Annotated in this window: 76 protein-coding genes and 1 other RNA gene (2 of these 77 running past the window's edge); 16 read left to right on the top strand and 61 right to left on the bottom strand. The window is 64.0% G+C overall.

Annotation, left to right across the window (positions count from 1 at the left end):
• On the bottom strand, nucleotides 1-105 hold the 5' portion of the coding sequence (locus IEX43_RS00535) for a FadR/GntR family transcriptional regulator (protein WP_104186114.1). The gene continues 621 nt to the left of window position 1, outside the view; 105 of the gene's 726 nt are visible here — the first part of the coding sequence; it begins with the start codon at nucleotides 103-105; the stop codon falls past the left edge of the window.
• 200 nt (nucleotides 106-305) lie between these two features.
• On the opposite strand from IEX43_RS00535, the gene gndA reads away from it, so the two are divergent.
• Entirely contained in the window at nucleotides 306-1742 is a 1437-nt protein-coding gene (gndA, locus tag IEX43_RS00540) for an NADP-dependent phosphogluconate dehydrogenase (protein ID WP_188808609.1), read from the top strand.
• A gap of 104 nt (nucleotides 1743-1846) precedes the next feature.
• Here the strand turns inward: gndA and epsC are convergent, their stop codons facing one another.
• The 3 genes from epsC to msrA form a co-directional block, all read right to left on the bottom strand.
• The gene (gene epsC / locus IEX43_RS00545) at nucleotides 1847-2431 is read right to left on the bottom strand and encodes a serine O-acetyltransferase EpsC (protein ID WP_104186112.1); all 585 of its coding nucleotides are present in this window, start codon (nucleotides 2429-2431) and stop codon (nucleotides 1847-1849) included.
• Nucleotides 2432-2470: 39 nt separating this feature from the next.
• Nucleotides 2471-3406 carry a cysteine synthase A gene (gene cysK / locus IEX43_RS00550; RefSeq protein WP_104186137.1) on the bottom strand — a complete coding sequence of 312 codons (936 nt, stop codon included), beginning with the start codon at nucleotides 3404-3406 and terminating at the stop codon, nucleotides 2471-2473.
• 64 nt (nucleotides 3407-3470) lie between these two features.
• On the bottom strand, nucleotides 3471-3995 hold the full coding sequence (gene msrA / locus IEX43_RS00555) for a peptide-methionine (S)-S-oxide reductase MsrA (protein ID WP_066276756.1): 525 nt from the start codon (nucleotides 3993-3995) through the stop codon (nucleotides 3471-3473).
• A gap of 110 nt (nucleotides 3996-4105) precedes the next feature.
• Between msrA and IEX43_RS00560 the strand changes: the two genes are divergently transcribed.
• Both IEX43_RS00560 and IEX43_RS00565 read left to right on the top strand, forming a co-directional pair.
• Nucleotides 4106-5050, top strand: coding sequence for a Nif3-like dinuclear metal center hexameric protein (locus IEX43_RS00560; protein ID WP_188809036.1), 945 nt, complete (start codon nucleotides 4106-4108; stop codon nucleotides 5048-5050).
• 112 nt (nucleotides 5051-5162) lie between these two features.
• Nucleotides 5163-5900, top strand: coding sequence for a zinc ribbon domain-containing protein (locus tag IEX43_RS00565; RefSeq protein ID WP_188808610.1), 738 nt, complete (start codon nucleotides 5163-5165; stop codon nucleotides 5898-5900).
• 3 nt (nucleotides 5901-5903) lie between these two features.
• On the opposite strand, the gene IEX43_RS00570 is transcribed toward IEX43_RS00565, so the two are convergent.
• Nucleotides 5904-6668, bottom strand: coding sequence for a YaaA family protein (locus tag IEX43_RS00570; protein WP_188808611.1), 765 nt, complete (start codon nucleotides 6666-6668; stop codon nucleotides 5904-5906).
• 57 nt (nucleotides 6669-6725) lie between these two features.
• On the opposite strand from IEX43_RS00570, the gene rnpB reads away from it, so the two are divergent.
• Nucleotides 6726-7117: RNase P RNA component class A (gene rnpB, locus IEX43_RS00575), an RNA gene on the top strand.
• 146 nt (nucleotides 7118-7263) lie between these two features.
• Here the strand turns inward: rnpB and IEX43_RS00580 are convergent.
• On the bottom strand, nucleotides 7264-7578 hold the full coding sequence (locus tag IEX43_RS00580; protein WP_188808612.1) for a hypothetical protein: 315 nt from the start codon (nucleotides 7576-7578) through the stop codon (nucleotides 7264-7266).
• A 415-nt stretch (nucleotides 7579-7993) separates the two neighbouring features.
• Nucleotides 7994-8383 (bottom strand): hypothetical protein, encoded by a 390-nt coding sequence (locus IEX43_RS00585; RefSeq protein ID WP_188808613.1) that lies wholly within the window; start codon nucleotides 8381-8383, stop codon nucleotides 7994-7996.
• 100 nt (nucleotides 8384-8483) lie between these two features.
• Between IEX43_RS00585 and IEX43_RS00590 the strand changes: the two genes are divergently transcribed.
• From IEX43_RS00590 to IEX43_RS00605, 4 genes are all read left to right on the top strand, one after another.
• Nucleotides 8484-8624, top strand: a complete 141-nt coding sequence (locus IEX43_RS00590) for a hypothetical protein (protein WP_188808614.1) — start codon at nucleotides 8484-8486, stop codon at nucleotides 8622-8624.
• The gene (locus tag IEX43_RS00595) at nucleotides 8624-8863 is read left to right on the top strand and encodes a helix-turn-helix domain-containing protein (protein ID WP_188808615.1); all 240 of its coding nucleotides are present in this window, start codon (nucleotides 8624-8626) and stop codon (nucleotides 8861-8863) included. Before IEX43_RS00590 ends, IEX43_RS00595 begins: the two co-directional genes overlap by 1 nt.
• Nucleotides 8864-9011: 148 nt before the next feature.
• Nucleotides 9012-10523 carry an S-layer homology domain-containing protein gene (locus IEX43_RS00600; RefSeq protein ID WP_188808616.1) on the top strand — a complete coding sequence of 504 codons (1512 nt, stop codon included), beginning with the start codon at nucleotides 9012-9014 and terminating at the stop codon, nucleotides 10521-10523.
• Between the two features lie 705 nt (nucleotides 10524-11228).
• Entirely contained in the window at nucleotides 11229-12563 is a 1335-nt protein-coding gene (locus IEX43_RS00605) for a hypothetical protein (protein ID WP_188808617.1), read from the top strand.
• On the opposite strand, the gene IEX43_RS00610 is transcribed toward IEX43_RS00605, so the two are convergent.
• The 13 genes from IEX43_RS00610 to IEX43_RS00670 form a co-directional block, all read right to left on the bottom strand.
• Nucleotides 12517-14436, bottom strand: coding sequence for a LamG-like jellyroll fold domain-containing protein (locus IEX43_RS00610; RefSeq protein WP_188808618.1), 1920 nt, complete (start codon nucleotides 14434-14436; stop codon nucleotides 12517-12519). The two genes, IEX43_RS00605 and IEX43_RS00610, sit on opposite strands and share 47 nt — an antisense overlap.
• Nucleotides 14436-14828, bottom strand: a complete 393-nt coding sequence (locus tag IEX43_RS00615; RefSeq protein WP_188808619.1) for a hyaluronate lyase N-terminal domain-containing protein — start codon at nucleotides 14826-14828, stop codon at nucleotides 14436-14438. Before IEX43_RS00615 ends, IEX43_RS00610 begins: the two co-directional genes overlap by 1 nt.
• The gene (locus IEX43_RS00620) at nucleotides 14828-15037 is read right to left on the bottom strand and encodes a hypothetical protein (protein WP_188808620.1); all 210 of its coding nucleotides are present in this window, start codon (nucleotides 15035-15037) and stop codon (nucleotides 14828-14830) included. Before IEX43_RS00620 ends, IEX43_RS00615 begins: the two co-directional genes overlap by 1 nt.
• Before the next feature lie 9 nt (nucleotides 15038-15046).
• Complete coding sequence (locus IEX43_RS00625; RefSeq protein ID WP_188808621.1) at nucleotides 15047-15349, bottom strand: hypothetical protein; 303 nt, start codon at nucleotides 15347-15349, stop codon at nucleotides 15047-15049.
• On the bottom strand, nucleotides 15342-16277 hold the full coding sequence (locus tag IEX43_RS00630) for a hypothetical protein (RefSeq protein WP_188808622.1): 936 nt from the start codon (nucleotides 16275-16277) through the stop codon (nucleotides 15342-15344). The genes IEX43_RS00625 and IEX43_RS00630 overlap by 8 nt, the downstream gene beginning before the upstream one ends.
• Nucleotides 16274-16699, bottom strand: a complete 426-nt coding sequence (locus IEX43_RS00635; protein WP_188808623.1) for a hypothetical protein — start codon at nucleotides 16697-16699, stop codon at nucleotides 16274-16276. Before IEX43_RS00635 ends, IEX43_RS00630 begins: the two co-directional genes overlap by 4 nt.
• The gene (locus tag IEX43_RS00640) at nucleotides 16696-17187 is read right to left on the bottom strand and encodes a hypothetical protein (protein ID WP_188808624.1); all 492 of its coding nucleotides are present in this window, start codon (nucleotides 17185-17187) and stop codon (nucleotides 16696-16698) included. The genes IEX43_RS00635 and IEX43_RS00640 overlap by 4 nt, the downstream gene beginning before the upstream one ends.
• Complete coding sequence (locus IEX43_RS00645; RefSeq protein WP_188808625.1) at nucleotides 17187-17774, bottom strand: hypothetical protein; 588 nt, start codon at nucleotides 17772-17774, stop codon at nucleotides 17187-17189. The genes IEX43_RS00640 and IEX43_RS00645 overlap by 1 nt, the downstream gene beginning before the upstream one ends.
• Nucleotides 17774-18733, bottom strand: a complete 960-nt coding sequence (locus IEX43_RS00650) for a hypothetical protein (RefSeq protein ID WP_188808626.1) — start codon at nucleotides 18731-18733, stop codon at nucleotides 17774-17776. The genes IEX43_RS00645 and IEX43_RS00650 overlap by 1 nt, the downstream gene beginning before the upstream one ends.
• 8 nt (nucleotides 18734-18741) lie before the next feature.
• The gene (locus IEX43_RS00655; RefSeq protein ID WP_188808627.1) at nucleotides 18742-20040 is read right to left on the bottom strand and encodes a hypothetical protein; all 1299 of its coding nucleotides are present in this window, start codon (nucleotides 20038-20040) and stop codon (nucleotides 18742-18744) included.
• A gap of 3 nt (nucleotides 20041-20043) precedes the next feature.
• Nucleotides 20044-20883 carry a hypothetical protein gene (locus IEX43_RS00660; protein ID WP_188808628.1) on the bottom strand — a complete coding sequence of 280 codons (840 nt, stop codon included), beginning with the start codon at nucleotides 20881-20883 and terminating at the stop codon, nucleotides 20044-20046.
• 3 nt (nucleotides 20884-20886) lie between these two features.
• Nucleotides 20887-22509, bottom strand: a complete 1623-nt coding sequence (locus IEX43_RS00665; RefSeq protein WP_188808629.1) for a hypothetical protein — start codon at nucleotides 22507-22509, stop codon at nucleotides 20887-20889.
• Between the two features lie 215 nt (nucleotides 22510-22724).
• On the bottom strand, nucleotides 22725-23987 hold the full coding sequence (locus IEX43_RS00670) for a phage tail tape measure protein (RefSeq protein WP_188808630.1): 1263 nt from the start codon (nucleotides 23985-23987) through the stop codon (nucleotides 22725-22727).
• 41 nt (nucleotides 23988-24028) lie between these two features.
• Here IEX43_RS00670 and IEX43_RS00675 point away from each other — a divergent pair, with 41 nt between their 5' ends.
• Entirely contained in the window at nucleotides 24029-24223 is a 195-nt protein-coding gene (locus IEX43_RS00675) for a hypothetical protein (RefSeq protein WP_188808631.1), read from the top strand.
• On the opposite strand, the gene IEX43_RS00680 is transcribed toward IEX43_RS00675, so the two are convergent.
• The 16 genes from IEX43_RS00680 to IEX43_RS00755 all read right to left on the bottom strand — a co-directional run bounded on the left by IEX43_RS00680 (nucleotide 24220) and on the right by IEX43_RS00755 (nucleotide 36266).
• Nucleotides 24220-24486 (bottom strand): hypothetical protein, encoded by a 267-nt coding sequence (locus IEX43_RS00680; RefSeq protein ID WP_188808632.1) that lies wholly within the window; start codon nucleotides 24484-24486, stop codon nucleotides 24220-24222. The two genes, IEX43_RS00675 and IEX43_RS00680, sit on opposite strands and share 4 nt — an antisense overlap.
• A gap of 41 nt (nucleotides 24487-24527) precedes the next feature.
• On the bottom strand, nucleotides 24528-25181 hold the full coding sequence (locus tag IEX43_RS00685; protein WP_188808633.1) for a hypothetical protein: 654 nt from the start codon (nucleotides 25179-25181) through the stop codon (nucleotides 24528-24530).
• Between the two features lie 95 nt (nucleotides 25182-25276).
• The gene (locus IEX43_RS00690; protein ID WP_188808634.1) at nucleotides 25277-25795 is read right to left on the bottom strand and encodes a phage tail tube protein; all 519 of its coding nucleotides are present in this window, start codon (nucleotides 25793-25795) and stop codon (nucleotides 25277-25279) included.
• Between the two features lie 3 nt (nucleotides 25796-25798).
• Nucleotides 25799-26023 carry a hypothetical protein gene (locus IEX43_RS00695; RefSeq protein WP_188808635.1) on the bottom strand — a complete coding sequence of 75 codons (225 nt, stop codon included), beginning with the start codon at nucleotides 26021-26023 and terminating at the stop codon, nucleotides 25799-25801.
• A gap of 11 nt (nucleotides 26024-26034) precedes the next feature.
• On the bottom strand, nucleotides 26035-26469 hold the full coding sequence (locus IEX43_RS00700) for a hypothetical protein (RefSeq protein ID WP_188808636.1): 435 nt from the start codon (nucleotides 26467-26469) through the stop codon (nucleotides 26035-26037).
• Complete coding sequence (locus tag IEX43_RS00705; protein WP_188808637.1) at nucleotides 26456-26830, bottom strand: HK97-gp10 family putative phage morphogenesis protein; 375 nt, start codon at nucleotides 26828-26830, stop codon at nucleotides 26456-26458. Before IEX43_RS00705 ends, IEX43_RS00700 begins: the two co-directional genes overlap by 14 nt.
• A 7-nt stretch (nucleotides 26831-26837) precedes the next feature.
• A complete protein-coding gene (locus tag IEX43_RS00710; RefSeq protein ID WP_188808638.1) occupies nucleotides 26838-27263 on the bottom strand; it encodes a DUF6093 family protein in 426 nt (141 codons plus the stop codon).
• Nucleotides 27264-27692: a hypothetical protein gene (locus IEX43_RS00715; RefSeq protein WP_188808639.1), complete on the bottom strand. Its 429-nt coding sequence runs from the start codon at nucleotides 27690-27692 to the stop codon at nucleotides 27264-27266. It abuts the gene before it with no gap.
• A gap of 128 nt (nucleotides 27693-27820) precedes the next feature.
• A complete protein-coding gene (locus tag IEX43_RS00720) occupies nucleotides 27821-28891 on the bottom strand; it encodes a phage major capsid protein (RefSeq protein ID WP_188808640.1) in 1071 nt (356 codons plus the stop codon).
• Between the two features lie 11 nt (nucleotides 28892-28902).
• On the bottom strand, nucleotides 28903-29253 hold the full coding sequence (locus IEX43_RS00725; RefSeq protein ID WP_188808641.1) for a DUF2190 family protein: 351 nt from the start codon (nucleotides 29251-29253) through the stop codon (nucleotides 28903-28905).
• Between the two features lie 14 nt (nucleotides 29254-29267).
• On the bottom strand, nucleotides 29268-30485 hold the full coding sequence (locus IEX43_RS00730) for a hypothetical protein (RefSeq protein ID WP_188808642.1): 1218 nt from the start codon (nucleotides 30483-30485) through the stop codon (nucleotides 29268-29270).
• A 187-nt stretch (nucleotides 30486-30672) separates the two neighbouring features.
• Nucleotides 30673-31716, bottom strand: coding sequence for a phage minor head protein (locus tag IEX43_RS00735; RefSeq protein ID WP_188808643.1), 1044 nt, complete (start codon nucleotides 31714-31716; stop codon nucleotides 30673-30675).
• A 9-nt stretch (nucleotides 31717-31725) separates the two neighbouring features.
• Complete coding sequence (locus IEX43_RS00740; RefSeq protein WP_188808644.1) at nucleotides 31726-33255, bottom strand: hypothetical protein; 1530 nt, start codon at nucleotides 33253-33255, stop codon at nucleotides 31726-31728.
• 9 nt (nucleotides 33256-33264) lie between these two features.
• A complete protein-coding gene (gene terL / locus IEX43_RS00745) occupies nucleotides 33265-34761 on the bottom strand; it encodes a phage terminase large subunit (RefSeq protein ID WP_229666245.1) in 1497 nt (498 codons plus the stop codon).
• A gap of 18 nt (nucleotides 34762-34779) precedes the next feature.
• Complete coding sequence (locus IEX43_RS00750; protein WP_188808645.1) at nucleotides 34780-35202, bottom strand: hypothetical protein; 423 nt, start codon at nucleotides 35200-35202, stop codon at nucleotides 34780-34782.
• A gap of 398 nt (nucleotides 35203-35600) precedes the next feature.
• Nucleotides 35601-36266, bottom strand: a complete 666-nt coding sequence (locus tag IEX43_RS00755) for a DUF7341 domain-containing protein (RefSeq protein WP_188808646.1) — start codon at nucleotides 36264-36266, stop codon at nucleotides 35601-35603.
• Nucleotides 36267-36381: 115 nt separating this feature from the next.
• Here IEX43_RS00755 and IEX43_RS00760 point away from each other — a divergent pair, with 115 nt between their 5' ends.
• Both IEX43_RS00760 and IEX43_RS00765 read left to right on the top strand, forming a co-directional pair.
• Nucleotides 36382-36804, top strand: a complete 423-nt coding sequence (locus IEX43_RS00760) for a hypothetical protein (protein ID WP_188808647.1) — start codon at nucleotides 36382-36384, stop codon at nucleotides 36802-36804.
• Nucleotides 36791-37228 (top strand): hypothetical protein, encoded by a 438-nt coding sequence (locus IEX43_RS00765; protein WP_188808648.1) that lies wholly within the window; start codon nucleotides 36791-36793, stop codon nucleotides 37226-37228. Before IEX43_RS00760 ends, IEX43_RS00765 begins: the two co-directional genes overlap by 14 nt.
• Here the strand turns inward: IEX43_RS00765 and IEX43_RS00770 are convergent.
• The gene (locus IEX43_RS00770) at nucleotides 37197-37817 is read right to left on the bottom strand and encodes an HGGxSTG domain-containing protein (protein ID WP_188808649.1); all 621 of its coding nucleotides are present in this window, start codon (nucleotides 37815-37817) and stop codon (nucleotides 37197-37199) included. The two genes, IEX43_RS00765 and IEX43_RS00770, sit on opposite strands and share 32 nt — an antisense overlap.
• Nucleotides 37818-37849: 32 nt before the next feature.
• Between IEX43_RS00770 and IEX43_RS00775 the strand changes: the two genes are divergently transcribed.
• Nucleotides 37850-38407 carry a hypothetical protein gene (locus tag IEX43_RS00775; protein WP_188808650.1) on the top strand — a complete coding sequence of 186 codons (558 nt, stop codon included), beginning with the start codon at nucleotides 37850-37852 and terminating at the stop codon, nucleotides 38405-38407.
• A 683-nt stretch (nucleotides 38408-39090) separates the two neighbouring features.
• The gene (locus IEX43_RS00780) at nucleotides 39091-39264 is read left to right on the top strand and encodes a hypothetical protein (protein WP_188808651.1); all 174 of its coding nucleotides are present in this window, start codon (nucleotides 39091-39093) and stop codon (nucleotides 39262-39264) included.
• A 57-nt stretch (nucleotides 39265-39321) separates the two neighbouring features.
• Here IEX43_RS00780 and IEX43_RS00785 read toward each other — a convergent pair whose 3' ends face one another.
• The 8 genes from IEX43_RS00785 to IEX43_RS00815 form a co-directional block, all read right to left on the bottom strand.
• A complete protein-coding gene (locus IEX43_RS00785; protein WP_188808652.1) occupies nucleotides 39322-39651 on the bottom strand; it encodes a hypothetical protein in 330 nt (109 codons plus the stop codon).
• Nucleotides 39648-39908 (bottom strand): hypothetical protein, encoded by a 261-nt coding sequence (locus IEX43_RS00790; protein ID WP_188808653.1) that lies wholly within the window; start codon nucleotides 39906-39908, stop codon nucleotides 39648-39650. Before IEX43_RS00790 ends, IEX43_RS00785 begins: the two co-directional genes overlap by 4 nt.
• A gap of 29 nt (nucleotides 39909-39937) precedes the next feature.
• Nucleotides 39938-40072, bottom strand: a complete 135-nt coding sequence (locus tag IEX43_RS20425) for a hypothetical protein (protein ID WP_268238329.1) — start codon at nucleotides 40070-40072, stop codon at nucleotides 39938-39940.
• Nucleotides 40069-40374 carry a hypothetical protein gene (locus IEX43_RS00795; protein WP_188808654.1) on the bottom strand — a complete coding sequence of 102 codons (306 nt, stop codon included), beginning with the start codon at nucleotides 40372-40374 and terminating at the stop codon, nucleotides 40069-40071. Before IEX43_RS00795 ends, IEX43_RS20425 begins: the two co-directional genes overlap by 4 nt.
• A gap of 104 nt (nucleotides 40375-40478) precedes the next feature.
• On the bottom strand, nucleotides 40479-40850 hold the full coding sequence (locus IEX43_RS00800; protein WP_188808655.1) for a hypothetical protein: 372 nt from the start codon (nucleotides 40848-40850) through the stop codon (nucleotides 40479-40481).
• 212 nt (nucleotides 40851-41062) lie between these two features.
• Complete coding sequence (locus IEX43_RS00805) at nucleotides 41063-41506, bottom strand: MerR family transcriptional regulator (protein ID WP_188808656.1); 444 nt, start codon at nucleotides 41504-41506, stop codon at nucleotides 41063-41065.
• Nucleotides 41503-41916: a hypothetical protein gene (locus tag IEX43_RS00810; protein ID WP_188808657.1), complete on the bottom strand. Its 414-nt coding sequence runs from the start codon at nucleotides 41914-41916 to the stop codon at nucleotides 41503-41505. Before IEX43_RS00810 ends, IEX43_RS00805 begins: the two co-directional genes overlap by 4 nt.
• A 189-nt stretch (nucleotides 41917-42105) precedes the next feature.
• Nucleotides 42106-42495 (bottom strand): hypothetical protein, encoded by a 390-nt coding sequence (locus tag IEX43_RS00815; RefSeq protein ID WP_188808658.1) that lies wholly within the window; start codon nucleotides 42493-42495, stop codon nucleotides 42106-42108.
• A 114-nt stretch (nucleotides 42496-42609) separates the two neighbouring features.
• Between IEX43_RS00815 and IEX43_RS00820 the strand changes: the two genes are divergently transcribed.
• Nucleotides 42610-43173 carry a hypothetical protein gene (locus IEX43_RS00820; RefSeq protein WP_188808659.1) on the top strand — a complete coding sequence of 188 codons (564 nt, stop codon included), beginning with the start codon at nucleotides 42610-42612 and terminating at the stop codon, nucleotides 43171-43173.
• Nucleotides 43174-43177: 4 nt separating this feature from the next.
• On the opposite strand, the gene IEX43_RS00825 is transcribed toward IEX43_RS00820, so the two are convergent.
• The 16 genes from IEX43_RS00825 to IEX43_RS00895 form a co-directional block, all read right to left on the bottom strand.
• Nucleotides 43178-44734 (bottom strand): DNA cytosine methyltransferase, encoded by a 1557-nt coding sequence (locus IEX43_RS00825; protein WP_188808660.1) that lies wholly within the window; start codon nucleotides 44732-44734, stop codon nucleotides 43178-43180.
• A complete protein-coding gene (locus IEX43_RS00830) occupies nucleotides 44731-44949 on the bottom strand; it encodes a helix-turn-helix domain-containing protein (RefSeq protein ID WP_188808661.1) in 219 nt (72 codons plus the stop codon). The genes IEX43_RS00825 and IEX43_RS00830 overlap by 4 nt, the downstream gene beginning before the upstream one ends.
• A gap of 124 nt (nucleotides 44950-45073) precedes the next feature.
• On the bottom strand, nucleotides 45074-45391 hold the full coding sequence (locus IEX43_RS00835) for a glutaredoxin family protein (RefSeq protein ID WP_229666246.1): 318 nt from the start codon (nucleotides 45389-45391) through the stop codon (nucleotides 45074-45076).
• A gap of 76 nt (nucleotides 45392-45467) precedes the next feature.
• Nucleotides 45468-45929 (bottom strand): single-stranded DNA-binding protein, encoded by a 462-nt coding sequence (gene ssb, locus IEX43_RS00840; protein ID WP_188808662.1) that lies wholly within the window; start codon nucleotides 45927-45929, stop codon nucleotides 45468-45470.
• Between the two features lie 2 nt (nucleotides 45930-45931).
• Nucleotides 45932-46645 carry an exonuclease domain-containing protein gene (locus IEX43_RS00845; RefSeq protein WP_188808663.1) on the bottom strand — a complete coding sequence of 238 codons (714 nt, stop codon included), beginning with the start codon at nucleotides 46643-46645 and terminating at the stop codon, nucleotides 45932-45934.
• The gene (locus IEX43_RS00850) at nucleotides 46642-47622 is read right to left on the bottom strand and encodes a hypothetical protein (protein WP_188808664.1); all 981 of its coding nucleotides are present in this window, start codon (nucleotides 47620-47622) and stop codon (nucleotides 46642-46644) included. The genes IEX43_RS00845 and IEX43_RS00850 overlap by 4 nt, the downstream gene beginning before the upstream one ends.
• Nucleotide 47623: 1 nt before the next feature.
• A complete protein-coding gene (locus IEX43_RS00855) occupies nucleotides 47624-48469 on the bottom strand; it encodes a hypothetical protein (RefSeq protein WP_188808665.1) in 846 nt (281 codons plus the stop codon).
• 87 nt (nucleotides 48470-48556) lie between these two features.
• Complete coding sequence (locus IEX43_RS20430; RefSeq protein WP_268238330.1) at nucleotides 48557-48688, bottom strand: hypothetical protein; 132 nt, start codon at nucleotides 48686-48688, stop codon at nucleotides 48557-48559.
• On the bottom strand, nucleotides 48685-49050 hold the full coding sequence (locus tag IEX43_RS00860; protein ID WP_188808666.1) for a hypothetical protein: 366 nt from the start codon (nucleotides 49048-49050) through the stop codon (nucleotides 48685-48687). The genes IEX43_RS20430 and IEX43_RS00860 overlap by 4 nt, the downstream gene beginning before the upstream one ends.
• Before the next feature lie 123 nt (nucleotides 49051-49173).
• Complete coding sequence (locus IEX43_RS00865) at nucleotides 49174-49389, bottom strand: hypothetical protein (RefSeq protein WP_188808667.1); 216 nt, start codon at nucleotides 49387-49389, stop codon at nucleotides 49174-49176.
• The gene (locus tag IEX43_RS20535) at nucleotides 49386-49631 is read right to left on the bottom strand and encodes a helix-turn-helix domain-containing protein (RefSeq protein ID WP_377102788.1); all 246 of its coding nucleotides are present in this window, start codon (nucleotides 49629-49631) and stop codon (nucleotides 49386-49388) included. Before IEX43_RS20535 ends, IEX43_RS00865 begins: the two co-directional genes overlap by 4 nt.
• Nucleotides 49582-49860: a hypothetical protein gene (locus IEX43_RS00875; protein WP_188808669.1), complete on the bottom strand. Its 279-nt coding sequence runs from the start codon at nucleotides 49858-49860 to the stop codon at nucleotides 49582-49584. Before IEX43_RS00875 ends, IEX43_RS20535 begins: the two co-directional genes overlap by 50 nt.
• A complete protein-coding gene (locus IEX43_RS00880) occupies nucleotides 49857-50051 on the bottom strand; it encodes a hypothetical protein (protein WP_188808670.1) in 195 nt (64 codons plus the stop codon). Before IEX43_RS00880 ends, IEX43_RS00875 begins: the two co-directional genes overlap by 4 nt.
• Entirely contained in the window at nucleotides 50051-50359 is a 309-nt protein-coding gene (locus IEX43_RS00885; protein ID WP_188808671.1) for a hypothetical protein, read from the bottom strand. Before IEX43_RS00885 ends, IEX43_RS00880 begins: the two co-directional genes overlap by 1 nt.
• Nucleotides 50356-50538, bottom strand: coding sequence for a hypothetical protein (locus IEX43_RS00890; protein ID WP_188808672.1), 183 nt, complete (start codon nucleotides 50536-50538; stop codon nucleotides 50356-50358). Before IEX43_RS00890 ends, IEX43_RS00885 begins: the two co-directional genes overlap by 4 nt.
• Nucleotides 50539-50559: 21 nt before the next feature.
• Nucleotides 50560-50835 carry a helix-turn-helix transcriptional regulator gene (locus IEX43_RS00895; protein ID WP_188808673.1) on the bottom strand — a complete coding sequence of 92 codons (276 nt, stop codon included), beginning with the start codon at nucleotides 50833-50835 and terminating at the stop codon, nucleotides 50560-50562.
• Between the two features lie 500 nt (nucleotides 50836-51335).
• On the opposite strand from IEX43_RS00895, the gene IEX43_RS20175 reads away from it, so the two are divergent.
• Nucleotides 51336-51584: a hypothetical protein gene (locus tag IEX43_RS20175; protein ID WP_229666247.1), complete on the top strand. Its 249-nt coding sequence runs from the start codon at nucleotides 51336-51338 to the stop codon at nucleotides 51582-51584.
• A 23-nt stretch (nucleotides 51585-51607) separates the two neighbouring features.
• On the top strand, nucleotides 51608-51957 hold the 5' portion of the coding sequence (locus IEX43_RS00905; RefSeq protein ID WP_188808675.1) for a hypothetical protein. 25 nt of this gene lie beyond the right edge of the window; the window shows 350 of its 375 coding nt (coding positions 1-350); it begins with the start codon at nucleotides 51608-51610; its stop codon lies off the right edge, out of view.

Here is a 51957-nt window from a genome sequence, read left to right on the forward strand (position 1 = left end):
ATCCTCAAGCTTTTCGGCAAGCATGATATGGCCGGCAGGAAGCTCGCCCGAGATGATGCGCGTGCCCAGGTTCTCAATGGCACGGTGGTGCAGGCTGCTGGTCATGCAGCTAAGCCTAGTGGGAACAGGTCGGCCGGGAAGCAGCCGTCCTTGACTGGCAGCGACACAAACTGTTCCATTACGTGGGCGTTACTTTCCTGTGACTTCATGAATATATATGCTTTATTCAGACCCTTGGTCTGCAACGGTCTTCCGAGCACCGGGAGCCACTGCACATCCATCGCACAGTACGAATTGGAGTTTTGATGTCTGCACACATCGGTGTCACCGGCCTCGCGGTGATGGGCGCCAACCTGGCCCGCAACCTGGCCCGCAACGGCTTCACGGTCGCCCTGCACAACCGCTCAGTCGAAAAGACGGACGCCCTGCTGGCAAAGCACGGTACGGATGGCGACTTCATCCGCACCGAAACCCTGCAGGAGCTGGTGGACTCCCTCGAGAAGCCGCGCCGGGTCCTCATCATGGTGAAGGCCGGCAAGCCGGTTGACTCCGTGATCGAGCAGCTTGAGCCCCTGCTGGAACCCGGCGACATCATCATCGACGCCGGAAACTCCCACTACGAGGACACCCGCCGCCGTGAGGCCGCCCTCGCCAAGAAGGACCTGCACTTCGTGGGCGTCGGCGTTTCCGGTGGTGAGGAAGGTGCCCTGAATGGACCCTCCATCATGCCCGGCGGTTCCAAGGAGTCCTACAAGGCCCTCGGCCCGCTGCTCGAGAAGATCTCCGCAAAGGTCGACGGCGAGCCCTGCTGCGCCTGGGTGGGCACCGACGGCGCCGGCCACTTCGTCAAGATGGTCCACAACGGCATCGAATACGCCGACATGCAGGTCATCGGCGAAGCCTTCGACCTGCTCCGTTCCGGTGCCGGCATCGAGCCCGCGGAGCAGGCCAAGATCTTCACCGACTGGAACAAGGGCGAGCTGTCCTCCTTCCTGATCGAAATCTCCGCCGAGGTCCTGGGCCACGTGGACGCCAGGACCGGCAAGCCGTTCGTGGACGTCGTGGTGGACGCCGCAGGCCAGAAGGGCACCGGCCGCTGGACCGTTATCTCGGCCCTGGAACTGGGTTCCCCGGTCTCCGGCATCGCCGAATCCGTGTTCGCCCGTGCACTGTCGTCCCAGGCCGGCCAGCGCAAGCTGGGCCAGGAACTGCTGGCAGGCCACGAGGCCGACGTCGAAATCCCGGAGACCTTCGTCGAGGACGTCCGCCAGGCGCTCTACGCCTCCAAGCTGGTTTCCTACGCCCAGGGCCTGGACATGCTCACCTCGGCAGCCAAGGAATACAACTGGGACCTGAAGCTGGACGAGATCGCCTCGCTGTGGCGGGCCGGCTGCATCATCCGCGCAGAACTGCTCAAGGACATCACCAAGGCCTACGCCGCTGAAGAGAAGCCCGCCAACCTGCTGTTCGCTCCGGCATTCACGGAAGCGATCGCCGGCGCCCTTCCCGCCTGGCGCCGCGTGGTGGCCACGGCTGTCCAGCTGGGAATCCCGGTTCCGGTCTTCTCCTCCTCACTGGCCTACTACGACGGACTGCGCCGCAAGCGCGTCGCCGCAGCCCTCATTCAGGGCCAGCGCGACCTCTTCGGCGCCCACACCTATGGCCGCGTCGATGCGGAAGGCACGTTCCACACCCTGTGGGGCGAGGACAAGTCCGAAATCGAAGCGGTGGACACCCACTAGGTTCCGCCTCAGGGCACAAAAGGCGGGCAGTTTCCGGTGATCCGGAAACTGCCCGCCTCTTCTTCTTGCTCTTGTTTTGCTGGACGGCCCAAGGGCCGGCCCCGTCAGATGCGGTATTCGATGTCGTATTCCGCCGGGTCAACCGCCGGCTTGGTTTCGCGCTGGGCGTCACGGTGGCGCCACTTCGCGGGGACGCCTGTGACGATCGATTCCGGCGGGGCGTCCTTGACCACCACGGCGTTGGCGCCCACGGCGCTGTCCCTGCCGATGGTGATGGGGCCCAGGATCTTTGCACCGGCGCCAATGGTCACGCGGTCGCCGATGGTGGGGTGGCGCTTGATCCGTGCGAGTGAGCGGCCGCCCAGGGTGACGCCGTGGTAGATCATCACGTCCTCACCGATTTCCGCGGTTTCGCCGATGACCACGCCCATGCCGTGATCGATGAAGAAGCGGCGGCCGATGGTGGCCCCCGGATGGATCTCGATCCCGGTCAGGAAGCGGCCCAGCTGCGAGAGCAGCCGCGCCGGGAAACGCAGGGCCGGATTCTGCCACAGCCGGTGCGTCAGCCTGTGGATCCAGATGGCATGCAGCCCGGAGTATGCGAAAAAGTTCTCGAAAGAACCTCGAGCCGCCGGGTCGTGGGACCGGGCGGCGTCGAGGTCTTCCTTTAGTCTTGCGAAAAAGCCCACAGAGTTCTTTCTACAGGAAACGGGCGAAGAGCGGCCTGGTCAGCCGCGGATGTCGTCATAGAGCACGGTGGAGATGTAACGCTCACCGAAGTCGCAGACGATGGCGACGATCAGCTTGCCCGCGTTTTCGGGGCGCTTCGCCAGCTCCAGTGCGCCCCAGACGATCGCTCCGGAGGAGATGCCGCCAAGGATGCCTTCCTTGACGCCGAGCTCGCGGGCCACGCGAACGGAGTCCTCGAGGGTGGCGTCCAGGACCTCGTCATAGATGTTGGTGTCCAGGATTTCGGGCACGAAGTTGGCCCCGATGCCCTGGATCTTGTGCGGGCCGGGGGCGCCGCCGTTGAGGATTGCGGAGTCCTTGGGTTCGATCGCCACGATCTGGACGCCGGGCTTGCGCTCCTTCAGGACCTGGCCAACGCCGGTGACGGTTCCGCCGGTGCCCACGCCGGCAACGAAGATGTCCACGGCGCCGTCGGTGTCAGCCCAGATTTCCTCCGCCGTGGTGTTGCGGTGGATTTCAGGGTTGGCTTCGTTGGCGAACTGCTGGGCCCAGATGGAGTTTTCCGTGTTGGCCACGATTTCCTGGGCCTTCTCTACGGCGCCGCGCATTCCCTCTGAGCCGGGGGTCAGGACGATCTCGGCGCCGAAGGCGCGCAGCATGACGCGGCGTTCGGTGGACATGGTCTCCGGCATGGTCAGGATGACCTTGTAGCCGCGGGCCGCGCCCACCATGGCCAGGGCGATGCCGGTGTTTCCGGAGGTGCCTTCAACGATGGTCCCGCCCGGCTTCAGTGCACCGGACTTCTCCGCGGCGTCGACGATTGCCACACCGATACGGTCCTTGACGCTGTTGGCCGGGTTGTAGAACTCGAGCTTGACGGCGACGGTTGCATCCAGCCCCTCGCTGAGCCGGTTGAGCTTGACCAGCGGGGTGCCGCCGACCAGCTGGGTCACATCGTCATAGATCCGTGCCATGTACATACGCCTATCTCTGAGGGGTGGATACTGAGGTCAGCCTAACGAGGCAGCGTAACCGTGGCTAAGCGTTAAGCCATGCAGAGTAATATTTCCGGGCCTTGGCGAGCTTGGGGTTGATGATCACCTGGCAGTACCCCTGCTCGGGGTGCTTGGCGTAGTAGTTCTGGTGGAAGTCCTCCGCCACGTGGAAGCGGGGCAGCCGGCTGACCTCCGTGACGATCGGATGGGCCCACAGCGACTGGTTGCGGTCAATCGCTTCCTCGAAAAGTATCTTCTCCTCGGTGGTCTCGTAGAACATCGAGGAACGGTACTGGGTTCCCACGTCGTAGCCCTGGCGGTTCAGCGTTGTGGGATCGTGCAGGGCGAAGAACATGTCAAGGACCACCTCTTCCGGGATGATCTCCTCGTCGAACGTCACAGCCACCACCTCGGCGTGCCCGGTGGTGCCGTTGCACACGGAGTAATAGTCGGGGTTGGGATCGTGGCCGCCCGTGTAGCCGGACACCACAGCGCTGACACCCTTGGTCTTCTGGTAGACAGCGTCGAGGCACCAGAAGCAGCCTCCGCCTAAAACAAAAGTTTTCATGACTTCTTCAATGGTTGGGGGCGCCGGATGATTCCCTGTGCGCCGCGGGCGCCGCCCGTCGCCGTGCGGTGCGGAGGACGCGATGGGGTAAAACTAAGACTATGGAACCTGTGGACACCGACGTTACCGGCCCTGAAAATCACGACGGCGGGCCTCGCGGCGGCGAGGCCTCTTCCAGCAAAGAGGCGTCCGGTAAGGATGCGGCGGCCGGGCAGCCGCAGGTCCCCACTTTGGGCGAGATGCTCCTGGCCGTGGAGGAACTGTGGCCCGAGTCCCTGGCGGAGAACTGGGATGAGGTGGGGCTGGTGGCGGGACACCCCTCGGCTCCTGTCACGAGGGTCATGTTTGCCGTGGACCCCACCCTGGAAGTCATCGAAGAAGCAGTGGAGTGGGGTGCCGAACTCCTGATCACCCACCATCCGCTGCTGCTGAAGGGTGTCACGTCAGTCGCTGCCACCACGCCCAAAGGCCGGGCCGTCCACCGGTTGATCGAGTCCGGCACAGCCCTGCTGACCGTCCACACCAACGGCGATTCCGCAGTCGGGGGCGTGTCCGATGTCCTGGCCGACGCCCTGGGCCTGCAGGACGCGGCCCCGCTCACGGTTGCGGCAAACGGACTGCCGGAGGAGGGCATCGGGCGGGTGGGGGACCTGCCGGAGGCCATGAGCCTGGGAGACTTTGCTGCCCGGGTGTTTGGCATCCTGCCCTCCGTGGCAGGGGGAGTGCGGGTGTCCGGCGACAAGGACGGCCTGGTTCGGCGCATTGCCGTCTGCGGCGGCGCGGGTGACTCGCTCTTCAACGAGGTCAGGGCCAGCAACGCCGACGTCTACGTCACGGCGGACCTCCGCCACCATCCGGCGTCGGAAGCAAGGGAAGCTGCCCACAACGGCCGGCCCTACCTGATTGACGTTTCGCACTTCGCCAGCGAGTGGCTGTGGCTGCCGGCTGCGGCAGCCGCGCTGGGCAATGTCCTCGCCGACCAGGGCCATGACGTCGAAATCCAGGTCAGCACCACCAACAGCGATCCCTGGGACTTCATCCTCACTCCGGGCTAAGCCCGGCGCCGGTGGGGACACAGCGAGGCGGGGGAGCAGGGCAGGCGCTAGAGTCTAGGAAGCGCCGTCCAGGCGCCCGGCACCGGCCGGAAGGGATCAAGCGGAGGTAACAGTGGCGAAGGCAGCACCGGCGGAACAGTTGAAGTTGCTTGGACTGCAGGGGCTGGATGCCAAGCTGAAGTCGCTTGCCAACCGCCGCCGCGCGCTGGAAACCGATCCGCGCATCAAGGACCTCGAAGCCGCCCTTTCCGTCGCCAACGGTGAACTGGGCGCCGCGAAAGTGGCTGTCCACGACGCCGAAGCCGAACTCAGGCGCGCCGAGGCGGACGTGGAGCAGGTTGCCTCCCGTATCCAGCGGGACGAGGCACGGCTGAACAGCGGCACGGGTCTGTCCAAGGACCTGGTGGCCCTCCAGAAGGACATCGCCTCGCTCAACAAGCGGCGCTCGGACCTGGAGGACATTGAACTCGAGGTGATGGAGCGCCTTGATTCCCTGCGGGCCACCCAGGCCCGGCAGCAGGGGATTGTGGACGACATCCAGGGATCGTTCGGCACCATCCGCGCCGAGCTGGACGCGGAACTGGCCGCTGTGGAAGCGGAAGCGGGTGGCTTCCGCGCGCAGCGCTCCGAATTCGCCGCGGGCCTCGATGCGGGCCTGCTGGCCGTCTATGAAAAGACGCTGGCCAGGCGCGGAGTGGGCGCCGCCAGGCTGTTCCATGGCACGTCCGAGGCGTCCGGCATGAAGTTGAGCCCCGGCGACCTTGCCGAGGTCAAGGCCGCAGCTGCCGACGACATCGTCTTCTGCCCGGACTCCGGCGCCATCCTGGTCCGCTCCGAAGAGTGGGCCTGACTCTCAGCCCGGCAGGATGATGTTCAGGGCGTGCGGCTTCCGGGCTGAACCTTCAACCAGTTCCGCGGCCCACACTTCCCGCGTTGCCTTTAGGAGTTCCGGCGGCGTTGCCGGGGTCTTCCCTCGCCGCACCAGCAGGTGCCGGGCCAGTTCGCCCCGGGTGTGCTTGGCGAAGTGGCTCACCACCTTGCGGACCCCGTTCACTTCGGTGAAAACGTTGACGGACACGGTCTGGGCAGCGGGCGGCGCCCACGCCGCCGCATAGGTGCTTGAGCGGCAGTCCACCAGCAGTTGCCCCTCCACCGCTCCGGCAAGGGCATCGGTGAGCTGCGGCTTCCAGAACGAGGCGAGGCGGCCGACGTCGGGCAGTGCAGTACCCATGGACAGCCGGTAGGCAGGCACGCTGTCACCAAAACGGATCACACCCCAGAGCGCGGAAACCACCAGCACGGACGCGTCCGCATTGCGGCGCTGCGCAGCCGTGAGGGTTTTGTAGCCCAGGGCGTCATAAAGCACCCCCGAATAGATCCGGTGGGCGGGCGCCGCCGGTTCGGCATGAAGGCGCGTGTTGCGGCGGACGTCGTCCTGGAGCGATGCGCCCACACCCAGCAGCGCGAGGGCGTCCTCGTGTGCGCTCACCGTTCCCAGCGCATCCAGCACTTTGGCGCGGCAGGAGTTTAACTCCGGGAAGCTCAGGGACGGCCAGTCGACGGCGGATCCGCGGACGGCGGGTGTCTTGCCTTCGGAAGGGGGAAGCAGAATCAGCACCGTCCGATCCTACCGGCGGCGGGAAAGGGCAAGCCCACCGGTAGACTGGGGTTTGGATGGGTTGACCAGGCGGCCGCGCGTCACGCAAGTGGCTCGAGGAACGTCCGGGCTCCGCAGGGCAGGGTGGTGGGTAACGCCCACTCGGGGTAACCCGCAGGCCAGTGCCACAGAGAACAGACCGCCTGGGTCGCGCCGGTTTGAAAGCGGCACGAACCAGGTAAGGGTGAAACGGTGGTGTAAGAGACCACCAGCTTCCCGGGTGACCGGGAAGGCTAGGTAAACCCCACCCGGAGCAAGGCCAGACAGGACACGTTTGAGGGCTGCCCGCCCGAGTGTCCGGGTAGGCCGCTGGAGGGCGCCGGCAACGGCGTTCGTAGATGGATGGCCGCTACTCCCGTGCCGGTAACGGAACGGGAGCACAGAACCCGGCGTATCGGTCAACCCATCCACTCAAACACCCGTTCTGCCCCGTGATTACGGGGTAGAACGGCTTGTCAGAGCCTCTTGTGTGCAACCTGCGCTTGTCGCGGTATGACGCGATTTAATCGTCTTATGGTCAGTGGTTTTGCCCATCATTTGCCCATGAGATGCAGGGCTAAAACGCCACGAACCAGCCCCGCCATTCACCCTCACCAGGGCGGCGCACATCGGCCGCCGGCGTCCAGCAGTCGAACTGGTGGAACTCGTCATCGTTCCAAACCATGGACACCCAGTCCCGCGTGTAGTGGGTCGCGTAGCCGTGGACCTCAACCGCGCCACCACCCGCCAGGGGGACTTGTGCGATCACCTTGGGCTCCTCGCCCGCCTTGAACCTCCGAACGCTCTCAGCGGGCAGCGGCGGCTCCGGATCCGCATGCTCGTAGGCCGTTCCGTCCAGCTGGAATTTCTTGCGCTTCTCAATTCTGGCCACCGCACCACTTAACCACCGAAAGCGCCCGCCCACCGAAGTGGACGGGCGCTGCTGCAAGCGGATCTGCATTAATCCCAGAAGCCATCATGGCGGGGGCAAAGATAGCCCGACGAATTGCAGGTGCTACAGGTCAACGGCTCCCCAAATGGGTTTGTTTTAGTCTGCCCCTCGCAGTCATCGCACATTGACAGGTCGCTATGACACTTGCTGCATTCCATCTCAGCCTCCAACTCCTGCGCGAGGGACGTATACCCCCGTCTGGTGTGGACACTTTATTACGCCGTTCTTTGCCGAGCTCTACCTAACTTTGCTTCGGCAGCCATTTAGTTCTGTAGGGGGTACTTAACCGACGCCCCCGGAAAATTGGTGCGCGCCCCTATTGTGGGCGGGCTCTTTCATGACAGTTCGACGGGTGTTATGAACCCAAGGACAGTTCGATGCCAGCTTCGAGCTCTTCCTTGGTGTATTCGATCGTGCCTCGATTGGAGACCTCGACGCTGTAAAAGTCGGAGTCACCCTTTATATCCGATACCGCGAACGGAAATTTGCACCATCCGTCGTCGTAATCTCCTTCGCCGAGTTCACCCTTGCCGACCGTCTTGCCTTCTGCGCTGATGACTACTTGGGCGCCAGGCGTGATGTCGTCATACCCGCCGGTGCCGTCACACTCGCCACCGCCGGGTGCGTATTGCGTGACTCCGTCGATACCAAGAGTCAGGGTTCCTTTGGCTTCAAAGGAGCTGGGCCCGGAGCATGCAGTAAGTGCAAGGGCCCCGGCGGCGACCAGTGGAAAGACTTTTTTCAAGGTAGTTATCCCCCATTTAGAGTGCTAAATCAGGATGACTCTATAGGATGCCGGTCCACCGTGGCCTCCCCTCGACAGCGTTGAACGCTATTGTGAAGCCGTGAAACTTATCGGCGTCATCCGTTCCAGGGAACTGCAAACCATTGAAGTAGAAGCCGGCTCGTACGAGGAGGCCCGGGCAGCAATTGACCAGCAGGTTCCGGACGGCTGGGAGTTGCAGCACATCAGGCAGGAGAAGTAGTGGCGGATGAGAAGCGCCGCTTCCTGACAATTGAGCAGGTAGCCGAAGAGCTGAACGTTGGCTTACCTATGGTGCGTTCCCTTGTGAAGACTGGCGAGCTGCGTGCTCTCCAGGTCGGTGGCCGCCGGGTCTGGCGCGTCGGCGCGCAGGACCTAGAGGACTACATCAGCCAGGCGTACGCCATTACGGCCGACAGGATCGCCGCCGGGGAGTTAGCCGACGAGGTGCCCGAAGCCTGACGGGAAAGGCAACGGCCACATACGCAGTTCGGATGCTCGAAATTGTCACATTCGAGGTGGAATGGGCGTTAGGGCATTCAATGTCAGAGGGGAGAAGTAACATCCAAATTAGCGCCGAAGGGGACGCACCTTATTAGTGGGGGAATGGATGTTCAAAGTTCTTTCTTGGTCGGCTTCACTTTTGCTGACCGCAACAGCAGCGGTTGCTATACCGCAGACAGCGTCTGCTGCTGAAACTGCCAGCGCGGCAAGCGTTCTGGCATCGCTGGTTGTAGCCGAAGAAGTAAATTCCGGTTATGACCGCACGTATTTCCAGCACTGGATTGACGCAGACGGTGACGGCTGCGACACCAGGTCTGAAGTTCTTCAGGAAGAGTCAAAGGCTCCGGTCACGATGAGCTCCGGCTGCACCGTCGCTACCGGGCAGTGGGTATCGCGCTACGACGGGCAAACATGGGTCAACGCTTCCGACGTGGACATCGATCACATGGTGCCACTGGCTGAAGCCTGGGGCGCTGGCGCCCAAGCATGGAGCCCTGAGCAGCGGCGCGATTTCGCCAACGACATGACCTTGAACGTTGCTCTGGAAGCCGTCACCGACGAGGTCAACCAGTCAAAGAGCGACCGGGACCCGGCAGAGTGGATGCCTTCCATGGCTGGAACGTCCTGCGACTATGCAACCGACTGGGTGCTCGTGAAGTACCGGTGGCAACTGAGCATCGACCCGGCGGAACATGCAGCTCTCGCCTCGACCATGGGTGACGCCTGTGGCGCTAGAACAGTGACACTTCCTGCTGTCGCCATAGTCGCGCCAGCACCACCACCAGCGCCCGAACCAATCAGCTTCAGCGATGTGACGCCTGCAACGCAGTTCTACACAGAAATCTCTTGGCTCGCGGCTCAGGGAATCTCCACAGGCTGGGTCGAAAACAACATACGGACGTACCGTCCGCTCAGCCCAGTGAACCGCGACGCTATGGCAGCATTCATGTACCGCCTCGCAGGTAAGCCGGACTTCACTCCGCCGGCCGTCTCGCCCTTTAGTGATGTGCCTGTCGGCACTCAGTTCTACAAGGAGATCACTTGGCTCGCACGGCAGGGGATCACTACTGGTTATGACGATGGCACCTATCGGCCGCTCCAGCCTGTGAACCGTGACGCTATGGCAGCGTTCCTGTATCGCTTCGCTGGCAACCCCTCGTTCCAGCCTCCGGCGACTTCCCCCTTCGTCGACGTCACGACCGGGAACCAGTTCTATCAGCAGATTACCTGGCTGGCTTCCAAGGGCATTTCTACGGGCTGGGACATTGGCAATGGCTGCCGGGCCTTCAACCCCGTTCAGCCCGTCGCCAGGGATGCCATGGCGGCCTTCATGTACCGGTTCGTCAACGGCGGTACGGGATCTGTCGGCGGCGGATGCAATCCGCCAGCGCCTCCGGCCCCGGCTCCTAGCCCGACCCCTACGCCAGTGCCGCCTCCGGCTCCCACCCAGCCGGCCAATCCTGGTGACACCAGAAATTGCACCGGCAGCACAGGCTTCAGTACTTGGCGCGAAGCTCAAAACTGGTTTGAGTACTACTACCCCTACTACGGAGACATAGCTCGACTGGACGGGAACGGCGACGGGATCGCATGTGAAGGCCTTCCCGGCGCGCCCTAGCTAGACAAGAGAAAGCGGCCCCGGAACCCCCTAGGAGGTTCCGGGGCCGCTGCTATTTCCGCGACGTTGGCCAGTCGTTAACGTGCCGGGCGTATCGTCCGGGAACCGGTGCAGTAACGGCCCTCATGGGATCTACGGCGGCGGTAGGTGGTCCGCTCCGCTCCTTGGGGGCTGAGCGGGCCACTGCCCTCCGGGCAGCGAAAGACCCCGCAGCGATGGGGGATCACGCGGGGTCCTTCTAGGCTGCTCCACACATTGGGGGAACGTGTAGTAGCCGTAGACCAATCTAGTAGTAAGTCTACTTACCTTCAAAATCGCGAACCACGATTCGTTGGGGAACTTAACCGGTCTTATATGCCACTTATACTCGTCTCATGGGGATTCTCAAGCGCATAGGTCAGTGGTTCGACAGGCAGCTCCTGAAGCAGGATATGGACTTTCATTGCGAGCACCAGCCAGTCGGCGCATGCTCTGAGGCCTGCGAGGCACAAGTCCACGCCGAGCGCTGGTAATGATCATGAAAGATGTTCGGCCTGACACGCACGGGCGGGCTAAGAGGGCTGCTGCCGGCCTCCTAGGAAGCCTGCTTCTAATCGTCGGCCTTCTCATGTGGGAGTCGAGGGGTGCGTTTTTCCCCGAGGCCACAGCCCTGTCAGTTATCGGAGCGGTGATCTTTTCATACGGGGCGTTCAAGGATTCGCCCTCTTGATAGTCGTCGCTGCGGGGGTTCTCAGTGCCGTATTCCTTGGAGCAGTCGCTCTTCACCATCCGAAGTATCTTGCGCCGATCTTCCTAGCCGTGGGCTTGCTGGCATGCCGACCATCAGCGGTTGGTGAGCGGTGGCCTTGGCTTGGTCCCGCGATAGTACTCATAGGCGCAGCGCTGACGCTGCTGACACCCAAGGATGATGAGCCAGCGCGGCGGATTCCAGCATGGCCGGGCGTGGTGTTCTTTGCGGGCTACGTTTGGTTGATCTTACGGGAATCCCTTGTGGGTGACGATGCCTTTAGCTTGGTGTCCTCGTCAGTATCGGTGTTCCTGCCTGTCCTCGCTTTCCTCCTTGCGGCAAGGAACTTGGAGGTTCAGCGCAAGACCTCAAATGTTTTCGTGTGGATCATTACCGCGTCTTCCGCGTCCGTGGTTGTCAGCATGGCACTGGGCCTCATTGTGGGGTACGGCGCGTTGCGGCTGGGAGCACTACCCATCGGGTATGAGCGGCTAGGCTCGGGGCTGATGTTCCCCTTCTCGCTCACCTACGGCAACAGTTCTGATGGGGTCACCCGATTCCTTGGGCTTGGGCGAGAACCTGGCATGGGCGCTATCTTCATCGGCTATGCATTCTTCGCCATGCCCGCCGTAAAGCGCGCAATACTCTACCGAGGCGTCCTCTTGGTCGCCCTCATGGGCACACTCTCAACAGCCGGCATTGGGTTGTTCGCTGTGGCTCTCGGCCTCTACTTTGTATTCGGCAGCAAGAAGCGCAATCTGATTGTCCGCGCCGCCGCGATTGGTGCGAGTGTGTGGGCCATCAATGTAGCGCTCTACGACACTCGCTTCGGCTTTCTCAGCAAAATCGAAACGGTCTCTAACCTAGACAGAACCAGGGCCACCACCGCCGGTATCGAAGCATTCTTCAATAACCCTTTCCTCGCAACCACGAACATGCCGCTATCCTCGATCAACATGGTGGCCGGCATTGCCCTAACGGGCGCCCCGTGGTTCCTTCTCATGCTGGCCTATATGGCGTCCCCTGTCCTGCATGGTGGGATGCGGCGGTGGCAAACCTATGCGGGCGGGTTCATCCTTGTCACTATGCTGACTTCCCAGCCTCTCTACGGATCGACATCTGTCATGATTCTGGTGATCATGCTGCTCTCATCGATCCGTAGAGACGTGCCGACCTTAGGAGGGGATATGGATCCAGTCACGGGTGGCCGTGCGGCGGAAACCTATCCGGACCGACGTGTTGTCGGCGGAAAGCGTGGCAATGGTGTTAAATCCTCGCCGGGCTTGTTGGCACCGCAACGCCTCCAACGTTGATGTATTCACGCCGGTCGGTTACGTTCCTCACTGCTTCCGCGACCTTCGGCGCAAGGGTTCGGGTGCTTGAGTAACCGGTCGGGTGAACACCATCTAGCGCATCCCCAGCCGTCCACCACCCGGCAGTGTCAACGTAGCGGACCCGCGCCGAACCTGCCGCCGAAACCGCCGCCTGGAGCGGTGCGGCCTGACGGCCTGAGAACGGACGCAGGACGACTATCTGCGTGGTGATTGGGGTTGCCGCGAGAAGCCCATTGATGACGGTCGCCGCTTCTGTGGTGACAGCCGGAACGTCCGTCGATCCGTCGTTGTGGCCCAGGCTGATGATGATGATGTCTGGGACCACCGTGAAGGGCCGCGCCTGCCCGCTCCACAAGGATGTGTAGGAGCTTGCGAGCTTGGGGACGCCGCCCTGCCCGCTCACGGTCCAGCCCGTACCGCCGAAGCCCACACAGCCGACCTCTGCGCCCAGTAGCCCGCCGAGCTGGTACGCCCAGCCCACGGACGAGTCGGAGCCGTCCGGGGTTGTGACGTTCAGGAGGTTCTTGTACCCCTCCACGATGCTGTCCCCGAACACCAGCGCCACCTTGGACGCTTTGCTGGTTGCCTTGAGGGAGGCTGCCGTTTCGCCCGTCGCTTCCACTCCTGTCAGTGAGACGTGGGCGTTCTGCGGGCTCCACCGTGGCACGAACTCCGATGTGGACATGACGACTAGTTCAACCGTGTGTTCCGGCCATGCGTTGGTTGTTGGCAGCGTGAGGATGACTTCGGATGCGAGTGTTGCCCGCTGCCACCCGCCGTCATCCACCCGGTACTTGAGGATCGGGAGAGGCGAAGAAACTCCGGCCATGTCGAACGTGAGCTTGACCTTTGCGGGGCTGCCCGCGACGGCGAAGCGCAGATATGCGCCGGGGTTGATGGTCTTAGCCCGGACGCTGCTGACATCCCAATTCTCGGGGCTGTAAACAAGACTGGCGTTGTTGGGGGCGAAAACTACGGTTGCGCCGACATTGGGGACGCCTGAGACTTCCGCCGAGGCTGCTGACTTGTTGCCGGTACTGTCTACGGCCTTCACCGCGTAGTAGTAGGTGTTCGGGCTTGACACGGCGGAATCAAGGTACTGGGTCTGACCTGCCGCGGTGGTGCCGATGGGTGTGGTCAGCGGTACGGGCGATGATGTTGCCCGGAACACTTCGTAGGAGGGGCTGCCGGAACTGTCCGTCGATGTCGTCCACGAAACCAGGAGGGTGCCGGGTCCGGGCGCGGTGGCAAGTCCAGTTGGCACGGTCGGGGGCGTAGTGTCGGGTACTTCGTCAGAGCCCGAGTTCTCAAGGTGGAACAGTGCGGTAGTGTTCGCGTCAACTTCGAACGCTGTTGCTGAGGGCGTGAACGCTGCCGTGTAGCGAACGTTGTTGCTGAACCGCACTTCATCAATGGAACCAACCCACGGATACGTTGCGGCGATGCCGTAGTGCCCGATCCGCGTTGACGCAGAGAAGGCAAAGGCTGACGTGTGGGTGCTGGTTGCCGCGCTCACGCCGTCTACCCACAGTGTGTAAACGGTCCCTGACACTGTCAGTGCGAGATGGTGCCACAGCCCGTCATTAATCGGGACCGTGCTGCTGACCGCGAGCCCGGGGCGTCCGAACGCTGCCTTGCCGGTATTGTCCTTGCCCAGCCAGAGCTGGCTGCCACTGTTGCCAACTGCAACGCTAATTGCCCCGGAGTGGGTGGTGTTGACCCAAGCTTCAAGGGTTCCGGCAGGCGACGATACGTCGCCGCCGATCTGGAGCACCCCGCCTGTGAGGCCGTACCCGATCTTGGCGAGCCCGTAGGTGGTTGCGTTGATGACCGTTGCGTCATGGGCTCCCATCAGGAGTTATCCTTCCAGATGTCGTTAGCCAGCCAGGTTGTGGGCTGCACCGGGCCAATGTATGTCACCGCAACAGCCCCGGCAGGACGGGCCGGATAAGCCCCACCGGAGTAGACCAGGACCGTCCCATAAGTGGCAGAAAGTGCCGCAATGGTTTCGGGCCCGGAGGTGACCTGCTGGGCCACGGAAGCGTCGTCAGCAACCCCCGGAGGGCCCTGAACTCCGGGTTCCCCCTGAGAGGCGTAGGGCCGGCCATTCCATGCCGTGACCCCGTCGCCCAGTTTCATCTTGCCGGTGTCAGATTCCACACCCGGCTCGCCCAGGCCGAGCACCGGGTTCGCGCCTGCCCACTCTTCTGCTGTGCCCCGCCGGAGCTGTATGCGCTGTGCCATCAGACACCGCCTCCATCCATGAATTGTTCCGTGGCGTACACCGAGGTTGGTGTGCCGCCGTCGTAGTGTGCAGGGATGCGCTCCTGCAGGGCGGCGATCAGTTCCTCAGCCGTTTGTGCGTTGTCAGCGATCATCTCGGCGCCGCGCTTGACCAGTTCCGTTGCGCTGTCCGGTTTCTTGAATCCGTTCGGGGTTACCTCAACGGCCATGCCGGCCTCCTACTGTTTGTCGGGCGCGAGCCAGGGGAGATAGCGGCGGGCGAAGTCGATGGCGCGGGGGAGGGCCATGATGCGGGTGATCACGGCCGCCACGCCGGTGACGAGGGCGGCCACGCCCAGCAGCCACAGCCGGAACCCTTCAGGGAGTTGCTCCCCGAACTGGTCCAGGAACGCCTGGACTATCTCCGGGAGCAGCAGCGCGAACGCGAGGAACGCGGGGATGCCAACCTGGACGATGGTCCGGATGACCGCCCGCCACGGGTACTGCGCCTGGGTGGTCGTCTCTGCGCGATGGTCAGCCATTGTCCTGCTCTCCGTTCTGCACTGCCGGGGCGAGGGCCTTGCCGAGGGCGGCGAGGACTTCCACGGCGATTGTCTGGGGGATGATGCCCTTCAGGGCTTCCGCGACGGCCTGCGGGTCAGCCTGCCCGGGGCGAGTGGCCTCGATCAGGCCCACGATGTAGCCGCCGTCGTCCTTGTTCAGGGTCTTGCCGGCAGCCTCCATCAGATGCAGGTACTGCAGGTCGCGCTGGTTGTTCATGTACGCGCCGTCGTCCTTGTTCAGGTACTGGGCGTTCTGCCACTCCAGATCCTTGCGGAGCGTGCCGCCATCGGCTTTGGTGAGCAGGTTGGCCTGCATCCAGTTCCGGTCGTCGTCGTCGAGTTTTGCCATGAGAGCCTCCAAGGGTGTGATGGTGCCTGAGTAGTTGAGGGCGGCCGTGGTGCGGGGCCGGATGAAACCGATCAGCCCCTGGCGGGGCAGGTACTGGATGGTTGCCGGGCCGGAGCTCCACTGCGGGTAGGGGTTGTCTGCCCGGGAGGAGGTGCTGTTCTGGGACATGCACAGCAGCTGGGCGCCGCTGTCCCGGACCAGGACGGCGACGTGCGTGGCGGGGTAGTACCAGTAGGAGTCGCCCCACACCGGGATGTCGCCGAGCTGGCCGGCGGCGTCGGAACTGATCAGCTCGTAGGCGGCGGCGATCTCCGGGGTCTGCGGGAAGCAGTCCACCATGTTGCCCGCCCAGCCCGGCCACCGCCCCCGCTTCAGGCCGGTGTCTCCGGTGTTGATGACCGGTAAGCCCAGGATTTGCGACCAGTGCGCGGCGAGGTCCCAGCACTGTGCGCCGAATCCCTGGTTGGTGGGGTTCCAGTCCATGTTGATGTACCGGCCCTGCACCTGGGGGATCCACGCGCCCTGTCTGTCCTGAATCGCTTGGAGTGTGAGCGTCACGGGGCGGCCTCCTCTTTCAGGTCGATGTAGGGCTGCTGGGGCGGGTTGTCCTGCAGGCGGAGTACGTGCCAGTTGGCGGTGAGGTTGGCCCATGCGTCGCGGAAGGCGCGGACAGCCCGGCGGAGGGACTGGATGGTGTCAGCCTGCGCTTCGACCTTGGCCCGGAGCTCCCGGACTTCGCCGCCGAGGCTTTCGCGCTCTTTGCGTTCCAGATCGACGTCGGCGCGCAGCCTGGTGACATCGGTGCGGAGGTCATCTGCTACGGCCAGGGCCATCTGCTGGGAGACGTGGGCTGCGGCGACGTCCGCGTCACGCTTCTTGATGGGGGCCTCCTTGCGGTTGGCCATATATCCCCAGAACCCTGCACCGCCCAGTGCGGCGAACAGGGCAACGACGATGGCCACGACAGTCTGTTCACTCATTCGGTCCCCCGTGACTCCTCCCGCACAGCAGCCAGTGTGGTTCTGGTATTGCGCTCGATCAGGATCAGGGACAGGAACCGGAGCAGCGCGGCCGCGGCCAGGCCCAAGGGAACCATCCACGAGGATGTGGCGCCCGGGAAGTGGAACGCCACAGCGATGCCGTACCCGGCGAGCCCCGCGGTCACAAACAGCCAGCCGAACCGTTCTATGTGCCAGCCGCGGCTGACGGTCTCACCGGTCCAGTGCAACCCCAGCAGGGACAGCCAGCCGCCGACGGTCAGGCATGCCGAGACCACGAAGCCGATATGGGCGGGCAGCCGCATCATGCTCGAGGAAGGGTTGTAGCTGCCCCCGGACGCGAGGGCCGCGACCATGAGCGCGCCGAACAGGAAGCAGAGCACGCCGATGGCGTTGTCGAAGGGATGGACCAGGAGTCGGTCATACCACCGGGCAGGGTTGCGGGTGGGCTGGTAGACGTGTGTAGGCATCAGATGGTCCAGCTGATGGAAACGAAAACTGTGTACCCTGTGCCGAGTGTGATGGGCCCGCCGGATGTGGAGCGGGCCACGATGGAGCCGCCACTGTTGAGGATGAGCTGCGGCTGGGCGTACAAGGACCCGGTGTTGGAATGCACCACGGCTATGAACGAGGCGTTCGATGGTGGCCGGAACCCGGCAGGGATGGCACCAATGATGATCACGCTGTCACCCGTGGTAACGGGAATATCCGGGCCTGTTCGGGTCATCTGGAAGGACGCCGTGACCTGGGTGAACCCGTCAGTGACGGTGCGCATGAGCCCGCCGTTGATGTCCCAGAAGCCGTCCTCGACAAGTTCTGTGGATGCGATGACGGGGGAACGGTGCCATTTGGCACCGTCCCACACCTCGGTGGGGCAGCCGGCCAGGTCCAGGCGCCGCACCGTAAGGCCTGAGTATTTCGTGAGCCCGTCCCGCTGCGTTTGACCGGAGACGAGGACAATCACGTTCGTGGTGTCACCCATTTCCGCGAGGTCGTTGGTCAGGTCGTAGTCGTCGCTGTTCGTGGGGACCTTGATCCCGTTCTCGAGGGTCTGCATTATGCGCTCCAGTTCAGGATGAGTTTTCCGGATTCGGGATCGTCCAAACGGGAATTGAATCCGGCGTAGGGGTTCCCGGCGATGCTGATACCGCCGCCGCCGACGAGGGCCGCGGCGAAGCTGATGGGAAGGTCGGTCCACCCGCCGCCGTAACGCGCCGGGACGGTGAAGTCGTGCGGGCCTGCCACGCGGTTGACGTCGCCGCCGGGGCGGGCGCCGCTGGTGTGGGCGTAGATGTGGATCACTGCTGGGTCGTTGTAGTTGCCGGCGGAGATCCTGGCTGGGAGGCGCAGGCGGATCCGGGTGATGGTTTTGCCCTGCAGCTCCGGCCGTGGCGCGCCGTAGAACCATGCCCCGGTCACAGTGTTGCCCGCCCACGTGCCGGTGTAGACGTCCTCGCCACCGTTGCGGCTCGTGGCGTAGGACCCCCACCCGCCGGGCCCCCACCAGGTGTCTGAGGCTGAGGCGATTAGCGGGGTTTCACCCGACGCCACCACGGGAGGCGGTGGTGGTGGCGGGGCTTCCGGTGGTTTAGCCACGGTCTGGATCTTCCCGATGACCGTGGGGGTGGCCGCGTCCCACGTAATGTAGACCGGGTCCCCGAGGTCGTAGGAGCCGATGGCCCTGTCCGTGGTGTAGGAGATGCCGTCAGCGCCCGTGAAGACCACACGGTTCGACGGGCCGGCCGGGAGGAAGTCCGTTACCGTGCCCGTGGAGGGGCGGGGCTGGTCGGTGTAGCCGCCCATGACCCAGGCGCTGTACTGCCCGCGGCCCTCGTTGGTGATGTCTACCAGCAGGTTGCCGCCCTGGACCGGCTGGATCGGGTCCAACCAGCGGCAGCCCACAAGCTTCCCGCCGATGTTCACCGCCCACGTCGCACCGTCCCAATAGGCGGTCCCGTACGTGCGCCGGGTGCTACCTTCCGGGATGGCCTCAAGCGTGTGTTTGAAACCATCCACGGGGCCTCCTAGGGCAAGTCGTTCCAGATGATGTCCGGGAGGGCGCCCCAGGTCGCGGGCATCCTGTCCCAGGTGAGTTCAGGCAGGCCCGCCGTGATGTGGTCGGCCCATTCGGTGCGTGACAGCGCGGCGATGACGTCGGTGTAAGAGCAGGAGACGGTCAGCGTGGTGGGGCCGGGGACGTTGGTCCCTGACCTGCGGATCCCGGTGATGGTCCCCAGGAGGTAGGCGACGTGCCCCACTGCGAGGGGGTAGCCGACCTCGATGCGGTCCCCGGCCTGCAGCTCAGGCCGGGGGGACACGTCAACCGACAGTTCAATGGCGAGTGATTCGAGGAACTCGTCGCGCATCTGTTCGCCGTAGGCGACTGCCTGCTCGTAGGTGGTGATCATTTCGGAGGTGTAGAAAGTGTGGGCTTTGCCGTGGTCACCGCCGAAACGCAGCGGACCGGCCTCGATGTACACAACAGCGCGGACTGGTGCGTCCGTGGCCGCGTCTTTGCCTTCCACCACCCAGGCGTTCTTCAGCCCGTCAATGGATTGCTTCCGCTTGACGTTGACCATGCACTTGCCCGGTTCTACCCGCCACACCGGCGGTCCGTTGCGGGGGTAGACGTGGCACTCCCCGTCCCCGCCCATCCGGTACCGCGCCCCTACCCGCGCCAGGAGGTCCTGGCCCGCCTCGAGGCGTTCGCGGTCAAAGACTAGGAGCCGGGACACCGGCAGGTCTTCCACACCCTCATCCACGACCACGGGAAAGTGTTCTTGTGTGAGGCGTCGGAACTCGGACAGCGTCGTAGCCTGTGGCCCCGGCGACTCCGGACCTTCAAGTTTGTCGATGTCAGCGTTGAACGTGAGGTCCACCGCTTCGAGCTTCACCACCGCTTTCACGATGGGCCGGAACCGTTTGTGCGGCCCAAGGACCCCGTCCGGCTGCGCGTACCCGTACTCGTCAATGGGCCGCCAGTCGATGACCTCGTCCGGGGTGTTGTCCGCGATCCGGAACCGGCCGAAGTTCACCGCCCCGGCGCCGCCCACCCGGTAGATGAATTGCAGCTGCGTGCCACCGACACCGAGAGCGTCATCAAACCGCCACGCACCAAGTTTCCCTTCCGGGTCCGCGACGGTCAGGGACACCTGCTGGCCGATCTTGACGTTGTCGCCGGCGCTGTCCTGCCCGCCCCAGTCAATGACATCCAAGGGTTCGGGCAGGACCAGCGACCCGCCGCGCCACGCCCACACGGTGAGTGTGTCTGCCGGGCGGGAACCTTCAAGGGCCCGGTCAGTGGCTTCATCGATAGGACGCAACGGTCAGCCTCCGATCGGGTTCTTCAGGTCATCCAGGTAGGTTTTGCCCGCCATCAGGTCCTGCTTCTGCTGGTAGGTGGACATCAGGATGTTCACGTCGCCGTAGCTGAACGTTGCAGTGAGGACCCTGATCGCAGGGGCCTCCACGACGTCGGACACAAGGTCCCACCACGTGAGTTTGCCGCCCATCATGACGTTCACCGGGGTCTGCCGTGCCTTCGCGTTCGCGAGGTGCATGGTCCCTTCCAACTCCAGCCCACCCCATTCCGGGAGGGGCCGGAACACGAGCTGCGCCGTGGACCTCAGGAGCTTCTTCAGTTGGGCGTTCTGCTCTGCTGAGCGGGTGCCGATGGACGTGTCCAGGCCCATCTCCGCCATCCGCTCGCCGAACAGGGCCATGGGCTTGGCCGAGCCCATGATCTTGAAGATGGACACGTCGGCGTTGTATTCCATCGACTGCAACGCTTGGGCACGGAGGTAAATGTCGCCGTCGTGCTTGCGCTGCCCCACCACGGGGACCGAGCTCTGGGGGACCATCGCGTCGCTAATCCACCCCGTGGTCGATGGGAGGAACACCGGCGCGGAGGTGGTTCGGGAGGTGCCCAGCGGCCCGCTGAGCACCTCCACCTCGTATCGGACGTCCCTGCCCAGTGGGCAGTAGAAGTCCGTGACGTATGTGGCGTCGTTCATCGTGACCCGCCTGTATCCGGACACCGGTGCGCGGGCCCCGTCCGCGATCCGCCAGAGGGTGATGAGGGAATTTCCCACACCCAAGCCCGTGATCGTGATGCCGGCACGGTCGCAGGGTGCGCCCATCAGCGCTTCAACTGTCACAGCGACCACTGGTCACCCCTTCCTAATGAAACGCGACTGGCCGTCCGCCGTGGCAATAGCCCCCGCAGCTTCCTGCCGGGCGACACCACGGAAGGTTGCCCACGTGGCGTCGGCGTTGAGTTCAAGCCGGCCAACGAGTTCCAGCGGACCACCCTGCCCGCCCCCTGCAGAAACGGCCGTTTGGCTGTACCCGCTGAAGGACTGGACCTGCCCATACCCGCCAGCCATGGACTTCGACGGCGCGGAGTACTGGCCCGCGAATACGTCGTCCAAGTTCAGGCCGTCATTGACTGCCCGCAGCCAGTGATCATTCCGCTTGGATTGCGGCTCGTTGATAATCCACTCGCCGGAACGGATGTTGTAGGGAGATCCGTTCTGCGTTACTGCCCGGATGTTGTCCACATAAGGGTTGCGAGGCGGGACCCCTGGGACCTTTCCGCCGCCGGCGAACCCGACCAACCCGCCCATGTACCGATCGGAACCGTACAGGCCGCCGCCTTCAGGCTCCCCGCCGTCAGCCAGCCGCACGCGCTGCTCATAGTTGATGCGGTGCGTCTCTTCGCGGATCGCAATCAGGACATCCTTACGCGAGGGGATTCCTTCGACGGCGCCCTTGACGTTCTGCGCCTTGGCCATGGTGTCGGCGTAGTTCTGGATCGCCGTCTCGATAGGCACGTTCTTCGGGATCGACAGGGCCGACCTTGCCAGGTCGTCTGCTTTCTCCTCGGACGCACCGAAGGCCCGGGCCGTGTCGTACAGGGACTTGTAGGTATTGCCGAGCTTGACGCCCAGCTCGTCCTGCGTCGCCCCGTTGTTCGCCATCGCCTGGGTGGTGGCGATCGCTTTCTGTGCGACATCCCCAAAAACGGCGCTTGCACCCCGCCCGGCCGCCGACGTTAGATCGAAGGAGCCGGTAGCGGCATCGAGCACCGCGTTCCCGGCGGACTGTGAGGCGTTGACCTCGTCGATCTTGACCTTCAGCCCATCCAGAGCCTCCTGGTAAGCCGACTCGGCGTCACGCGCCGAGAGGGTGGCAAGGCCCGTCTGGAACATGATGTCCAGCAGCTTGGAGAGCGACACGACTGTACCGTCCGCTGCGAGGCCCATGTCCTCGAGCTTCTTGGCAGCCTCTTCCGAGACCTGTGCCTGGTAGGCCTCGGCAGCAGCAGCACCCTCTGTCGTGGACTGGATCTCCTGCATACGCGGAGGGATCTTGCCCAGCGCCAGTTGGTGCAGTTCCTCACTCGTCAGCTTCAGCCCAAGGGCCGTGCCCTGCCGCTTTAGCTCCTCGGTGTACTGCGGCATCAGCTTCAGCATCTGCTCTGTCGACAGGCCAGTTTTGCCCTGCGCCTCGGCGGACTTGTTCGCTTCATCCGTGAGGATCTTGAACGACTCGCCCGCCTTCTGCGCTCCGCCGTTCTGCACCAAGGACACAAGGGTGTTGTCAAGGCCTTTGACGCTGTCCCGGAACTGCTGCGTCCTAGAGGTGCCGCCAACCATGTCGCCGGCCCAGTTGTTCAGATTGTCGTACCAGTTGAACTCGTTCACCCGGACCAGCGCGTCACCAACGCCGTTGATCTGAGTGCCGAGCCCGCCTGTGTTCCGCACGACATCGTCAAGGTCTGAGGTCGACATTTTCAGAGTGAGGAACGCCTGAGCATAGTCCTCAACGCTCTTTCTGTCCCCCTCCCAGATCTTGGAGATCGCTCCGGCAACCTGCAGCGCAACAAGCCCACCAGCTGCTATGGTCGCGGCCTTACCGACCTTGCCGAGCCCGCCCGCGAGCTTGGGTGAGGACTCCGCGAGTTCATCGAAGGCCCGCTTCGTCTCAAGGACCTTCGGGAACGTAGTCAGGAAGGCGCCGCCAACCAGGGCGCGCCGCCAGCTGTGGCCGTCAGGCCTAGCCCCGTCTGCAGTAGAGGGGCAGGAATCTGGCCGATCGAGTCCAGCAGCGCGTCCGCACTCTGGGCGAGCGAGCGGAGTACCTCGTTCGCTCCGGACCCCGACTTGAGGAACACGGAGTCCAGGGACCCGCCTACCTTTTCAATGTCCCCGGCAAGGTTGTCCTGCTTGATTGCTGCGGTAGTGGCCGCGTATCCGGAGTCGTTGACCTTGGCGGTCCAGTCCGCGATGCCCTTAGCGCCCTGCTCGTACAGGACGTTGGCGGCGCGGACAGCGTCGGACCCGAAAATGATCTTCATCGACGCGTTGCGCTGCTCGTCGGTCAGGCCCTTCATGGAGTTCTGGAGGACCCCGGCAAACTTGGACAAGCCAATGAACTTGCCCTGCTGGTCGTATGCGGAGATGCCCAGCTTGTTCATCTCCGCCGCTGCCTCTTTCGAGTTCGGCGTCAGGGCCATCAGCATGGTCTTGAAAGAGGTACCTGCATCGGAGCCGATGAGCCCGGCTGAGGCGAACGCAGACAACCCGCCCGTGGTTTCCTCGATGGACAAACCTGTCGAGGCGGCGATCAGGCCGCCCTGCTTCAGAGCGTTCCCGAGATCTTCCACTGAGCCCTGGGCTTTGCCCGCACCGGCGGCCAGGAGGTCCGCGAGATGGGGGATCTGGTCGCCCTTGAGCTTGAACTGGACCATGGCCGTGGCAGCCAGCTCAGCGGCGTCAGCCACCTCGATGGACCCGGCAGCGGCCAGCGACAGGGAACCGGCCAGGCCGCCGCCGAGAATGTCCTTCGTGGAGACGCCAGCCTTAGACAGCTCCGTGATGGCGTCAGCGGCTTCGCGTGCCGAGTAGGACGTATCGGCGCCGGCCTTGATCGCCGCGGCGCGCAGCTGTTCCATGTCCCCGGCGGATGCGTGCGTGGCTGCCTGGACTTCGGACATGGCTTTGTCGAAGTCCATGTAGGACTTGATGGCAAGACCAACGCCGATTCCGACAGCGGCGCCGAAGCCGAGTAGGGCCCCGCCGGACTTGGTCCAGGCTTCTTCGTGCCGGTTCGCGGACTGCACCATCTGGCCGAGTGCACTGGTCGACTTCCCGGCCGTCTCGGTCGCGGTCTTCCCGACCTGTTCCGTGACCTTGGAGGCCTCCTGCATCTGCTTCCGGAACTCACCAATTTCGGCGCGGATCCGGACAACTACGGAGCGTTCAGCCACGGCGACCCTCCATCTTGATTCAGTTGTGGTTTGATGCAGGGATGACTGCACAGACTAAGAAGCCCGGGGACGCTCTTATCGGATGGGGCGCGATGATCGCCATCCTTGGCGTGGTTATTTACTTCATCGCACTCGTGTCAGGAGGCGCCGGGAACCCGTTTCTGGCGTTCGCGATGGTGGTGGTCGGGATCCTGCTCGCGATCCTCGGCTACGTGAAGAAGAACGCGAACCGCTAGTCCCAGCCCTCGACCTCCCGGAGGACGATCTTCTGGCCGGGGAACGTGGTCCGGTTCTTCTCCGCCTTCATCGCCTCGATCGGGGCGCAGCCTTCGCAGATGACCTGGTCGTCGGCCTCGTGCCGGCCGACGTTGTGGTCTCCGCGGGCGACGGAGTGGTGGAGCCCGCAGCCGGGGCACAGCCCGTCCTCGTATGCGGTGAGGGCGAGGGCCATGACCCGGTCCACGTAGCTCCACACGCCGTCGTCCTTGCGGCCCCGCATGACCGTCTGCGGGACCTTCCAGTCCCGGGCGGTGCGGGCCTCTAGGAGGATATGCCCGTTTCGTCGGTCTGCGAGGGCTTCAACGATTTTGGGACGGTCACCTGAGGAGCCTCTACTGATGCGCGGGAGTAGGCCCGGGATAGCAGAGCGATCTGCGAGTCGCCGACCTTGGTGTACAGCTTGCGGACCTGCTCCACTGAAAGCCGCGGCGAAACCACGGCGGCGGCGATGGTGCGGATCGACACTTCACGCTCGATGACCTTGTCCGCTGCTGCGTTGGCCATGTTCCGGGCGATGGTGTTGATCTCGTTCGGCTGCGTGATCTCCAGGCGCTTGCACTTCTCTCGCGCCTCTTTGCGGGCGGCAGCGGCGGCGGCGTCAGCCTCAGTCTTCATGTCGGACTTGGCGCTCTCCTCGATGGCGTTCTGTTCCTGGTCGTCCAGGAAAGACACGCGGAAGACCAGCTTCGATGCGTCCAGAGCGAGGTAGAGGGCGTCGATCTTCTCCTGGAGCTTCCCACCGGTGGACTCGCCGGCGGCGCGGTCCTCTTCGGGAGTGTCGGCGGTGGCGCGCTGCTGCGCTTCGAGCTCGTCGATGTCAGCCAGCAGGTCGGGGCGGCCGTACAGGGTGACGGAGCGTTCCGTGCGCTGGATGCCGTCGAGCCAGTTGTCGAGGTTGAATTCTTCGGTGGTCATAGGGTTTCAGGCTCCTAAGTTGTGGGTTGCTGCAGGCTCAAGTGGTGGAAAGGGTGGCTGGGCGGAGCCTGAATACGCCCAGCCACCCGGCTTTGTTACGCGGCGGCGACTACTGCGCGCTCGTCCACGTTGTCCTGCACCGAGAAGTTCACCTTGAACTTCTCGTAACCTGCGCCGGACGGGGAGAGGACCTGCGGGGTGCCGGTCAGCACGTGGAAGACCCGGACCTCATCGGCGGCGGCGAAGGGAACCTCGTGGGCCTTCTCGCCATCGGCGATCTGGCCGATGCGCTCCACCAGGTAGCCCTCGATGCCCTTGCCGGTGAACGTGGTCCACGCCTTGTCGTCGGCGGCGTCCTTCCAGCGGAACATGTCGAACGCGGCCTCGTAGTTCGTGCGGCCAGGAACCGTGGAGTTCGAAGAAGCGCACGCTGCGGGGTCGTTGATCGCGTCGTCACCGGTGGAACCGAGTGCGTAGTTCGCGGCGGTCACGTTGCAGGAAAGCTCCAGCACGCCGGCGCCAGTCAGCTCCGGCAGGGTGGGGGAGTGGTAGTTCGCGAGGTCGGGAACAAAGATGAGCCGACGGTTCGCGTCGGTGAGCATTTTCTGGCCCATGGCTTACTTGCCTGCTTTCTTGGACGGGGTGAGGGAGAGCTGCGGGAACCGGCCGTCGAGCCAAGTTTCCGGGACTGGCCGGTCGAGCTTCTTGCCCGTCTCCGTGTTGTAGACGTAGACGAACTTGCGGGGGTCGTGCTCGCGGCCCTCGACTGTTTCGGGGATGGCGGGTTCGGTGACCGTGTCCACGGGTGTGGCGGGTTCAGTCACCTGGGTGCGGGTTGCCACGGTGGGCCTCCTTAGTTGGTGGTGAGTCGCCACATCAGTGGCATATAAAACCGGGCCGGGGTGACCTGGTTGTCTGCGATCACATCGGTACGGAAACCGTCTGGATCGGGCTTGATGAACCCGGCGCCGATGGGAAGATTCGTGAGGGCCAGCCGGACCTGGTCGGCAAGGACCCGGGAATGGCTCCCGGTGGGGCCGGTGCAGTTGGTCTGGAAGCGGAAATCGCTGATGTCCACGTCGGTGAGCATGGTCAGGTCCCGCTCACCGGGCAGGTCAGTCGGCGCTCCTGCGAAGATCACGACGTACGGCCGGATGTACCCGCTCGCGTCCTTTGGCAGGGTGGTGGGGACGTTGGTGTCGAACACGTTCCCGGGCCAGAGGTGGGCGAGGCCTTGGATCTGGGTTTGAACCCGGGCGAAGAGGAACGCTCCACTAGGTGCCGCCATTGGCTGTCCTCTCCGCGAGTTGTTCCATGGCCTGGGTGAAGACCGGAGTCTGCCGGTCCAGTGCCGGGCCCATGAACGCGGCCGGCCCCTTCCGGCTTGTGCCGAATTCGACGTACACGCCGTACTCGGCGGTTGGCCCTACCTCGGCCTCAAGCACCCCGGACTGGCCGACGGTGCGGAGGTCGGAGTGGCCGATGGAGCTTTTCAGGTTTCCTGTGTCCACGGGCACGAAAGACTTCGCGTCCCTCTCGACGTCCAGAGTCGTCTTGCGGACCACTGCCTGGGCGCCGGGGCCAATGTTCGCTGCTGCCTGGGTGAACGATGTGGCGAGCTTGTTGAAGTCGGACGCGTCGATGTCCATGGCCGCCTCAGTTCTGGGTGAGCGTGTCGGTGCAGACGATGTCGCGTTCCCACATCAGCGCCCCGTGCTGCACGTCAGTGGCGTTGAGGGTCCGGCCGATCAGGAGCGGGTCGGAGGATGCGGTGACCTTGCAGAAGTCGCCGTCCTGTTCGCCTGCCCGAATCTCCGGGGCGTCCATGGGGATGGAAACTAGGTATTTGCGTTCCTGCAGGGGCTGGTCCGCGACCAGCGCGCCGGTGACGGTGTTGATCTGCTGGACGTTGGCTGTGCACTGGTGGAACGGTTCTGGCCCTGTCCAGCCATCAGGGAGCGGCCACGGTTCGGGTGCACCGCGGTGGAACCACTCCACAACGGCGGTTTGGGTGCCCGTGGCTGCGCCCCGGTGGTGTTCAGCCCAGTTCGCTGGGATCACCCGGGTGTTTGGGAGCGGCATCTAGTACCTCCACTCCGCGCCCTCAGGCTTGGCAGCGTCGCCGAACGGGACGACGTCAAAGAAGCCCTCAGCGGCTGCCGCGTCGTCGGCGTTGGCCTTCGCGTCGTACTGGTCTGCGAGGGCCCGCAACTCGGCGGAGACCTTCGCGCCGTCGGTCGCCCGGTCCTGGGTCCGGATGACTTTCGAGGTGAGCACCTCGGACGCTGCGATGACGCGGAGTGCCTGCGCGGAGGCCCGGTAGACGTTGTCCGCGTTCATGTTCAGGAACACGGTCAGCTGCGCGTCGGTGAACAGCCGGTTCGCGGGGGTGTCGTCGGTGTCCGTGATGTAGAGGCGGACCTTGCCCGCGGCCGTGGCGTAATCGATCACGCCGTCCGTGGTGGAGAACTCGCTGTCCGGCGTGCCGCCGTCGTAGACCTGCTCGCTCAAGGCGCGCCTCCTGTGAAGTTATGGGGGTCCGGAGTGCGCGGCCCTGCTGGATTGATTTGCCCAGCAGGGCCGCCCGGGAGGGATGATGATCAGCCGCCCCGTTATGGCCCGGTCACTCCGGAAGTTGGTTAGGCGCCGCCGTTGGACGCGTACACGCCCGTGGTGAAGCCCTTGTCGATGCCGAAGAACGTCCGGCCGCGGTACCAGATCGTGTCATCGTTGAAGCTGCCTTCTTCGATGCTGATCTGGCCGCCGCCGACGGCCTCGCCCTGGTCGCGCTTGACGCGGATGTCGACGTTCCCGTCGTGACCCTCAAGGCCCGTGTCGATGATCGAGGGAAGGGTCGAGCCCTTGCCCTGGACCAGCGCCCACGCCTTGCCCTGGTTCGCGCCGAGGGACTTGCCCAGGCGGCGGGAGACTAGCAGCGTCACGACGCCGCGGAAGGGGTTGGCGATCTCGGTCTTGGTGACCTTCGAACCGACCGTCACTTCCATGCTGAGCTTCTCGGCGTTCAGGATGCGGTTCGCCTCAGACTGCAGGGCGGGACCGACCATGAGGACGAGGTTGGTGGTGTCGACCAGGTCGGCGCGGTGGTCCTCGCGGAGCGCGAGCTCCTTGAGTGCCGCGTCCAGGGACTCCGGGGTGAGGGCCACGTTCGCGACCGTGTCGAAGAACGCAGGGTCCCAGGCGCCGGCCTCGACCAGCAGCTCGGCCACAGCGCTGTTCTTGGCCTTGACGGCGCCGGACCCCAGCAGGGTCGGGAAGTTCGCGAGGTCGGTGAACAGGCGGCGGAGGCGCAGCTCGAACGTGAGCCCGTAGGACTTGCCGTACTTGGCGGTCCCGTGGGTCAGGTCGGTCTCGTTGAGAGTGCCGCCCTTGTACTCTTCGCCCTCGCGGACGCGTTCGAACTCGTCGCCGGACCACAGGTCGATGAGCTTGTGACGCTCGAAGTCCGGGGCCGTGGTGTGCGTTAGCACCGGCTCGAACTCGTCCACGGCCGCCTTCTGCGCGGCTACAGCCTTCTTGGTGAAGGCGGCGCCGAGGAGGACGGGGAAGTCCGAGGTGCTGAAAGCTTCAGCGACCTCGGCCTGGGCGATCGCGCCGCCGGAGCGGCCCTGGCCGAAGAACTTGGCGGCCTCGAAGACCCGCTCTTCGCGGGTCGGGGCTTTCCGCCACCCCTTGTTGTCAAACAGATCCATTGTCATTCTCCTTATGCCAGGGCGGCGGTGTTGGTGATCTTGCCGTGCGGTGCGACCTCGACGACGCCGGAGCCGGTGCCCTTGGCGGCGTTGGCGACACCGAACGGGTAGTTGCCCGTCGCGGTGGCCGTGAGGGCGTTGGCGCCGGTGATGTAGACCTGCTGCGCTTCGGTCAGGGCGCCCGTGACGGTCAGGTCGTAGGAGCCGTCCAGCCAGAGGGTGAACTTCTCACCGGCCGCGGCGCTGGTCTGGGCCACGCCCACGTACTGGCCGATCCGGTACGGGTTGCCGGAGACGGCGCCACCGGCGGGCGCGGTGAGGGAGATGTGGCGGTTGTGGGTGTAACGCTGGTTCTTAGCCATGGTCGGTGACTCCCTTAGAGCGCGTTGACGACGTCGTCGTCAGTGATCGTGATGGCCTCTTTGGCGTCGGTGTGCCCCACGCCGCGGACGGTGCCGGCGCCGTTGGCGACCTGCAGTTCGGCGATGGACTCGGCGACGTCGGTGGCGAGTGCCTCGGCGTCGAGGACGCCGTTCTCCTTCACCGGGTAGCCCTTGGACAGCCGTGCGGCGGTCTTGGGGGCGGAGATGCCGGCGGTGGTGAACGCGGCTTCCACGACGGCGGCGGCGGCCGCGTCGTTCGCTTCGGTCAGGCCAGCCTCAGCCGTGGTGGCGCGGTTGGTGGCGGCGGATACTTCTGCTTCCAGCGCGGTGGCCCGGCCGGACTGTGCGACGAGGTCAGCGTGGACGCTTTCCTCAATCTGAATGGTGGCCATGGGTGGCTCCTTTTCATTTTCGGTAACCCCAGCCGGGACCGGCGGGGAATCTTTGGACTCCTGCGAGGGAGTTTCTACGGGGACGTAGTTGGTGACTCGACGGACCTCGACGAGGTCGCCAGTGAGTTCGACCGTGACGTCGCTGATCGAGTAGGTCTGCTGCCAGGTCTTCGCTTCACCGGCAGATTCCTGGGCGAACCAGACACTCGAGTCGTCGTAGTCGAGGACCCACACCCACACGCCGTCGTCTTCGTAGGCGTCGCGGACGGCTTTGCTGATGGCCTCGCGGACATCGTTCGCGGTGGCCTCGACTGCGCGGCCAGCGATGGACTCGAGGACCTTCTCGACCTTCCCGCCACGGCCTGCGACGGTGACAAAATCCACCCGGTTCAGCGCGTCGGGGTAGAGCTTCTCGACGATGGTTCCCTTGCGGCCCTCGGCCTCCCCGATGGTGACGTCCGCCCCTGCCGAGATCGAGGTCCCGATGTACTCGGCGAACTCGGTGATCACGTCCCGGTACTGGGAACCGAGCATCGCCTCGGCGACGAGACGTTCCCCGTCCCACACGGCGTCCTCTGTCAGGACTGCGGCGAGGGTCTTGACCGAACCTGCGGGCTGCTCGCGGCGCTCCGTGGTGGACATGTGGTCGATGTGCATTTGGGTGCCCTTGGCGAAGACCTTATCCGCGGCTGCCTGCTCCAGCAGCTCCGGGGAGTAGTAGCCGGAGGAACCCCAGCCGGGAGTGATGAGCTGGATGAGGAGCTTCCCGGGGCCGCCAGCGGTACTGAGCGTCCCTGCCTCGTGAATGAGCTTGGCCATTGACAGCCTCCTAAAATGGGTGTGTGGGCCTTGACGACCGGAACGACAGTGCGGGCGTGCCTGGGGAGTGCCCCGGGCACGACTGGAAGGTCCACGGGATTTATCTGCGGTCGACGGGCGGATCGATGTCCGTGGCGTGTAAGTGGTGCGGTGCCGTGCAGTACGAGCCGTCCCTCAGCGACGGGACCTAAGCGGCGAGATCCTTGACGGGCGTGGCGGTGTAGGAGTCCCGCCAGCCGGCCGTGGCCTTCTTGGTGGACAGGTCCGCCCAGGAGATCTCACCGGACTGCAGCAGCTCCAGCCGTTTCGGGCCCATGATGTCGCGCTGCGTTTCCGGGGTGAGGTTGTTGAACACTGCCTGCGCGTCCTGTGTCAGAGAGGGTGGTTCCTCGATGTCGAAGCCGAGGTCCTTCCACGACTTGGTGATGGTGACGCGGGCGCAGCGGCCGTTCTGGTGATCGTTGGGCCCGTCCTGGTCGAGCGGGTAGCGGGTGCCGTGCTTGGCCCAGCAAGAGGGGCAAGTGCGGGCGGTGAGAGAGGCGTGCCATTCCCACCCTTCGAGAATGGTCTTGTTCGCCTTCTCGGAAGCCTTTGTGGCTGCCCGGTGCGCGTCGAGGGTCTCGGTGCGGGCGATGGTGAGCGCCCGGGTGAGTCCGCCGTTGAACCGCTGCTCTGTTTGCTGCAGCATCCGCCGAGCAGTTGCCCTTGGGTTCTCACCGACGGCGATGCCGCGGATGAGTTCCCGCTTCATGACCCGTTCCACGTCAGCCGGCAGGGGCTTGGTCGCGGAGTGGATCTGCTCGGTGGTGCGTTCTACGATGGCGGCCAGGGCCTCCGGAGACATCCGGGTGAAGCTGACCGATGCGCCCGCCGTGTTGGGTGGGAGTTGGGAGCCGATGAGCGCCTCATGCCCGTCCAGCGCGTCGAGGACCGCGGTGCCGACGTCGTTGGTGATGACCCCATCCGTGGTGCGGGCCAGCTCGTTGAGCATGATCCGCGCCTGCTGCAGCGCATCCCTCAGCCGGATGTTTTTCGCCGCAACAGCCCGGGACACTTTCCCGTCAGCAGCCCCCGCCAGGAGCTCCACGAAAGCCGTCTCGAACTCCGGCTCCAGCACGTCCCACGCCTCCACCCACGCCCGGGTGAGAGCGAGGGTCTGGGCGTCGGTCATCCTGTCGAGGTCGGCGCGGAGGCGGTCAACGATGCGGAGAGTCTCAGCCGTGACCGCCATGGGGCCTCCCTACTTCAGTGCTGCTGCCGGGTCCTGCCCGTCCCGGAATGCCTTGGTGGCCACATCCCCGGCGGTTGTGTCGGTGTCGAGGAGGTTGCCGTCGTCGTCGGTGATCTTCTCGATCCATTCGTCGACGTCCGGGATCTTGAGGACCTGCAGCGCCAGGCGGATCAGCGGCAGCTTGGGCACGTCGGGCATGCCGTCCGCGGCGACGATCGCGTCGATGAGGACCTTCACGTCGACCTCGTCCAGGCCCGGGAAGGTTACTTCCACGGTCGCTGCGGCCGGATCGGTGAACTCGACCTTGAGGCGGTCGTCGTCCCGGACTGCGGTGCCGAGCCTGCGGAGCGGGCCCTGCGGCGCGATGACGGCCTGTTCGATGGCGTACCCGACACTGTCGCGGATGACTTCGGCGTGGAGCTGCTGCCGTGCCTGAAACGTCAGCCTCGTGGGGAGGTCGAGCGTCTCGGCGGTGGCGCGTGCACCGGTCTGCCCCGGGTCGGCCAGGGCGATCGTGACGGGGATGCCCATCGCGGTCGCTGCCATGGTCGCCAGCGGCCTCGACGATTCCGAATCCAGAGTCGCGCCGGACTTCGGCATCGCCTCGATCTTCTGATCATCCGACATGCTGACAGAGGAACCGGCCGGCACATTCGCGAGGCCTTGCAGCGCGGCGCGCTTCGACTGCGACGCGGCCGCCGTCTTCGAGGAGGACACGAAGGCGATCTTCGCCAGCGCCTTCATCAGCAGCGCCCAGTCCTCCAGGAAGCCCTTGTGAGACAGAGCCCAGGGGATCGCGGCGTAGGAGTCGCCGATGCCGAACTTCCAGTTCTGCGAGGCGTTGACCTTCACGTGCCGCACGGGGGCATCCCAGAGCACGGGGACACTGTCGATGCGGAGCGTCTTCATGCGGGGCTGGTACTTCAGCGCAGGGTAGTACGCCTTCATCTGGGCGTCTTTACCGTCCGCGCCCTGCTCCACCCATTGCCGCAGGTAGAACCACGGGGTGGCCTTGTCCCCGGGCGCGGTGATGACGTCCTGGATCTCGTCGAAAGGGATGGTCCGGACTTTCACCCGGCCCGTTAGAGGATTCGTGAAGTGGGTGAGGAAGAAATTGCCCTCATCGAACAGGGTGCCCTCGTATTGCTGCCGGGCCTGCGCGCCGAAGAAAGCTTCCCGGTTGCCCTCATCATCGATGAACGCCTGCACCACATCGTTGACATCCTGGTCGACGGCTGCGATGGTGACACCCTGCCCCCACACGTACGCGTGGCGGACCTCCCGTCCGCGCTTGATGATCGGGTTCGCGATGCCGAACAGGCGGCCCATCTCCGCGGCCTTGATCAGACCGTCACGGCTGAACTCCTGCTGGTACTGCTCGCTGAGCTTCATCCAGCCGGTGTTCTCGCGGGCGAGCTCCAGCTGCGCGAGCGATTCCTCGAGGCGGTACTGCAGCGTCGCCACAGTGCCCTCAGCGATCTTCCCCTCAGCAGTCGTGGCTGCCTCTTGCAGGCCCAGCAGTTGGCGGAACATGCCCATACTGGCCTCCTAGACCGGGCTGATCGACCAGCCCTGTGCGTTGTACTCGTCGTAGACGTCGGGTTCGATGAGCCGGCCCTGGTTCAGCAGCGGCATGAGCAGGAGCCGGTTGATGGCCTGCGATAGTGCGTCGATGGTGTCGTCGTGGGCGCTGTTGGGGAAGTTCTTGGCTTCCTCGACGAGCTCCTCGACGTTGGGCAGCAGCTCCGGGTCCGGCAGGACGATGTTCCGCGACTCGGCCAGCGGGGAGATGGCTGAGGCCCTGGCGTACTTGGACCCTTCCGGCTCGATGGGGATGAGCCCGAAGATGCGTTGCTGCAGCGCGTTGATGACCGCGGGCCCGTTGGCTTTGTCCTCGACCAGCTTCGCGAGCGACTGCGGCCACTTCTTGGACATCGCCTCGATCGCGTTGCACGTGGCGGTGAAGTTCAGGCGCGCCCTCACCATGTCCAACAGGTAGGCGTTGACGCCGATGCGGAGCCACACCTGACCGACGACGTAGTCGGAGGATTTGGTGTCCTTGAACGCGAGGTCCCACGACTGGATGAGTTCGTGGTCGTCGCGGCCGATGCCGGGCACGTGCATGACGCCGTTGCCTTGGTCGATCCAGAGCGGCTGCGAGTACCGCGCCCATTCGGCGGGGAACACGCCACCGGATTCGGGGGAGGGGCGGCCCTGGTACAGGCTCGCCCAGGTGCGGGCTCCGGCCGTCGCTTTACGCATGAGCCACTGCTTGAGCGTGCGGCCACGGGCGGAGACCATGAACTCGCCCGGCTTACGGCCGAGCGGGTCCGTCTCGCCCTTTTCGGGGCGGTGGTCAGCCTGGGCGGGGATGTTGAGGATCTTCCAGCCGGCTTCTTTGTCCCGCTCCATGAGGCGGCCTGCGAGGTCGTCCTGGTGCCAACGGGTGAGGATGACGATCACCGGCGCACCGGGCGCGAGGCGGGCGCTGGCGGCGTCTGTCCACCAGTCCCACACGTTGTCCCGGTACGTTTCGGAGTCCGCTTCTTTGCGGTCCTTGATCGGGTCGTCAATGATCATCATGTCCGCGGGGCGGCCGGTCACACCAGCACCGATACCCACGGAGAGGACGCCGCCCTGGTGGCCTTCGAGGGTCCACTCGTGCACAGCGCCGTTGTCGTTGGCGATGCGGAGATCGATCTCCGGGGTGGAGGTGATCCGGTTTCGGATGGCCCGGCCGTTGCGGTTGGCGAGGTTCTGAGCATACGAGGCGGTGACGATCCGGAGGTCCGGGTTCTGGGTGAGCGCCCAGATGGGGAAGTCGTTGGCCACCCGGACCGACTTGCCCTCCTGCGGGGCCATGCAGACGATGAGGCGTGAGTCGGGGGTGTTGAATGCCTCGACGAGGGCCTTGTCGATCAGGTCGAGCGCGGGTGTCTGGACGGTCTTCGGGTTGGTCGCCCGCGCCATCTCCCCGGGGGTTGCCCACTTGGCTTTGACCGGCTCGAACATGCGGGCCGCAGCTTCCCACATGTCCACGGTCACGGGTGGCCCCCTTTACGGCTAAAAATCCATATCTTTAGCAATCTTCTCGACGTTCTTCGCGTGGGCCTCGGCTTGGGCTTTTCGTTCTGCCTCTGCGGTAGCGTCACGTCGGTGCTGGGCCTCGGAGAGCTCGTTTACCTTTGCTACCACGCCTTGAAGGGTCTTCAGATGGTAATCCCGGACCTCTTCAATGGTGGTTTTGCTGAGAACAAATTCTGTGCCGTAGCAGCGCGCTGTGCCAGGTCTGTGCATGGTTGTAGAAGAAGGCGGGTTATCCCATACGGCGACCATTGCTTCCTGCTCCGCCCCGGTGAGGGGCCGGGACAGGGAAAGCGGCACTGCGTAGAGGGCTGAGCCGGGCGAACCATCGTTGCTGGGCGTACCCACCAGCGATGTCTTGACGCCAGTGATACTGAATGGGACGAATGTTTTCTCAGTCATGAAGTCAGTCTGCCATCGCGGGCCGACAAACTGGTGAGCGCGCCGGGTGGTTTTGTGCCAGGCCCCGCCGTGGTGCACCTTGGCGGGGTCCGGCGTTGCAACGGTCGCCCGCCGTTGCGCGGGTAAAAGTCTGTGGCCCGCCGGCTCATGTTCCGGCGGGCTATTCAGTTGTGCTCCCGCCTCAGCCTCGTGGGCTTTTCGGTGGGGGAGGGTGCGCGGCCTGTGTGGGCAGGTCCGTCCATGGCAGGGTTGAAAGGTAGAACCCCGGCCGGCCTTCACTGGGTGAGTACGCAAAACCATGTGTTGACCCGGGCCGCGCAAGCAAAAGAACCCGCCTACTGGGGGATTGGCGGGTTCTGGCGGTAGAGACACGTATGCCCTACGCGCACTATTGTGCCTCATGCTGGTAGTAATTGCAACTGTCGCTCGTTTTCCATGGCAGCGGCTTTCGCTGCTGCGTCGACTTCGGCCTGGCGGAGTTTGGCGGCGAGGGCGTGGAGGTCCTTCCCCTGCCACTGGGTGCCGCAGTTGAGGCACTTCGCGACCCCGCCCAGCGCGGCGATGGCGTGCCCGATCCTCGTGCGTTCCCCGTCGACGTTGTCCCACGCCTCGGTCGCGTGGCATTCGGGGCAGGCGCCCGGGATCTCACCCTTACGGATCGGGTGAAGAGTGTTCTTGATCTTCTCCACCCAGCCCTGGCACCAGACCATGCAGTCGTCCGCATGGGTGGGCTCGTGCGTTGCGATGCTGGGGGACTGCGCCCATGCCGCCCAGGTCAGGAGCTGCTGCTCGATGGACCCGTAGTTCTGCCCGGTGATGTGCACGTGCCATTCCTGGACGACGGACTGGATGGCTCGGTAGTCCATGGTGGCTTGCAGTGCGAGTGGGGCGCTGGGTCCGGTGCTGTGGCCGCTGGCCCCACCCCTCTGGTCCTGCTTGCACGCGTACCGGAGTTGCTGCAGCAGGGGGAGGACATCGACAAGTTCCTTCCGGCCGCCGTCCCGCTCGATCATGGTTTTGTGTGGTCGTGCGAGCTGGTGGACCAGTTCGTTCAGTGACGCCAATACTCCCCCTAGGAATGCGAATGGTACATGCTAGTGTAACAAGTTTTAGTTGTTTCCGGAGGAAATATCTCCTCAGCGGAACCTCTACTTCGCTTACTCCCATTAACATCGGGCTATGCAACCCATGGCGGACTTCATCGGGGAACTCTTCGGGCCCAGCTGGACTGCCCAGGGCGTCGCAGCTGTCATTTCTTCGGGCATTGCCCTGTTGGCTGTCGGCATTTCGTCTCGTGTTGCTTGGCGTCAGGGAGTCAAGACGAGGCAGCACGTGGACGAAGTCGACGCGAAGCAGGCGGAACGTGAGCGTGAATTCAAGGGCCGCGAACACTGGTGGGAACGATTTTCGTGGGCATGCGTTGAGTTCACAGCAGATGACGAAGACAGGATCAAAGTCGGCCTAATAGTTTTATCGGACCTCGCCACCTCTTCCTGGGCAAGTGAGGGCGATAAGCTATTAGTAGCGTCTGTATTGAAGGAGCTAGTTGACATCGCCGTGGAAGAAGGGGTGTATGACAGTGCGGAAGATGAAAGCCAATAATCCAATCGTCATCGAGGCGGCCAAGAACCGGGCACGGATCCTGGCGAGTCTAGGTCTTGTCGTGGATGAGAAGACGGCACGAATTGCTTCCCGTAAGACCGTTGAGCGGCCTCCTTCTGACTACACGGATACTGCCGCAAGCGATCTGCCGTTAGTGTCTGATGTACTAAAAGATGTCGTTCAGCAGGCTGCGCAGGAAGCCCCCTCTGAGTCCCAGCCGCGTTCCGGCAAGTTCGAACAGTTTGTCATCTATTCCAAATATGGCGGGCACAAAATTAAGGCCCGGAGCGGCGATTACATTGTGCTGCGCGCCAAGGACCTTCTAGTCAGCAACGAGCCGACTCAGGCCAGCGCGGAAACAGATGGTAAGGAAGATGGCACGCCGAAGGACCCTACATATCGCGTCCGCCGGCCAAAGCCCTGAGTTCACGCGGGACAATTTCTGGCACGAGCCGCTGCTGCTCCAGGGACAGCCCGAGGGCGTTGAGGATCCTGCGGATGGCGTCGGCGACTAGGGCGCCTTGTGATTCGGCGAGCTTGACCTTGCGCTCTTCGATCCCGGCCCTGAGTGCGAGGGAGCAGACCTTGGCGAGGTGGTCGCGTTCCTTCATGTAGAGCTCGTACCAGACTGAGGGGCCGGCCTTTTCGGTAGTTACGTCCACGACGCCCTGGGGCCCGACGCCCTGGTCGGTCTGCGTGCGGCCCCAGACCAGATCGTCGTTTTGCAGCTCCTGCACTTTCTCCCGCAGCCAGGCGACGTGCCCCGCTGTCCAGTGGATCTCGTCCAGCAGGGCTTTCCCGGGGTCGATGTCGATGGGGAGTCCGAGGGTGCGGACGGCTGTCTCCATCTGCTTCTGCGCCGCAGCCGTGGCCAGTCGACGCTCTGCTGCTGCCTTGACCTGCGGCGCCTTGCCGCCATGCCGGACGCAGCGCTTGCCACCCTTGATCGGGGGAGCGCCGCAAGGGTTACCGTCACGCTTCTTAGCGCCACATATGCTTGTTGAGGCGGTCATCGCTTCTCACTTTCATGGGGGTCGTAGTTCAAATGCAGGACACCAAGTTTCTGACTGAGGAATGGTTTTGGGCGGCCGTCGCGGCGGTAGTGGGCAGTGCAGCGATCATCGGCGCGTTCTTTTCCTGGCTTACCGCCGTCATCATCAGGCATCGTGAACAGCCCGAAGCTGACTGGGCGGTGATGATGCACGGCTATGCGACCGAGGAAGATGTACCTGGAGTGAATGAAGCTGGCGTCCACCTCTCAGGGCGCATTTCGAATGCCGGTGACGGCGGAGCGTTCCGTGTGCGTCTCGAGTCCAGAAACTGTAAGGCTGGTTTCACGCCGGCTGACACGCAGGGGATGGTCGCCAAGTCCTTCATGCCGCCCGGGGCGGACCTGTCCTTCTGGATCGAGATGGACCTAGACAGCTGGAACGATGCGGAAGTCGACATCGTGTGGACGGCGCCGCCCACTAGGCTAAGGAAAGAGATGCGGTCACCCCTGAATCCGAAGGATTTCATGGATCCACCGGGGGTTCCTTTCACTGACCCGGACACCGGCGTGGTCTCCGAACGACCCGTGACTACCTTGTCTGCGGGTAGTTAGCTGTAGAGGCGAGCGTGAGGGAGCGCCAGCAGTAGTTTGCGGCGCGATCGCCGGGACCAGAATCAAGGACGATCCGGGAGTCACGAACTAGTCCACATTTCGGGAGTCTCCGGTTTCACCTGTCGTCTTGGGAGTACCGTTAAAAAGTGACGGGCTCCCCAGTCCTTGCAAAACATGGGAGCCCGCCGCTTGTCCGATAAGTACCGAACGAGCTGGTACCCTCTGAGTCCATGGTTGCACGGGCATGTGGCGCAAACAAGGACCCAGGACGGGGCAGGCCGGCTGGATTGGAGTGCGGCCATGCCGCATAACAAGAAGCGCCATCGCTGCAAGCATTGCAAGGGCAGGCAGTCGGGCCCGGTTGGTTGTATGGGGTGGAGGGCGGTGTACGTCCTCGTCAGCCTGATCAACCTGCTGATGTAGCGGGCGGGGTGCGCGGGCGTCATCGGCGCCCGCGCATTCGTTTGCCTGGCCAAAACTGCTCACGCTGCCTCCTCGAGTTCTTGTGGTTCCCCGGTGCAGCAGCATTTGCGGGCGCCGCCGGTTTCGTTGTGGGTGATCGCGGCGCACTTGGCGTTCCCGTGCCAGTGCCCGCAATGGTTGCAATGCCACATCTTCGGGGCCCTTTCGATTAGGTGGAAACAGTCCTGTTCACTACGCGGATGGGTGGGTAACCTCTCCCTATGAGTGAAGATGATCCGATAACCCCTGCTGATCTCGCCCGGGAGTTGGGCAAGAATCCGAAACGTATCCGGGACTATCTGCGGGATCAGTACGGCACGCTGCCGCCGGATGAAACGCGCTGGTTCCCGACTCCTGAGCAAGTGGCTGATGTTCGCCGCCACTTCGGGGCTTGATGGGCTGGTCCACGCGGAGCCGGCCGAACCACTCGATACGGGTCTCAGGCTGGGCGGTCACGCTGCGGCCTTCTGGAAGGGGATCGGGTAGAGCTCGCCGGCGTTGTTGCGCCATTGCTTGTTCAGGTGGACCCTGATGCGCAGTTCCTTGATGTTGCGCGGCTCCCAGCACTGGTAGTCGTCCTCGTTGAAGGACTCGTCATAATCGATGTAAGGGATCATCGCTTCGCAGTGGAGGCACTGCTTCCAGGCGTAGGCCATGCCGTCCCAGACGCAGAACTGGCGGCTGTAGACCTCGCCGTGGTCAATGGTGCGGTCGCAGGTGGCGCACTTATGGGCTCTGCGCGCCCGTGGGTGGGTGTGCTGCCCGAAGAAGGTCCCGCTCATGCGACGGCCTTGAGTGCGGCTTCGCATTCGCGGACCCGTTCACCAGCGACTTGCACACTGGCCCAGTCACCCCGACGCCCTACGGCTGCTTCCACGGCGCGGGTGTATGCCGCGTCGGCCGCCTCCAGCGCGGTCGTGAGGCGTTTCCGTTCGTGGATCCGGGCGACGAGGGTTTCGCCTTCAGTGTCGGCGATCAGGCCCCGCAGCCTCACCTGGTCGGCGAGGCCCTGCACGATCTGGGTGTCATGCTCGGCCATGGCGCCCACCTCCTGGAGTTCCCCGGCCGTCACTGGCCGGCCTCCACAAGGTACGCGCCGCGGATCTGGGCGATCTGGTTGAGGGCCTCGTTGGTGGTGATGTTGCCGAGGTAGAAGGTCTCCATCACGTTCCCGATCCTGTCCATGGCTTCCTCGGCGGTCACTTGGCGGTCTCGACGATCTCAGCGACGCGGTATTCCCAGTGGATACCGGCGGTCTTGCAGTCGTCGCTCCACTCGTCGGCGAACGCCTGGGCTGATTCGCGGTGCTTGTGCTGGTGACCGACCATGATCCCGCCACGGTCCACGACGATGTAGCCAATGACCTTGGGCTTGCGGTAGCCGAGGCTCTGAAGGTGGTGGGCGAGCGGGCCGGCGAGGTCCACGTCGGGGCCTCCCGTGACGGGGGCTTTGCGGATGTCGTCCGCAATAGCTTCGGTGGTTCTGGTCCGAGTCTGAGTACTCATCGGGGTTTTTCCTTTTCGTGGTCCGGCTGGGATTGCAGTCCGCGTGGCCGGGGGTTTTCGGGTACCCCCAGCCTAGCAACTATAGCTTGCAGTAGCAACAACTGTTAGTTGTTCAGGTGGTCGCGGGAAAGCGTGAGGAGCGCGACGAGGTCACCCATCGTCAGCGTCACCCACTGGTCCTCCGGCCGCCCCTTCCCGTGGCGTTTGTGAACCACCATCCCAGCGAGGGCGTCGTCGTTCCCGCGCTCCGTCTCAGCCTCACCAGCCCACGGGCCCAGCAGCGTCTTCGCCGCGTTCTTGCACTCGATCACCAGCCGGTGGCCGTGGTGGCGGAGCCCGGCAATGTCGCCCCGGTCCTTCGCCCCCGCCTTCACCCTGCGGTCGATCCTGTCGTCCACGTGCTCGGCGAGGTAGTCGGCCACCATCCGCTCGAACGACGTGCCGGCCTTCTTCGCTGATGCCCTGGTCCTGGTCATGTTCTTCTCCTCAGTTGGATCAAATCGTACTCGTGGCTTGTGCGCCTCAGAATCGTTCCTAAGCGCCTGTCAGAACCCGGGATGACCAATCACCCCGCCCCACCCCTTTCGGAGCGTCCTGGCCCTGCTGGCGGCTCGCTGGACTGGGTGCATGTCGGGGGTGCTGGATCGGGGGTGTTTGGTGGCCCCGTAGGGGAGGGTTTGGGTGGTGATCATGCTGCGGCCTTGTGGGTGCGGCGTTGCCTGTGTTGGCGGCGTTCTGCGATCGGGTCGTAGTTGATGTGGTTGATGCCGAGTTTGATGGCGCCTGTCGCGTAGGTTGGCGCGGTTTCGATGCTGCGGAGCACTGCGCGGTGTTCGCCTGCTTCGTGGTGGGTCCAGGCGGTGCGGGGGAAGTAGCGGCGGATGGTTTCGGCGTCGGCGCCTTCGGTTGCGTGGATCTCTTTGTGTGACCAGCCGTCGTAGAGCATTTGCCAGATGGTGTGGAGGCGTTCCTCGGTCATTGGTCGGCCGCGGTAGGGGTGGCTGAGGCCGAGTTCTACGCGGATGCGGCGGATGCTGTCGGGGTGGCAGCCCAACTGCTCAGCGATGACCCGGGTCGTTACGCCTTGGGTGATGAGGCTGCGGACGTGGTCGCGGTCGATTCTGGCGTTCATGATGCTTGCTCCGTTTCTGGTTCGTGGTGTTTGCCGAGTGCGTGGTGTGGGCGTTGGCCGGTTTTGATTTCTGACCAGCAGCAGCGGCAGTTGTGGGCTTGTTCGCCGATGTGGTCCTTGCAGGGTGGCCCGGGTGGGATGTGGGCGCCGGACTCCTGGACTGGCTGGTCCCAGTGCTTGCCGGGCTGGTAGATGACCGCTGGTGTGCGGGCGACTGGTGTGCCGTCCGGGTTCCGCCTCGTGGCTGCTGTGACTGCTGCCTGGGCGAGTTGGGGGAACGTTCCGGGGTGGTCGCGGTTCCGGCCGATGAGGGTCATGAGTGCCGGGGTTCCCCATTCGGGCCGGAGCTGGTGGAGGATGCCTGCCAACGCTTCGGCTTGGGGTTTTGTGATGGGCTGATGGTCAGTCAAGTGTTCTGCTCCTCACGCGTTACCTAAGTGACGATTGACTGATTTCTTTAGCCGGATCTCTTTGAAACTGTTGTTGAAACAGAAGGTGAGATAGGCACTTAGGTGAGTAGTTAAGTGTTTATGTTTATGGTGCTAATGCTTTGCTAACCGTTTGCTATAGCAGGTGCTATGGCAGCTGCTAAGCGTTTGCTACCCGGTTTGGCAGTGGTGGCAGCCGGGGTCTGTGACGCCTTTCTTCTTGTGGTGGCGGACGTGAGCCCCGAACGCGCCGGCCTCTGCCTTGTTCGCCTGGTACGTCTCGATCTGCACCCTGGAGTGCTGGTGTGCGAGGTAGTCGTGCAGTTCGTATGTGCCGTCCTCCAGCGCCGTCACGAGCCCTGCCTCGATGAGTTCCTTCCCGGCCTTGGGCCCCCTGTTATTCAGTTCGAGCTTGGTGAATTTCCCGTCTGATCTGGCGTCGTTGCAGTCCGCTATCAGCTCCACGTGCAACCGGAAGGCCCGGTCACTGAGGGCCCTGATCTTCCGGTGTCTGGGGTATTCGTTGGTGAGCGTGAAATACGGCCTCGTGTCCTTGGCCACGGCTCTTTCCTTTCTGGTGGCGCCAGAACCAGCAGCACTCGCTGCGAACAAGCGCTGCTGGTTCCTGAGGGCATGGCTAAGCAGCTCTAATTTAACTGGCTATATGATTCGAAAATGCTATGGGGAATAGCGCCTGAGTCTTGGGCCCAGTTGTGGAGTGGCGTCATCGGCTCATTCGTGGCGGCAATAATCGGCGGCTTGGTAGCGCTTTGGGTCGTTCGCCTGACGAACGGGCAGCAGAAACAGCACGCCTCTGATGCACGGCAGATAGCAGCTATCGCAGATCTGCTGGCGGCGGTCTCAGCCATGGAAAAGAAGTATGGGGATGGGCCTGTCGCCATCCAAGATCTTTTGTTGGTGGTCCAGGCGGCTGCGATTCGCTGGGTGATCGAGGCAGACGATGAGAAGCTTTCAGGCGAGCTAGCCCACTGGCCGTACCACATGGGGACTCTGGCTTTGAAGACGCATGCGAACTTTGACAGCGACAAGAGAGAGACGTACTTGACGTGGCTTTTCAATGCTGGAAGCGACCTTACTTTGTGCGGTATGGCTTGGCCGAAGGGAACTCCGTCTACTCGTGACGCCCACGTGTTGCTGCTGACCGTCCGTCGAACGGAGAGGGTGGCCGCCATGAAAGCACTTGAGGAAGTGGAATCTGCCAAGACCGAGACTGGGTAGAGATTCATGGGCTGACCAGCGTCTCGGCCATGCAGGCGACGAGGTCGCGGGCGGCGGGCGGGGTGACGGCGTTGCCGGCCATCTTGACCTGTTCGCGTTTGTTGCCGAGCATGATGTATTCCTTCGGAAAGGCCATGCCTGCCTTGATCTCGTGGGGCTCCAGCATCCGGAATTCGCAGTCGTCGATGTCCGGGACCTTCCACTCGGCCAGGCCGTGGTGCAGCCCGTTGGCGGCGAAGGTGTCGAGCGGCTGCCCGACGTCCTTTGGCGCGTTGGTCCCGCGGAGTGTTGTGATCATCGCGAAGCGGTCGACGGTGGTGATGGTGGGGATGGCCTTGGAAGTCGGTTGCATCTGGCCGTTGCCGTAGTACTCCATGAGCATGTGATGGCCTGGCTGTGTGATCAGCGACTGGTGGCCGGCGGTGGTGAGCGTGCGCATGACCTCACCCGCCGGAGTGGACATCTCGGCCCCGGAACCGCGACTTGAGTTGTTCCGCATAAGCAGCGGCGGAACGAGCAGCCCCGTCTCGTTCCGGGTGGTCTGGGTCCGCATGGCATCCGCTGCCAGCTGTGCCTGCTTGCCCTCGCGGCCCTCCACAGGGACCAGCAGTGACCGTGTGTAGGCCGTTGTCTGGGTCTGGAAAGGCTCGGCGTTGACGGCGCTGATGATCTGCGAGCCGCGGACTGAGTCGATGGATACCGGCTCCTGCCCGTACTTGGCGAGGCCAGCGATGATCCTGGCCATGGTCTTCGGCGCGAGTGGCCGTTTTCGGTCGCCGATGCGCTCCCCGCGAAGGGTCCAGTCGATGGCGTGGGAGGCAGGCAACCAACCGGGCTCTACGATCTGGTTGCGGCAGGAGGCGTGGGGGCAGCGGTAAACGTACTGGGCGCGGTAGCGGCCCCACTGCTCGGTCTTCTTGAAGACCTGCATGGCGTCGACAACCTGGTCGCAGCTGGAGCAGTAGGCCTTGGGCCGGAAGTACTTCTCCGTGTCCGGCGTCTTGTTGCCTTTGAGCCAGAAGAGGACGTACATGCGGTCGCGGGACTGCGGCGCGGGGAGCCCTCCGTGCTGGGCGTGCATGCTGTTGAGGTACTGGATCTTGTGCTCGTAGCCGAGGGACTTCATGGCCATCAGCCAGGCGTCGAACATGACCCATTTTGCGGCGTCGACGACGTTCTCGGTGATGATGGCGCGGTAGCGGTGGACTTCTGCGAAGCGGGGCACGTCCCACATGGTGGCGCGGGACCGGTCTGCGGCCTCGTCGGGGAGGGTGTCGCCGAACAGGTCGGCCTGGTTGGTGACGCGCTTGCGGCCCTTGGCCACGGAGTGGTTCGTGCATTCCGGGGAGGCCCAGAGGATGTCCGAAGTGGCGATGTAGCGCGGGTCCGTCTCTTTGATGTCGGCCTGGACGTGGACGGTGTCCGGGTGGTTGGCGTTGTGCGACTCGAGGGCCTTGTCCCAGTGGTTGAGGGCGGTGCGGACGGTGATCCCTGGGAGCGACGTCGCTCCGGTGCTGGATCCGCCGGCGCCGCAGAACATGTCCGTCATGGTCAGGCTCATGTTGTGAGTCCTTTCGTGAGTTGGGTGTATCGGTTGAGGGCCCGGAAGTCGCCGCCCTCTTGGTAGGTCCAGCCTTTGCCGGGGAAGTGTTTGCGGATGGTTTCGCGGGCGAGGCCGGTGGTGCGGCAGACTTCGCGCTGGGATGCACCGTCGTTGAGGAGGTCGGCTGCCTGGTTGAGGAGTTCCTGGCTGGGCGGCCGTTTGAGCTTCTTCATTTGGTGCATCCGCGGCATTCGCCGGTGGAGTTCAGCGGCCCCTCGCAGGACGAGCACGTAGGGACTGTTGTGGCTTTGCGGGGTGCGGTGAGTGCGGGCTTAGGCGGTTTTAGGGCGAGGGTCTTCACGAGGCGGCCTCCAGCGCCGTCTCGTCGCGGTGGGTGATGTGCTTGCGGATGTTGTGGGGCTGCAGGCCGGACCAGTGTTTCTCCCCGTCTGGTGCGGAGACGACGACGGTGGGCGCCTGGCGGTAGCCGAGCGTCTCGGTCACGTACGCGAAGGCTGCCTGGTCGGTCTCCATGTCCACCTCGGTGTAGGTGACGCCAGCCTTGTCGAGGAGGTCTTTCGTTTTGCCGCAGCCCCAGCATTCGGACTTGGTGTAGACGGTCACGGCGACGCCGTCGCGGGCTTCGATGCGGGGCTGGATTTCGGTGATGGTCAAGGGTTTCTCCTACTGGTAGTGGTTGCGAACGCCTGCCACTCGTTTCTGAGGGCAGGCGTCCGCGGGGTGATTGTTGTCAGAAAGGGGGTTCCGTGTCGGTGGTGGTGCCGCCCCAGGCGCTGCTGGTGTCGGCTGCCTGGCCGCCGCCCCAGCTACCGCCGCCGCTGGAGGCTTGGCTGCTGCTCTGCTTCCTTGGGCCCGCCCAGCGGAGATCAGGGCCGAGGCTGCTTACCTCGATCTCCTGCACCGTGCGCTGCTGCCCCTCCTTGGTTTCATAAGAGCGGGAGGTCACTTCGCCGTAGGCGATGACTGCCTGCCCCTTCTGTAGGGTCTCGGCCACGTTCTCAGCCAGATCCCGCCAGGCGGAGCAGCGGAAGAAGTTGGCCGGCTTGTCCTTCCACTCGTTGCTGTTCTTGTCGAAGACCCGGGCGTTCTGGGCGATGGTGAAGTTCGCCACGGCCGCGCCGGATGGAGTAAAGCGGAGTTCGACGTCGTTGACGAGACGCCCAAGGATTGTGATGTTCAGTTCGCCTGCCATGACTACGCTGCTTTCTGCTGGGTTTGGATGGGCCATTCACCGTTGACGACGGCCGCGGGGTCTTTCCTTCGGAAGTACTCCTGGAGGGAGGCGCACTGCTCGGCCCGCCACCGGACCTGCCATCCGTGAAGGGTGGCCGCTGGCACGGCCAGAGCGGGGTATGCATCCGGGAGGCGCCGGGCAATCTGCATGGCCGCCAGGACATCCGCCTCCGCGTTATGCGCGTTCTCCAGCTGGACGCCGTAGACGCCGGCTACATCGACGAGCTTTCGCGATCCTCGGCGGAACTTGTCCGCTTGCTTGTCGATCACGAACGGATCGATCACGGGGAAGCTCATATCGAGAGGCGCCTCCTCGTAGCGAATGAGCTCCTGCTGAAAGAGGGTCAGGTCATACGCTGCGTTGAACGCCACGAGTGCCATGTCCGGATGTTCGGAGGCGAACGCTTGGATCACAGCGCGGATCTGGGGGAGCGCTTCCTCCGGGTTCTCCCCATGGGCGATGACCACCTCAGTGGTTACGCCGTGGACGCTGGCTGCTTCCTCCGGGATCTCAATGCCCGGGTTGATCAGCCAGCTGTGCCGCTGGGAAGGAGCTTCCGGGGATGCCTTGATGACGATGGAGCAGGTGACAATGCGGTCTTCGAAGACGTTGACTCCGGTGGTCTCGAGGTCAAAGCCAAGCAACGGACCCTCGTGGTAGGCGCCGCCCGTCACTGGGCACCTGCCTGCGCGAGGCCCCACTGGGCGTCGACGTCGGGAAGGACGCCGTCAGCGTCGGCCGGGGGAGTCTCGGCCTCCTCAATGAACCGCGAGGCCTCGGCTTTGGTGAGTTCCTTGGAAGAGTTGAGGGTGCGGCCGGTGAACTGGGAGAGTTCGGCCAGGCCGGACTCGCGGTCGTTGGCGCCGAGCTTTCCGAGGATGACGTGGATCTTGGTGAGCTGCGCCGACGTCGCCACGGGCTCACCCGGCGTTTCCACCGGTTCGGGGGTGACCTCGTCCTGGGGTGCCTCGTGCACGACCTCTGGCAGGTCGGGTGCGGGCGCCTTGGCACGGGTGACGGTGCGCTTCGCCTTCGGCTCGGCAGCCGGGGCGGCCCCGGGGGTCTGCTCGCCGAGGTCGTCCAGCTCCACCTCTTCCACGGAGGTCGCGGCGATGCCGGTGAGGACGTCGGGGGCGATGACGCGGCAGATCTCGGCCTGGCACTTGGCGGTGAGCATGCCGATGGGGTCCGTCTGGTACTTCTTGTTCGACGTGTAGCCGGCCTTCTGTGCGCGGGCGATGGTCCACTCAACACGGGTGAACGTGGTTTCGCCCTTGCGGCGGCCTTCGTAGATGACGCGCTGCTCTGTCGCTTCGATGCGGCGGATGGTGTGGCCTGCCTGCATGACGAGGGCTGCCATGGTCCGGGCGTACATGGACGGCCGGCCGGAGACGACAAAGATGTTCGCCAGCGCGTTCATGGGGTCGAGGCCGAGGGACTTACCCGCGAGGATGGCAGCCGCGGCGGCTTCGGGCTTGCCCCGGAAGGACTGGGGGACGAACTCGGTGCTGCAGAGGGCGGTGCCGAGCTGGTGGGCTGCGGCGAGTTCCTGCGCCCATTCCATGAGGGACACGGTCGCGGCCGTTGCGGGCAGGGCGTTGGCGTTGAACGCGGCCATCGGGGCCGCCTGCGGGATAGCTACTTCGGACATTTCAGGCTGCTTTCTGTTCGGTGGTGACCGGGGCGCCAACGATGGCTTCCCGGAGCTTGGTGGTCTTGTGCGTGTAGGCGGCAGCAAGGAACATCGCGTAGTGGCCGCGCATCTCGTCGCGGTTCCTCGCCAGCGGGTAGAGGGTTGTGCCGAGTGGCGCGTCGCCGTAGCGGGCGTTCTCCCCGTCACGATCCATGGGCGTCACATGGGCGACATAGGTGGCCACGATCTCGGGGAGTGGCTGCTCATTGCCGTCCTCGTCCATATAGAACTCGGCCAGGGAGTAGGCGGCGCACTGCAGCCCGGTCTCGCCGTAGACGTACTTGGAGGTCTTGAGGTCGATCATGACGGGCTTGCCGTCGTTGAGCAGGGGAGAGGTGCCGATCATGTCGAACTTGCCCGCGTACCAGTCCTTGCGGCTCGCGCACGGCCGCTCCATGAGGAGGGGCGTGATCTGGAACTGGTCGAGGAAGGCCGCGTAGCCCTCGACGTATCCGACCAGGTCGTCCGGGACGTCGTCGACGGTGCCGGTGGTGGCCAGCGCTTCGGCGAAGTCGTGCACGGCTGTACCGCGTACCCCGGCCTCGTCACGGACCTTGGCAGGGATACCTGCGAGTTCGCGGACCATGTCGACGTCGTCACGGTTCCGGAGGGATTCGATCTCTGCCGGGTTCGCCTCGACGTATTCGGCGACGGTCTTCCCGGACCAGTAGATGAGTGCCGGCTTCGGGATGCCGCCGTTGAGGATGGTGGTCACACCGGTCACGGGCAGGCCGTCCAACTTATAGCGGTGGCCGTTGTGGGTGAAGGTGAGGCCCTTGACTGGGGTCTTGGTCTTGGTGGTCATTGCGTTTCCCTTTGCTGGTCGATGTCGTCGCAGGTGCAGTCGGTGCAGGTGTGGTGGCCTTGCGGGCAGAGCCCGTGGCCGCGGCAGTCACACATCGCAGTCGCCGGTGGGGCACGCTCCGGGCCGGTGGGCGAGATGCAGGTCCGCTTGGTCGTTGCGGATGGCCCAGGGGATGAACGTGGCGGCCATGACTGCTCCGGCGAGGAGTGCGGCGATCATGCTGCCAACTCCCAGTGGTTGCGGAATCCGCTGATGATGTCGTCGATGGCGGTGATGAGCTGGCCTTCGAGGTACTCGGCGAGTTCGGGGCCGTTGTCCCATGTGCCGGAGGCGTTGTGGTGGTGGTCCTCGTGCCGCCCTTGTTCAAGTGCCGCTAGTTCGTCCAGCCAGTTCAAAGCGTTTTCGACGTCAGACGGAAGGATGAATATCTCGAGTGCTCCAGTGATCCGACAGGCGAGGCGTTCTGCGTCCTGGTCCGCGTTGGCGACGGTCTCGTGGTAGCTGACGATCATGTGTCGGGCGATGGCTGCGGCCTGCTGCTTGGTGAAGAAGTAGCTACTGGTAAGATTGGTGCTGTTCATCGCAGGATTCCTTTTCGTGGTTGCGGTGGGCGTGAGGTCCGTGGGTTGCAGCCCGCGGGCCTCTTTTTGTTGATGGTTCTACTGTAACTGCTACTCGCGACAAAAACAACTACGAGTTGTTTTTTATGCGACTTGAAGAGGCTGCTTATCCCTCACCTTGTACGCCCACTGCACCGACGAACCAAGCACGGCCGCGACCTCCGGGCCACGGCAGCCGGCATCGAACGCGGCACGCACAGCCTCCCGCTTCCTGTCCTGGGCAGCGGCCGCCGCCGTCTCAGCCTCAACCGCGGCCGTGTGTGCCTCGGCCAGCTCCTTCAAAGCCTTGTCCTTCTTCACTGGTTACTCCTTGTCGCCTGGTAGTAGTCGATTGCTTTCGGCGGGATCCGCCACGGGCTCGTCTTCCCGCCCGTCTTGTACGCGCCCCTGAGCGCCTGGGTCTGGCAGTGCTTCTTCACGGTCTGCTGCGGCTCTGCCAGCATGACTGCGACCTCAGGAACGGTGTATGCGAGGCGGGGGAGTTCCTTAGTCTTAGGCGCCGGCACGTGGCACACCCCGCCATGCGTGAAGGAACCCGCCATGCCGAGACTTCCGGCGGCTGGACGAGTAGTCCGCCTTCGTGATCAGGCCGCGCTTGGATGCCGTGCCGAAGACGCTGCCCCACTGGTTCTGATGCTTCGGCGGCTCCGGTACACCGCGCTCCCGCAGCGTGTCCGCCGTGAACGTCGCTCCGGTCTTCGCCAGGTCCTCAATCTCCTCCAGGGCTCGGACCTTCCATGGAACCTCCGGTTCAAGAACTGCTGCTTTCATGACAGGTCCTCCTCGTCGATCGAGATAGTGCCGACCAAGAAGCGTTCACGGCGACCACGGGCACTGGCCTGCAGCTGCTCGATGTCCGCGGCTTCCTCTGCTGCTTCCCGGTCGGTGTAGACCTCTTCGCCGTTGATCTCAGGTTGGCCGGAAGCTTGGTTGTATTCCACCACCACGAATCCGATCTCCATCAGCGCAGCCCCTTCATGAGCTTCTGCAGCTGGATTCGCTCGGCGTTGTCCGTGACGACGACGTCGGTGACGCCGTCCCACGCGCAGACCTCCAGCGCTTCGCGGCCGGTTGCGACTTCGATCACACCGCCGTTGATCGGCAGCGGTTCGATATGGCCGGCGCTGATGAACCCTGCGCCAGTGACGTAGTAGCCCTCGGTGCCGCCGATGGTGGCGACGCCGGAGCGCAGGCGGCCGAGTTTGGACGCGCCGTCGCGGAAGCCGGGCCAGTATCGGACGGGCGTTCCTTGCTGTAGTTCGGTGGTCATTCGGTATTTTCCGTTTCTGTTGGTGTGGTGAGGGTCCAGCCCATGAGGGTTTCCAGCTCGAGTAGTGCGTTGTGGAGTTCGTCGGCGGTTGCCATCCCGCACCCGGTGTCCTCGATGAGGTCGCGGAGTTTCTGTGTGCGGGCGGGCGCTTGGGTGGGGGTTTGAGTGGCTGAGACCATGGGCTGTTTTCCTCTGTGTGGTTATGCGGCTTGCGGGACGGGTTGGCGTTTGGTGCCTGCCGCGTTTGTCATCCTGGGCACGCGTGTGTCCTCGTGGCGTGTGAAGAGTTCGTCGACGTCGCGGCGGAGCCACTTGGCGATCTGTGTCGCCAGGTCTTCTGAGCAGCGGGTCATGGTGCCGGTTTCGAGTGCGGAGATGGCCGCTTGGGTGCAGTTGCACAGCGAGGCGAGCTGGCGCTGTGAGTAGCCTTCCCGTTCGCGGCGCTTCTTCAGCGTGGCCGTGCTGATGGGCTTCATGTTGACCTCCCCCCGGAGTCTTGTTCTTGGGCGCCTCGTGGATGCGCGCCTCTTTGCGTCTGTCTTGGTGCTGCCTCTTTGGTACTCGTACATCTAACTACCTTTCTCGTTGGCGTGACAAGTGAAGCTTGCAGCAATTGTCTTTCACTTGTCAAGACTGCGGCTGTTTTCTCCCGCGATTACTGGGCTTTAGACGGTTTACTTGTATTTGAAAAACTTCTGATCGCTCGTACAAGTAGTACAACTAGGGCAAGGATTGAGCCATGCACAACAGACCCAAGACGTTGAAGGACGTGGCGCAAGCCGCATCCGACAACAACGGCGGCGCTGGGGGGCGCCAACTGGGCCGAATCGCAGAGAAAGCAGGACTGACGATCGCCTACACAACGATCGACAAAATCCTCGCCGGCACCTACACATCGCGACCAGGAAAGAAGACCCTTGAAGCACTCGCCCAGCTCGCAGGCCTACCACTAGCAGTCGTTTACGAGGCCGCTCAGATGGAACTCCCACAAGCACGACTCGCAGACCAGCTACCACCCGACGTTGATTCGCTCACCCCGGAGCAGCGCCGCATCGTGATCGACCTCGCACGGCTCTTCGTCAAACAGAACCGCGAACTCGCAAAGTTCGAGGTCGCCGTAAAGAACACCTACGAATACGACGAGGACACACAGGCAAACCAGCGCCTGGCCGCCCGCGAACAAGACCCCATGATCGGGCACGACCAGCTGCCCGAAGACACCTAAGACCACCTGAAGGAAACACTCACATGTCAGAAGGAAAAGCCCTCCGCCGGCTCATTAACGAACGCCGAGGGGACCGCAACAACGGGGAACTGTCCCGCGACTGCGGCGGCATCCCCACCCAGTCTCGCCTGCAGCAGCTCGCGAACAAGCCCATCAAGACCTTCCCGGACCCGGACACCATCCGCGGGCTCGCCCGTGGCCTAAACGTCACCATTGAGCAGGTCATCTCCGCCTGCGCTGCTGATCTGGACCTGCCTATGGGAGCACCGGACGACTCCGCCCTCGTTCTCGGCGGCGCCCGCTACCTGCCCGACACGTCTCAGCAGCTCCTCGTGTCCCTCTCCCGCGAGATGCAGCGCCTCTCCGACGTAAC

The organism is Pseudarthrobacter polychromogenes, assembly GCF_014644495.1.
GTDB classification, from domain to species: domain Bacteria; phylum Actinomycetota; class Actinomycetes; order Actinomycetales; family Micrococcaceae; genus Arthrobacter; species Arthrobacter polychromogenes.

Coding starts and splice junctions, on each gene's coding strand:
- gndA (WP_188808609.1), top strand. CDS start 306: ATGTCTGCACACATCGGTGTCACCGGCCTCGCGGTGATGGGCGCCAAC.
- cysK (WP_104186137.1), bottom strand. CDS start 3,406: ATGGCACGGATCTATGACGATGTGACCCAGCTGGTCGGCGGCACCCCG.
- msrA (WP_066276756.1), bottom strand. CDS start 3,995: ATGAAAACTTTTGTTTTAGGCGGAGGCTGCTTCTGGTGCCTCGACGCT.
- IEX43_RS00600 (WP_188808616.1), top strand. CDS start 9,012: ATGTTCAAAGTTCTTTCTTGGTCGGCTTCACTTTTGCTGACCGCAACA.
- IEX43_RS00610 (WP_188808618.1), bottom strand. CDS start 14,436: ATGGGAGCCCATGACGCAACGGTCATCAACGCAACCACCTACGGGCTC.
- IEX43_RS00615 (WP_188808619.1), bottom strand. CDS start 14,828: ATGGCACAGCGCATACAGCTCCGGCGGGGCACAGCAGAAGAGTGGGCA.
- IEX43_RS00620 (WP_188808620.1), bottom strand. CDS start 15,037: ATGGCCGTTGAGGTAACCCCGAACGGATTCAAGAAACCGGACAGCGCA.
- IEX43_RS00625 (WP_188808621.1), bottom strand. CDS start 15,349: ATGGCTGACCATCGCGCAGAGACGACCACCCAGGCGCAGTACCCGTGG.
- IEX43_RS00635 (WP_188808623.1), bottom strand. CDS start 16,699: ATGAGTGAACAGACTGTCGTGGCCATCGTCGTTGCCCTGTTCGCCGCA.
- IEX43_RS00640 (WP_188808624.1), bottom strand. CDS start 17,187: ATGCCTACACACGTCTACCAGCCCACCCGCAACCCTGCCCGGTGGTAT.
- IEX43_RS00645 (WP_188808625.1), bottom strand. CDS start 17,774: ATGCAGACCCTCGAGAACGGGATCAAGGTCCCCACGAACAGCGACGAC.
- IEX43_RS00665 (WP_188808629.1), bottom strand. CDS start 22,509: ATGTCGACCTCAGACCTTGACGATGTCGTGCGGAACACAGGCGGGCTC.
- IEX43_RS00675 (WP_188808631.1), top strand. CDS start 24,029: ATGACTGCACAGACTAAGAAGCCCGGGGACGCTCTTATCGGATGGGGC.
- IEX43_RS00680 (WP_188808632.1), bottom strand. CDS start 24,486: ATGCGGGGCCGCAAGGACGACGGCGTGTGGAGCTACGTGGACCGGGTC.
- IEX43_RS00685 (WP_188808633.1), bottom strand. CDS start 25,181: ATGACCACCGAAGAATTCAACCTCGACAACTGGCTCGACGGCATCCAG.
- IEX43_RS00690 (WP_188808634.1), bottom strand. CDS start 25,795: ATGGGCCAGAAAATGCTCACCGACGCGAACCGTCGGCTCATCTTTGTT.
- IEX43_RS00700 (WP_188808636.1), bottom strand. CDS start 26,469: ATGGCGGCACCTAGTGGAGCGTTCCTCTTCGCCCGGGTTCAAACCCAG.
- IEX43_RS00705 (WP_188808637.1), bottom strand. CDS start 26,830: ATGGACATCGACGCGTCCGACTTCAACAAGCTCGCCACATCGTTCACC.
- IEX43_RS00710 (WP_188808638.1), bottom strand. CDS start 27,263: ATGCCGCTCCCAAACACCCGGGTGATCCCAGCGAACTGGGCTGAACAC.
- IEX43_RS00720 (WP_188808640.1), bottom strand. CDS start 28,891: ATGGATCTGTTTGACAACAAGGGGTGGCGGAAAGCCCCGACCCGCGAA.
- IEX43_RS00725 (WP_188808641.1), bottom strand. CDS start 29,253: ATGGCTAAGAACCAGCGTTACACCCACAACCGCCACATCTCCCTCACC.
- IEX43_RS00730 (WP_188808642.1), bottom strand. CDS start 30,485: ATGGCCAAGCTCATTCACGAGGCAGGGACGCTCAGTACCGCTGGCGGC.
- IEX43_RS00735 (WP_188808643.1), bottom strand. CDS start 31,716: ATGGCGGTCACGGCTGAGACTCTCCGCATCGTTGACCGCCTCCGCGCC.
- IEX43_RS00740 (WP_188808644.1), bottom strand. CDS start 33,255: ATGGGCATGTTCCGCCAACTGCTGGGCCTGCAAGAGGCAGCCACGACT.
- IEX43_RS00750 (WP_188808645.1), bottom strand. CDS start 35,202: ATGACTGAGAAAACATTCGTCCCATTCAGTATCACTGGCGTCAAGACA.
- IEX43_RS00760 (WP_188808647.1), top strand. CDS start 36,382: ATGCAACCCATGGCGGACTTCATCGGGGAACTCTTCGGGCCCAGCTGG.
- IEX43_RS00765 (WP_188808648.1), top strand. CDS start 36,791: ATGAAAGCCAATAATCCAATCGTCATCGAGGCGGCCAAGAACCGGGCA.
- IEX43_RS00770 (WP_188808649.1), bottom strand. CDS start 37,817: ATGACCGCCTCAACAAGCATATGTGGCGCTAAGAAGCGTGACGGTAAC.
- IEX43_RS00775 (WP_188808650.1), top strand. CDS start 37,850: ATGCAGGACACCAAGTTTCTGACTGAGGAATGGTTTTGGGCGGCCGTC.
- IEX43_RS00780 (WP_188808651.1), top strand. CDS start 39,091: ATGAGTGAAGATGATCCGATAACCCCTGCTGATCTCGCCCGGGAGTTG.
- IEX43_RS00785 (WP_188808652.1), bottom strand. CDS start 39,651: ATGAGCGGGACCTTCTTCGGGCAGCACACCCACCCACGGGCGCGCAGA.
- IEX43_RS00790 (WP_188808653.1), bottom strand. CDS start 39,908: ATGGCCGAGCATGACACCCAGATCGTGCAGGGCCTCGCCGACCAGGTG.
- IEX43_RS00795 (WP_188808654.1), bottom strand. CDS start 40,374: ATGAGTACTCAGACTCGGACCAGAACCACCGAAGCTATTGCGGACGAC.
- IEX43_RS00800 (WP_188808655.1), bottom strand. CDS start 40,850: ATGACCAGGACCAGGGCATCAGCGAAGAAGGCCGGCACGTCGTTCGAG.
- IEX43_RS00805 (WP_188808656.1), bottom strand. CDS start 41,506: ATGAACGCCAGAATCGACCGCGACCACGTCCGCAGCCTCATCACCCAA.
- IEX43_RS00820 (WP_188808659.1), top strand. CDS start 42,610: ATGCTATGGGGAATAGCGCCTGAGTCTTGGGCCCAGTTGTGGAGTGGC.
- IEX43_RS00825 (WP_188808660.1), bottom strand. CDS start 44,734: ATGAGCCTGACCATGACGGACATGTTCTGCGGCGCCGGCGGATCCAGC.
- IEX43_RS00830 (WP_188808661.1), bottom strand. CDS start 44,949: ATGAAGAAGCTCAAACGGCCGCCCAGCCAGGAACTCCTCAACCAGGCA.
- ssb (WP_188808662.1), bottom strand. CDS start 45,929: ATGGCAGGCGAACTGAACATCACAATCCTTGGGCGTCTCGTCAACGAC.
- IEX43_RS00850 (WP_188808664.1), bottom strand. CDS start 47,622: ATGTCCGAAGTAGCTATCCCGCAGGCGGCCCCGATGGCCGCGTTCAAC.
- IEX43_RS00855 (WP_188808665.1), bottom strand. CDS start 48,469: ATGACCACCAAGACCAAGACCCCAGTCAAGGGCCTCACCTTCACCCAC.
- IEX43_RS20430 (WP_268238330.1), bottom strand. CDS start 48,688: ATGATCGCCGCACTCCTCGCCGGAGCAGTCATGGCCGCCACGTTCATC.
- IEX43_RS00860 (WP_188808666.1), bottom strand. CDS start 49,050: ATGAACAGCACCAATCTTACCAGTAGCTACTTCTTCACCAAGCAGCAG.
- IEX43_RS20535 (WP_377102788.1), bottom strand. CDS start 49,631: ATGGCGGGTTCCTTCACGCATGGCGGGGTGTGCCACGTGCCGGCGCCT.
- IEX43_RS00875 (WP_188808669.1), bottom strand. CDS start 49,860: ATGAAAGCAGCAGTTCTTGAACCGGAGGTTCCATGGAAGGTCCGAGCC.
- IEX43_RS00880 (WP_188808670.1), bottom strand. CDS start 50,051: ATGGAGATCGGATTCGTGGTGGTGGAATACAACCAAGCTTCCGGCCAA.
- IEX43_RS00885 (WP_188808671.1), bottom strand. CDS start 50,359: ATGACCACCGAACTACAGCAAGGAACGCCCGTCCGATACTGGCCCGGC.
- IEX43_RS00890 (WP_188808672.1), bottom strand. CDS start 50,538: ATGGTCTCAGCCACTCAAACCCCCACCCAAGCGCCCGCCCGCACACAG.
- IEX43_RS00895 (WP_188808673.1), bottom strand. CDS start 50,835: ATGAAGCCCATCAGCACGGCCACGCTGAAGAAGCGCCGCGAACGGGAA.
- IEX43_RS20175 (WP_229666247.1), top strand. CDS start 51,336: ATGGAACTCCCACAAGCACGACTCGCAGACCAGCTACCACCCGACGTT.